Annotated in this window: 52 protein-coding genes, 1 tRNA gene and 2 pseudogenes (2 of these 55 cut by a window edge); 14 read left to right on the top strand and 41 right to left on the bottom strand. The window is 37.9% G+C overall.

Features of this window, described 5'->3' with window-relative positions; all coding sequences use genetic code 11:
• Together ACTWQM_RS05615 and ACTWQM_RS05610 are read right to left on the bottom strand one after the other, a co-directional pair.
• On the bottom strand, nt 1–1327 hold the 5' portion of the coding sequence (locus tag ACTWQM_RS05615) for an ABC transporter ATP-binding protein (RefSeq protein WP_443257204.1). 701 nt of this gene lie to the left of the window's left edge; the window shows 1327 of its 2028 coding nt (coding positions 1–1327); it begins with the start codon at nt 1325–1327; its stop codon lies beyond the left edge, outside the window.
• Complete coding sequence (locus tag ACTWQM_RS05610; protein WP_443257203.1) at nt 1327–3075, bottom strand: ABC transporter ATP-binding protein; 1749 nt, start codon at nt 3073–3075, stop codon at nt 1327–1329. Before ACTWQM_RS05610 ends, ACTWQM_RS05615 begins: the two co-directional genes overlap by 1 nt.
• A 521-nt stretch (nt 3076–3596) precedes the next feature.
• Between ACTWQM_RS05610 and ACTWQM_RS05605 the strand changes: the two genes are divergently transcribed.
• Complete coding sequence (locus tag ACTWQM_RS05605; protein ID WP_443257202.1) at nt 3597–4556, top strand: methyl-accepting chemotaxis protein; 960 nt, start codon at nt 3597–3599, stop codon at nt 4554–4556.
• Between the two features lie 48 nt (nt 4557–4604).
• On the opposite strand, the gene ACTWQM_RS05600 is transcribed toward ACTWQM_RS05605, so the two are convergent.
• Nucleotides 4605–4853: a hypothetical protein gene (locus ACTWQM_RS05600; RefSeq protein ID WP_443257201.1), complete on the bottom strand. Its 249-nt coding sequence runs from the start codon at nt 4851–4853 to the stop codon at nt 4605–4607.
• Between the two features lie 261 nt (nt 4854–5114).
• On the opposite strand from ACTWQM_RS05600, the gene ACTWQM_RS05595 reads away from it, so the two are divergent.
• Genes ACTWQM_RS05595 through ACTWQM_RS05585 form a run of 3 tightly spaced genes read left to right on the top strand, consistent with a single transcriptional unit; the run spans nt 5115 to nt 8886 of the window.
• Complete coding sequence (locus ACTWQM_RS05595; RefSeq protein WP_443257200.1) at nt 5115–6620, top strand: spore germination protein; 1506 nt, start codon at nt 5115–5117, stop codon at nt 6618–6620.
• Nucleotides 6621–6628: 8 nt separating this feature from the next.
• Nucleotides 6629–7744: a GerAB/ArcD/ProY family transporter gene (locus ACTWQM_RS05590; protein WP_443257199.1), complete on the top strand. Its 1116-nt coding sequence runs from the start codon at nt 6629–6631 to the stop codon at nt 7742–7744.
• Nucleotides 7741–8886, top strand: coding sequence for a Ger(x)C family spore germination protein (locus tag ACTWQM_RS05585; RefSeq protein ID WP_443257198.1), 1146 nt, complete (start codon nt 7741–7743; stop codon nt 8884–8886). The genes ACTWQM_RS05590 and ACTWQM_RS05585 overlap by 4 nt, the downstream gene beginning before the upstream one ends.
• Nucleotides 8887–9667: 781 nt before the next feature.
• Here ACTWQM_RS05585 and ACTWQM_RS05580 read toward each other — a convergent pair.
• The 13 genes and pseudogenes from ACTWQM_RS05580 to ACTWQM_RS05520 all read right to left on the bottom strand — a co-directional run bounded on the left by ACTWQM_RS05580 (nt 9668) and on the right by ACTWQM_RS05520 (nt 21102).
• Nucleotides 9668–10876 (bottom strand): quaternary amine ABC transporter ATP-binding protein, encoded by a 1209-nt coding sequence (locus tag ACTWQM_RS05580; protein WP_443257197.1) that lies wholly within the window; start codon nt 10874–10876, stop codon nt 9668–9670.
• Nucleotides 10876–11733: an ABC transporter permease gene (locus ACTWQM_RS05575; RefSeq protein ID WP_443257196.1), complete on the bottom strand. Its 858-nt coding sequence runs from the start codon at nt 11731–11733 to the stop codon at nt 10876–10878. Before ACTWQM_RS05575 ends, ACTWQM_RS05580 begins: the two co-directional genes overlap by 1 nt.
• Nucleotides 11734–11801: 68 nt before the next feature.
• Complete coding sequence (locus tag ACTWQM_RS05570; protein WP_443257195.1) at nt 11802–12812, bottom strand: ABC transporter substrate-binding protein; 1011 nt, start codon at nt 12810–12812, stop codon at nt 11802–11804.
• 415 nt (nt 12813–13227) lie between these two features.
• A complete protein-coding gene (locus ACTWQM_RS05565) occupies nt 13228–14304 on the bottom strand; it encodes an undecaprenyldiphospho-muramoylpentapeptide beta-N-acetylglucosaminyltransferase (protein WP_443257194.1) in 1077 nt (358 codons plus the stop codon).
• Nucleotides 14305–14902: 598 nt separating this feature from the next.
• Nucleotides 14903–16132 (bottom strand): GNAT family N-acetyltransferase, encoded by a 1230-nt coding sequence (locus tag ACTWQM_RS05560; RefSeq protein ID WP_443257193.1) that lies wholly within the window; start codon nt 16130–16132, stop codon nt 14903–14905.
• 178 nt (nt 16133–16310) lie between these two features.
• Nucleotides 16311–16881: pseudogene (locus tag ACTWQM_RS05555) on the bottom strand (SDR family NAD(P)-dependent oxidoreductase); the annotation flags it as partial.
• Nucleotides 16882–17041: 160 nt separating this feature from the next.
• Nucleotides 17042–17374, bottom strand: coding sequence for a MazG nucleotide pyrophosphohydrolase domain-containing protein (locus ACTWQM_RS05550; RefSeq protein WP_092504179.1), 333 nt, complete (start codon nt 17372–17374; stop codon nt 17042–17044).
• 310 nt (nt 17375–17684) lie between these two features.
• The gene (locus ACTWQM_RS05545) at nt 17685–17984 is read right to left on the bottom strand and encodes a hypothetical protein (RefSeq protein WP_443257192.1); all 300 of its coding nucleotides are present in this window, start codon (nt 17982–17984) and stop codon (nt 17685–17687) included.
• Between the two features lie 96 nt (nt 17985–18080).
• Nucleotides 18081–18509 (bottom strand): hypothetical protein, encoded by a 429-nt coding sequence (locus ACTWQM_RS05540; protein WP_443257191.1) that lies wholly within the window; start codon nt 18507–18509, stop codon nt 18081–18083.
• Nucleotides 18510–18719: 210 nt separating this feature from the next.
• Nucleotides 18720–18872 carry a hypothetical protein gene (locus ACTWQM_RS05535; protein WP_443257190.1) on the bottom strand — a complete coding sequence of 51 codons (153 nt, stop codon included), beginning with the start codon at nt 18870–18872 and terminating at the stop codon, nt 18720–18722.
• Nucleotides 18873–18948: 76 nt separating this feature from the next.
• On the bottom strand, nt 18949–19662 hold the full coding sequence (locus tag ACTWQM_RS05530; protein ID WP_443257189.1) for a hypothetical protein: 714 nt from the start codon (nt 19660–19662) through the stop codon (nt 18949–18951).
• Between the two features lie 444 nt (nt 19663–20106).
• Nucleotides 20107–20595, bottom strand: coding sequence for a hypothetical protein (locus ACTWQM_RS05525; RefSeq protein ID WP_443257188.1), 489 nt, complete (start codon nt 20593–20595; stop codon nt 20107–20109).
• 108 nt (nt 20596–20703) lie between these two features.
• Complete coding sequence (locus tag ACTWQM_RS05520) at nt 20704–21102, bottom strand: hypothetical protein (RefSeq protein ID WP_443257187.1); 399 nt, start codon at nt 21100–21102, stop codon at nt 20704–20706.
• Nucleotides 21103–21323: 221 nt separating this feature from the next.
• On the opposite strand from ACTWQM_RS05520, the pseudogene ACTWQM_RS05515 reads away from it, so the two are divergent.
• Nucleotides 21324–21670 (top strand): annotated as a pseudogene (locus ACTWQM_RS05515) (IS110 family transposase); the annotation flags it as partial.
• A gap of 213 nt (nt 21671–21883) precedes the next feature.
• Here ACTWQM_RS05515 and ACTWQM_RS05510 read toward each other — a convergent pair.
• The 13 genes from ACTWQM_RS05510 to ACTWQM_RS05450 form a co-directional block, all read right to left on the bottom strand.
• The gene (locus tag ACTWQM_RS05510; protein ID WP_443257186.1) at nt 21884–23074 is read right to left on the bottom strand and encodes a NupC/NupG family nucleoside CNT transporter; all 1191 of its coding nucleotides are present in this window, start codon (nt 23072–23074) and stop codon (nt 21884–21886) included.
• A 184-nt stretch (nt 23075–23258) separates the two neighbouring features.
• Nucleotides 23259–23495 carry a hypothetical protein gene (locus ACTWQM_RS05505; protein ID WP_443257185.1) on the bottom strand — a complete coding sequence of 79 codons (237 nt, stop codon included), beginning with the start codon at nt 23493–23495 and terminating at the stop codon, nt 23259–23261.
• An 85-nt stretch (nt 23496–23580) separates the two neighbouring features.
• Nucleotides 23581–24873, bottom strand: coding sequence for an NCS2 family permease (locus tag ACTWQM_RS05500; RefSeq protein WP_443257184.1), 1293 nt, complete (start codon nt 24871–24873; stop codon nt 23581–23583).
• Between the two features lie 122 nt (nt 24874–24995).
• Entirely contained in the window at nt 24996–25130 is a 135-nt protein-coding gene (locus tag ACTWQM_RS05495; protein ID WP_443257183.1) for a hypothetical protein, read from the bottom strand.
• A 68-nt stretch (nt 25131–25198) separates the two neighbouring features.
• Nucleotides 25199–26455 carry a 2-oxoglutarate dehydrogenase complex dihydrolipoyllysine-residue succinyltransferase gene (odhB, locus tag ACTWQM_RS05490; protein WP_443257182.1) on the bottom strand — a complete coding sequence of 419 codons (1257 nt, stop codon included), beginning with the start codon at nt 26453–26455 and terminating at the stop codon, nt 25199–25201.
• The gene (locus tag ACTWQM_RS05485; RefSeq protein ID WP_443257181.1) at nt 26442–29306 is read right to left on the bottom strand and encodes a 2-oxoglutarate dehydrogenase E1 component; all 2865 of its coding nucleotides are present in this window, start codon (nt 29304–29306) and stop codon (nt 26442–26444) included. The genes odhB and ACTWQM_RS05485 overlap by 14 nt, the downstream gene beginning before the upstream one ends.
• A 457-nt stretch (nt 29307–29763) precedes the next feature.
• Nucleotides 29764–30237: a tRNA (uridine(34)/cytosine(34)/5-carboxymethylaminomethyluridine(34)-2'-O)-methyltransferase TrmL gene (gene trmL / locus ACTWQM_RS05480; RefSeq protein ID WP_443257180.1), complete on the bottom strand. Its 474-nt coding sequence runs from the start codon at nt 30235–30237 to the stop codon at nt 29764–29766.
• Nucleotides 30238–30279: 42 nt separating this feature from the next.
• Nucleotides 30280–31125: an amidase domain-containing protein gene (locus ACTWQM_RS05475; protein WP_443257179.1), complete on the bottom strand. Its 846-nt coding sequence runs from the start codon at nt 31123–31125 to the stop codon at nt 30280–30282.
• Between the two features lie 65 nt (nt 31126–31190).
• A complete protein-coding gene (locus ACTWQM_RS05470; RefSeq protein ID WP_443257178.1) occupies nt 31191–31697 on the bottom strand; it encodes a methylated-DNA--[protein]-cysteine S-methyltransferase in 507 nt (168 codons plus the stop codon).
• Between the two features lie 163 nt (nt 31698–31860).
• Nucleotides 31861–33006 carry a tRNA epoxyqueuosine(34) reductase QueG gene (gene queG / locus ACTWQM_RS05465; RefSeq protein WP_443257177.1) on the bottom strand — a complete coding sequence of 382 codons (1146 nt, stop codon included), beginning with the start codon at nt 33004–33006 and terminating at the stop codon, nt 31861–31863.
• 14 nt (nt 33007–33020) lie between these two features.
• Nucleotides 33021–34724, bottom strand: coding sequence for an ABC-ATPase domain-containing protein (locus ACTWQM_RS05460; protein WP_443257176.1), 1704 nt, complete (start codon nt 34722–34724; stop codon nt 33021–33023).
• Between the two features lie 130 nt (nt 34725–34854).
• A tRNA-Gly gene (locus tag ACTWQM_RS05455) sits at nt 34855–34928 on the bottom strand.
• A gap of 214 nt (nt 34929–35142) precedes the next feature.
• A complete protein-coding gene (locus ACTWQM_RS05450; RefSeq protein ID WP_443257175.1) occupies nt 35143–35832 on the bottom strand; it encodes a Crp/Fnr family transcriptional regulator in 690 nt (229 codons plus the stop codon).
• A gap of 149 nt (nt 35833–35981) precedes the next feature.
• Here ACTWQM_RS05450 and dat point away from each other — a divergent pair, with 149 nt between their 5' ends.
• Together dat and ACTWQM_RS05440 are read left to right on the top strand one after the other, a co-directional pair.
• Nucleotides 35982–36845, top strand: coding sequence for a D-amino-acid transaminase (dat, locus tag ACTWQM_RS05445; RefSeq protein WP_443257174.1), 864 nt, complete (start codon nt 35982–35984; stop codon nt 36843–36845).
• Nucleotides 36846–36907: 62 nt separating this feature from the next.
• On the top strand, nt 36908–38905 hold the full coding sequence (locus ACTWQM_RS05440; RefSeq protein ID WP_443257173.1) for a S9 family peptidase: 1998 nt from the start codon (nt 36908–36910) through the stop codon (nt 38903–38905).
• A 273-nt stretch (nt 38906–39178) separates the two neighbouring features.
• Here the strand turns inward: ACTWQM_RS05440 and ACTWQM_RS05435 are convergent, their stop codons facing one another.
• The 7 genes from ACTWQM_RS05435 to ACTWQM_RS05405 all read right to left on the bottom strand — a co-directional run bounded on the left by ACTWQM_RS05435 (nt 39179) and on the right by ACTWQM_RS05405 (nt 46073).
• Nucleotides 39179–40138, bottom strand: a complete 960-nt coding sequence (locus ACTWQM_RS05435) for an alpha/beta hydrolase (protein WP_443257172.1) — start codon at nt 40136–40138, stop codon at nt 39179–39181.
• A gap of 125 nt (nt 40139–40263) precedes the next feature.
• Nucleotides 40264–40752 carry a DinB family protein gene (locus tag ACTWQM_RS05430; RefSeq protein ID WP_443257171.1) on the bottom strand — a complete coding sequence of 163 codons (489 nt, stop codon included), beginning with the start codon at nt 40750–40752 and terminating at the stop codon, nt 40264–40266.
• 60 nt (nt 40753–40812) lie between these two features.
• Nucleotides 40813–41928 (bottom strand): ABC transporter permease, encoded by a 1116-nt coding sequence (locus ACTWQM_RS05425; RefSeq protein ID WP_443257170.1) that lies wholly within the window; start codon nt 41926–41928, stop codon nt 40813–40815.
• Entirely contained in the window at nt 41925–43193 is a 1269-nt protein-coding gene (locus ACTWQM_RS05420; RefSeq protein ID WP_443257169.1) for an ABC transporter permease, read from the bottom strand. Before ACTWQM_RS05420 ends, ACTWQM_RS05425 begins: the two co-directional genes overlap by 4 nt.
• Before the next feature lie 15 nt (nt 43194–43208).
• Entirely contained in the window at nt 43209–44141 is a 933-nt protein-coding gene (locus tag ACTWQM_RS05415) for an ABC transporter ATP-binding protein (protein WP_443257168.1), read from the bottom strand.
• A gap of 205 nt (nt 44142–44346) precedes the next feature.
• Nucleotides 44347–44982 (bottom strand): response regulator transcription factor, encoded by a 636-nt coding sequence (locus ACTWQM_RS05410; RefSeq protein WP_443257167.1) that lies wholly within the window; start codon nt 44980–44982, stop codon nt 44347–44349.
• Nucleotides 44982–46073, bottom strand: coding sequence for a sensor histidine kinase (locus ACTWQM_RS05405; protein WP_443257166.1), 1092 nt, complete (start codon nt 46071–46073; stop codon nt 44982–44984). The genes ACTWQM_RS05410 and ACTWQM_RS05405 overlap by 1 nt, the downstream gene beginning before the upstream one ends.
• 118 nt (nt 46074–46191) lie before the next feature.
• On the opposite strand from ACTWQM_RS05405, the gene ACTWQM_RS05400 reads away from it, so the two are divergent.
• Nucleotides 46192–47295 (top strand): SDR family oxidoreductase, encoded by a 1104-nt coding sequence (locus ACTWQM_RS05400; protein WP_443257165.1) that lies wholly within the window; start codon nt 46192–46194, stop codon nt 47293–47295.
• A 114-nt stretch (nt 47296–47409) separates the two neighbouring features.
• Nucleotides 47410–47568, top strand: a complete 159-nt coding sequence (locus ACTWQM_RS05395) for a hypothetical protein (protein WP_443257164.1) — start codon at nt 47410–47412, stop codon at nt 47566–47568.
• Nucleotides 47569–47858: 290 nt separating this feature from the next.
• On the opposite strand, the gene ACTWQM_RS05390 is transcribed toward ACTWQM_RS05395, so the two are convergent.
• Nucleotides 47859–48353, bottom strand: coding sequence for a DNA-deoxyinosine glycosylase (locus tag ACTWQM_RS05390; protein WP_443257163.1), 495 nt, complete (start codon nt 48351–48353; stop codon nt 47859–47861).
• A gap of 124 nt (nt 48354–48477) precedes the next feature.
• On the opposite strand from ACTWQM_RS05390, the gene ACTWQM_RS05385 reads away from it, so the two are divergent.
• The 3 genes from ACTWQM_RS05385 to ACTWQM_RS05375 all read left to right on the top strand — a co-directional run bounded on the left by ACTWQM_RS05385 (nt 48478) and on the right by ACTWQM_RS05375 (nt 51286).
• The gene (locus tag ACTWQM_RS05385; protein WP_443257162.1) at nt 48478–49413 is read left to right on the top strand and encodes an NADP-dependent oxidoreductase; all 936 of its coding nucleotides are present in this window, start codon (nt 48478–48480) and stop codon (nt 49411–49413) included.
• 515 nt (nt 49414–49928) lie between these two features.
• The gene (locus tag ACTWQM_RS05380; protein WP_443257161.1) at nt 49929–50405 is read left to right on the top strand and encodes a CotY/CotZ family spore coat protein; all 477 of its coding nucleotides are present in this window, start codon (nt 49929–49931) and stop codon (nt 50403–50405) included.
• A gap of 398 nt (nt 50406–50803) precedes the next feature.
• Entirely contained in the window at nt 50804–51286 is a 483-nt protein-coding gene (locus ACTWQM_RS05375) for a CotY/CotZ family spore coat protein (RefSeq protein WP_443257160.1), read from the top strand.
• 197 nt (nt 51287–51483) lie between these two features.
• Here ACTWQM_RS05375 and ACTWQM_RS05370 read toward each other — a convergent pair whose 3' ends face one another.
• Nucleotides 51484–52461 carry a phosphotransferase enzyme family protein gene (locus tag ACTWQM_RS05370; RefSeq protein WP_443257159.1) on the bottom strand — a complete coding sequence of 326 codons (978 nt, stop codon included), beginning with the start codon at nt 52459–52461 and terminating at the stop codon, nt 51484–51486.
• A gap of 64 nt (nt 52462–52525) precedes the next feature.
• Nucleotides 52526–53026 (bottom strand): GNAT family N-acetyltransferase, encoded by a 501-nt coding sequence (locus ACTWQM_RS05365; protein ID WP_443257158.1) that lies wholly within the window; start codon nt 53024–53026, stop codon nt 52526–52528.
• Between the two features lie 285 nt (nt 53027–53311).
• On the opposite strand from ACTWQM_RS05365, the gene ACTWQM_RS05360 reads away from it, so the two are divergent.
• Entirely contained in the window at nt 53312–54259 is a 948-nt protein-coding gene (locus tag ACTWQM_RS05360) for a DMT family transporter (RefSeq protein WP_443257157.1), read from the top strand.
• A 7-nt stretch (nt 54260–54266) separates the two neighbouring features.
• Here the strand turns inward: ACTWQM_RS05360 and ACTWQM_RS05355 are convergent, their stop codons facing one another.
• A complete protein-coding gene (locus tag ACTWQM_RS05355; RefSeq protein ID WP_443257156.1) occupies nt 54267–55712 on the bottom strand; it encodes an MDR family MFS transporter in 1446 nt (481 codons plus the stop codon).
• 116 nt (nt 55713–55828) lie between these two features.
• On the opposite strand from ACTWQM_RS05355, the gene ACTWQM_RS05350 reads away from it, so the two are divergent.
• Nucleotides 55829–56395, top strand: coding sequence for a nucleotidyltransferase family protein (locus ACTWQM_RS05350; protein ID WP_443257155.1), 567 nt, complete (start codon nt 55829–55831; stop codon nt 56393–56395).
• Between the two features lie 389 nt (nt 56396–56784).
• Here the strand turns inward: ACTWQM_RS05350 and ACTWQM_RS05345 are convergent, their stop codons facing one another.
• Nucleotides 56785–57671: the 3' portion of an AI-2E family transporter gene (locus ACTWQM_RS05345; protein WP_443257154.1), read on the bottom strand. 262 nt of this gene lie beyond the right edge of the window; 887 of the gene's 1149 nt are visible here — the last part of the coding sequence; the start codon falls outside the window, past its right edge; its stop codon occupies nt 56785–56787.

The following is a 57671-nucleotide window of genomic DNA, read 5'->3' as shown; positions in this document are numbered from 1 at the left end:
CATTATACGCAAACGACACATGGTCAAAATTAATTTCACCGCGGTATCGGTCAACCTTATCATTGATAACCTTTTCTCCATCATGGTCCAATAATTCAAACACCCTGTTTCCAGCAACACGCGCCTGTTCAATTAATGGAAGCTGATTCACAATATCCTCCATTGGTTCAAACAGTCTTGTTAAATAATCGACAAATGCATAAAGCACCCCAATGGAAATAATACTTCCCGGTTCCAGTGAAAAGGAACCAAAGTACCAGATAAAGCCCACAAATGCCAAGTTACGAAAAACAGTTACAAGATTGTATGACGTTAACGCACTTAACTTTACCAGTTTTCGTTGATACGTATAGTGCCGATCATTTAATACTTCAAAATCATCCTTTGTTTTCTTTTCCCTGCTGAATGCTTGAATAATTGGCATGCCTTGTATCGCTTCGTTGATATTACCATTTATTTCACTGATCGTCGCACGAACAACCCTGTTATATTTCGTGCCAAAATGTTTATATAATTTCATCCACCCAATAATTAATGGAACTACAACTAAACACAATGCAGCGAGCTTCACGTCCAGAATAAATAATGCGACGAAAATCCCAGCCATATAGATAACACTTGTTACAACGATTGATAAGACCCTTTCATACAAATCACGAATTGCTTCCGTATCATTTGTGACACGAGCGACAATTTTCCCAGCAGATTGCTCCACATAGTAGTTAATTGGGATTCGTTGTGTATGCGCAAAAATATCATTACGCATTTTTTGCACAATCTGATTGGACGATTTCTGTAATAGGAATGTCTGATAAAATTGAAAGAACCCTGCGATAACAAGCAAAACCATATATAAAACCAATAGAAATATAATTGGTCCTTGTTCAGGCTTGAAAAACGGGTAAATTTCTGACATGGAAAGTTTCTCACCTTCATATGTCAGCGTTTCATCTGCCGTTGTGATGGTGATCTTTTCACCCTCTGCACTACGCTTACCTTGTAGCGGAACAGTTTCATTTACAAAATAATAATCGCGGCTTACTTGAAAAACAGTAGCACTGCCTAATTCATGATCCGAATCTTCTATACGATCAGCTCTTTTATACAATTCACCATTGTAGGAAACCGTATATTTATCATCGTTATTTTCTACCTGCTGCCATTTACCCTCTACACCCAAGATATGTTCATCAATTACTGTCTTCGCAATTAAAGGCCCAGCAAGTTCGAGTGCAACAGCAACAACCAGACAAGCTAATCCAATTAAAATACCTTTTTTAAAATGTAACGCATATTGAAATAACCGCTTCTCAGTTGATCCTTTCATTAGGAGGACACCTCCCCATCTTCTAATTGTTGCTGCTGGTATTGTTCTTTGTACCAGCCATTCAACTTCATTAATTCCTCATGTGTTCCCTCTTCTGTAATTTTTCCATCTTCAAGCACAATAATATGGTCTGCATGTGTTACGGCTGACATACGATGTGCAGCAATAAATGTTGTTTTATTTTTCCGTTCATTACGTAAATGCTCAATAATTTTCGCCTCTGTTTTACCATCAACAGCAGACATCGAGTCATCCAAAATTAAAATTTCCGGATTTTTTATAAAAGCACGTGCTAATGCGACTCGTTGCTTCTGTCCACCAGATAAAGTTACACCACTTTCCCCAACCTGTGTATTTAAACCATTAGGAAGCTGCTTCATATCCTCAAGAAAATGTGCGAGCTCCATGACTCGGTAAATTTCCTTATCCGTTGCATCTGCTTTACCAAATTGAATATTTTCACGAATGGACTTGGAAAACATCATCTGATCTTGTGGTACATAACCAATCCACGCCCGAATTTGCTCCAGACTTATCGATTCTAAGTCAACACCGGACATTTTTATGGCACCAACTAATCCAGGATACTGCCTGAGCATTAATTTAAATAAGGTTGTTTTACCAGCTCCTGTTTTACCAACAACACCAATCGTCTGCCCTTTTTTCACAGTCAGCGAAATATCGGTTAACTGATTAATGTTTGTTGCCGGATAGGAAAAAGATACAGCATCAAAATCAATCGTATTTACTTCCCGAACAGTTTGAGGGTATTCTGGGTCTGCAATATCCGCCTGATAGTCCAGCGTATTGTTAACTCTGTCCAGCGAAGCATTTCCTCGCTGTAATATATTAATCAGCTCTCCAACGGCGAACATTGGCCAAATTAACATCCCAAGATAAACATTAAACGTGACCAAATCACCCAATGTTATCCTGTTTTCAAATACGAGTAATGCTCCATATCCTAACCCAATCGTATAGGATAAGCCGACAAGAATTTTCATAGTCGGTTCAAATAAAGCATCAATTTTTGCAACTTCTATGTTTTTTTCGTAAACATCAGTGGTCCTGGAGTAGAAACGCTTCTCATCCTGTTCCTCCTGTACAAATGCACGAATAACACGGACACCCCGAATAGATTCAAGCACTTCATTATTCATTTCACTAAATGCTTCCTGTGCCTTCGTGAAGCGCGCATGGATGGCAGCACCATATTTGTTCATAACAATCGCCATGATTGGTAACGGAATTAAAGCAGCCACTGTTAAACTCCAGTTGATCGTAAAGCCCATCATCGCTACAATCATCAACATAAATATGCTGGAATCCACAAGTGTCAGGACACCAAACCCTGCAGTAAGGTTAATTGTTTTAAGATCATTTGTACTTCGCGCCATTAAGTCGCCCGTACGATACTTGCCATAAAAGGTTGGCGTCATTTTCAAAAAGTGGTCCATCATCTTGCTACGTGTCCACCTCTCTAAAATGACCGCTCCACCAAACAACGTATAATCCCATAAAAATGAAATTGCGTAGTGGACAATTGTTAAAATTAAATAGCCTGCAACAACCATTAACAGTAATTGCATTGTTAACGTTTCAAATTGTATTTTATCGATTACATACCCTACCAATTTTGGCGGAATCAATCCAATTGCACTCGAAATAATTAAGGCTATGATTGCAAACGTATACCTTTTCCAATAATGCTTAAAAAACCAATCCAATTTCTTAAAAACCTGAAACATAATAATCACCTACTTCTCTCTCTAACAGTAGCCTTCTGAGCAGATAAAAAAAGCACACGCCTATGGCATGTGCTTTGAGAGTATAAATCATACCCCTCATATATTACAAAAAGGCCACAGACATGCGTGACCCTATAACTATAAAATAAAATATTATAGCTAGTTATTTTACCGCCCAGAAGGTCACACCAAATATAAAATTTTGTTTTGCAAGAACCATTTTACTTTCCATCGATATGACCTCCTCTCTTTTTTAAGATACTCAATAATTATAGTATTAAGAAAATTTAAAGTCAATTACTTTTTTAAAAATTTTTATTTTTTCTTCAAACAACACTTCGAAAAGTCGATATAAAAGCATAGGCTGTTTTCTAAAAGGTTCTTGGGATTTCGATAAACTGCAAACTTCTACAAAAAATAACAGAATGCTACGACTCGGTTATCCTTAGTATTTGTCGCAGTTAGGACAAAAGTAATAATCTTTTAGAAAACAGCTAATATAAGCAGCAGGGGGAATTGCATTGTTAGTCAAAACAAAAAAGCGTAATAATCTTGAAGAACAATTGTACACAGCAAATCAAAAAATACAGAAATTGGAGCAGGAAAAAGCACAAATCAAGAAGGATAGTTCACTTTTTTTAAACCAATTTGAAGAAGATTTAATACATACAATCAACCAGCACGACCATGTAAATGGACAGCACTATGACCTGGAAAATTTAGTCATTCGAATTAAACAGCGATTTGAGGAAGTTCAATCGCTTGGAGAACAATCAAGTAAACACTCCAAACATTTAGTTGAAGAGGGAATTGGACTTGTCGAGTCATCTGACACTCTCTCGAAGCAGTCAGAGGAGTACCAAGAAATTATGGAACAGAATCAAAAACTAATGAACCGCTTAGAAGTTCAGATGACAAAAACTGCTGGAAGTATGCAAGAGTTGGGGGAACATTCCAATACGATTAAGGAAGTCGTTAAAGTAATAAGTGAAATAGCAAATCAGACAAACCTATTAGCCTTGAATGCTTCTATTGAAGCTGCACGTGCCGGTGAACACGGGAAGGGTTTTGCAGTTGTAGCTTCAGAGGTTAGAAAGCTTGCTGAAAACACTGCAGAAAGCACCCATCATATTGATGAAGTGACAACGACAATTCAGCATAAAATCCAAGAAGCAGAACAGGACACATATGAGAATCAAAAAACACTGCGGTCATCAACAGAGATTAGTAACAAGACAGTGGACATGCTAGAACAAATGGCTTCAATCGTGAAAACTGTTAAATCAAATACACAAGATGTATTGCAAAATATAAATAATCAAAATGAACTTACAGGAGAAATGGTAAGATATATTGAGGAAACAAACGATTCCTTTGATACGATTAAACAAGTTATCACACAGCATATAGAAGATGCAAAAGTTGTAGATAAACAGCTAGCATCAGGAGTTGAGGGTATTAAAGGAATCTCATCGTTTTAAGGCAATACAAGTAGAGAATGACCCTAAGTCATTCTCTACTTGTTTATATTAAAATAAAGTATAAAGTTTATTTTTTTGCTGTGCCCCTTCCCTTCTAACTCCAAGGTCGACCATTCGTTCTACCTTTTCTACAGGTACATTGGTTGCTAGCGAAATCTCTTCAACTGATACATGTGGCTTCTTGACTATAAGACTCCTTATCCGATCACTTTCCACCAAACATGTCGTACACATCATAAACGGGCCAGATTCCATTTGCTTCTTACATAAACGGCAATTTCGAATAAACTCTCCCATTTACTCACCCCTTACGACTAATTAGGACTATTCTACACCAATCGACAAGAACAAACAATATAATTATAAGAATTTTTAAAAAACAATACTAAAGTCACATTGTATGCTAAAAGTCCTGATAATTTAAAAGGTATAAATCAGATCATTGTTGATAAGACAACAATCAGCCTTTCCCTTTTTCAAATATCTTTATAGCCATAATAATTTTCCCGACATTTTCACATACTAATATTCAGCAATTGTTTTCATCAGGAGGTACAAATGAGAAAAAACCGTCGCCGCAAAACTCAGACTAAATCTATCTTCCCTATAAAAATTGAAAAACTTGAGAAGCTTCTTAAAGATAAGTTTGAAAACAACCCGGATTTAATTTTTTCTACATTTGACATAGGAGAAAAGAAGGTTTGTGTTTTTTATATATCCTATCAGGTTCAAACGGAAAGACTTGATAATTTCCTATTAAAACCATTACTGAATATTAGCGAGTTAAGCACATCGAACATCCTCAACGAGGTCCCTATAGGGGGTGGATCAACTACAGATACACTGAAGGATATGCTTGAAGGTCTATTGATTGGTAAAGTTTATGTGTATGTAGAAGATGAAGATAAAGCTGCTTACTATTTAATCATTAGAAAGGAATCAAGACAACTTGCAAAGTCCGAAAATGAGTCTGTTGTATTAGGTCCCCAAGTAGCTTTCAGTGAATCACTCATTACAAATTTAAATGTTATACGCTGGAGTATAAGGTCTACAGATCTTGTACTGGAAAAAGTAATGATTGGAAAAAGATTTAAAACGGAAGTTCGAATAATTTATATGAAGTCCATTGCAAATGATACACACGTTAATACTATGCGGCAAAGACTACAGGATCTGGACATTGATAAAGTTGAAGACAGCAATGTACTTGCCCAGCTAATTGAGGATTCTTCGTCCACTATTTTTCCTCAGTATTACTTAACCGAGCTAGCAGATCGCCTAAGTTATACTGTATCCCAAGGCCGGATAGGTGTGTTGGTCGAGAATAACCCACAGGCAATTATAGCTCCTTCCACTATATTTAGTTTCCTTGAATCAACTGAGGATATGTATATGCGCTGGAATGCCGGATCCTTTTTACGGATTCTGCGGTTTATAGCTATGTTTATTTCAATAATACTTACACCTCTTTACGTTGCGGCCGTCACCTATCACTATGAGCTTATCCCACCACGGGAACTAATAACGATTGGGCAATCCAGAGCTATCGTGCCATTTCCACCGATAATTGAAGCGCTATTTCTGGAATTTTTAATTGAATTATTACGGGAAGCAGGTGCGAGACTGCCAACTAAGGTTGGTCAGACAATTGGTATTGTTGGTGGTGTAATTATTGGGCAGGCTGTGGTACAGGCTGGATTAACCAGTAGCATTCTCATTATCGTGATTGCTTTAAGTGCTCTCGCTTCTTTTACTGCTCCCAATTATGAAATGGGAACTACAGTGCGGGTTATTCGGTTTCCTATGATTATATTGGCAGGCATGTTTGGTCTCATCGGTATCGTGTATGGCCTGTCCTTTTTAGCAATTCATGTGTTAAAACTCAAATCATTGGGAGAGCCCTATCTGTCCCCAGTGTACCCATTTCGTTGGGATGACTTGAATAAAGCACTATACAGAGCACCCCATGCCTATCTGCATAAACGGTTTCTCTCATTAAGACCTAAAGATCTGCTTCGTTTTAAAAAGGCTGAGGCAGTTAAAAAACAAGATATAGATGAGTAGGTGGTTCTATGGAAATAAACGTTAAAATTAAAGAGAACGTTCGTATCCGTGCATTCTACTTGTTTTTTATCATTACATCCATTCAAATAGGCGTTGGGATAATGGGTGCTCCAATGTATATTTTCAAAGAATCTGAGCAAGATTCCTGGCTATCTATAATTATTGCGTTTGTCTACTTACTGCTTGTGTTATTCGTTATGTTTCGCATATTGGAGCAATATAAAAGTGCTGATATTTTTGGAATCCAAGTGGATATCTTCGGTAAATGGCTGGGAAAATTACTAGGGACAATTTATATTATTTATTTCACTGCTGCATTGCTATCCGTAATACTCACGTATATCGATGTTGTTCGAGTCTTTATCTTCCCGGAAATAAGTTCACTTATCCTTGCTGTTTTACTTGTTTCCCTAATAATTTACTGTATTTATGGCGGAATCCGCGTAATTATAGGTGTAGTGTTTATATTCTTTTTTTCTGCACACTGGCTTCTATTTCTTTTATATGAGCCACTCATTAGAATGGACATGACTCATTTCCAGCCGTTTTTCCAAGCTTCTTTTACCGAGTTATTAAAGGGAGCAAGAGCAACAGCGTTCTCTTTTGCGGGATTTGAAATACTCTTTTTGATCTATCCATTTATTCAAAACAAAGAAAGAGCTAAATTTCCTGCCTATTTTGGTGCTTTTTGGTCTTTTGGTCTTCTCTTCATTGCTACCACTATTTCAATTGGCTACTTTAGCGCAATACAATTGAAGGAGCTGGAGTGGTCTGTATTATCCCTATTCAAGATAGTTTCCCTTCCATTTGTTGAGCGTTTTGATTATATCGTTGTTGCAGAATGGATGATGGTTGCTTTGCCCAATATGATTTTACTAATGTGGGCTATTACGTATGGCATGAAACGTATGTACAAAGTTCAACAAAAAAAGACGTTATTTATAACATCATTTATCCTATTAATACTGATTGTCTTTATGTCTAATCATAGTGTAATCATTAAACTAACCGACCTTGTGGCTAAAATTGGTTTCTGGATTGTCTATGTCTATCCATTCCTGCTTTTACCGGTTGTATTATTTAAGAAAAGACAGGATAGGAAAAAGGGAAGTGAATTTGGATGAGGAACAGTTTAAGATTAATTGTTTTATTTGTGCTATTAGTTGCTTCTCTTACTGGCTGTGTGCAACCTAAATCGATTGAAGACCTTGGTATTATTAATACCCGTGGTGTCGATTTATTGGCAGATAACAAAATAGAAACAACTTTAGTAATTTATAAATTTGACTCCCAAAACCAGGAACTATCAGCAATTGTTTCAGGGGAAGGTAATACAATTAAGGGTGCACGCAAAAATGCGAATTACAAAACAAGCTTCCAGCTGACACCCGGACAAATACGTGTTGAAATGTTTGGGAAAGAAGTTGCTGAGAAAGGATTGTTAAGTTTTGTAGACACACAAATACGTGATGCCAGGGTCTCGGACACCATGTTTCTGGCAGTAAGCGATACTACAGCAAAAGATGTAATTACACAGGGTAAAGAAGGGGCCTCCGTTCACATAGGTAAATATTTATATGAACTGATTGAGCAAAGTATTCAGGATAACATTATTCCGCGAGTTACATTGCAGGATTTCCTGCACATTTATTATGACAAAGGTAAGGACCCGTATTTGCCTATACTGTCCACTAAAACAGAATCACCTACATTGTCAGCTATTGCACTATTTCAAGATGATAAATATGTTGGTCAAGTTCCTTTAAGAAATGCATTATTATTGAATGTTTTTACGAAAACCATTGAAAATGCAACCTTGGAAGCGCAATTGCCAATGGAGCCTTTTAAACAATATATGAAGAAAAGCAAGCAAGATGAAAGTGATGATGAAAAATTTTATATATTGATGAAGGTATTAAAAGGTAACAGTAAAACAAAAATGACGAGTCAGCAGAATTTGAAGTTTAAAACGGAAATCACTTTCAATGTAATGGCACAAGAGATATCAGAAGAAATAGATCTCAAAAATCCAAAGGTTAAAAAACGTTTTGAAAAAGAAATGGAAAAGGACTTCAAACAACAATTTGAACAACTTTTAAAACAATTACAGGAGTTAAACTCGGATCCTCTTGGATATGGTACTATTTATCGGGTTAATAAGCCTGGTGGTAAACTAACGGATGAAGAATGGCATAACAAATTTCCAGATATAAGTGTGGATTTTAAAATAGACTTCACCCTCAATCGTCATGGGACAACCCCATAATTAGATAACTTGGCTTATCGTTAAAAGGGATTCTTGTAAGCTTCGTTTGCTTTTCTTGGAATCCCTTATGTACAAGCTTAAATGGCAAAACCGAAGTCATCTAAAAAAATGTTGTTGGCGATGAAATGTAAAAAAATACTTGAGCGGGTTCTTATTATCTTGATAAGTGACCATTTCATGCGGTTCGAACGGGATTCGGGGTCTCATAAGCCTGATGAGTTACCCGTAAACCTTTACTACGTCGCATTCTTATTAATTCTACGGAGATTTCTCAACAACTGAAAGAGGCTGTGACAAAAGTATTTTAGTCAAAGAAAAATCCGAACTAAGATTCAAATTCTAGAATTCAAATAGTTTGGATTTTTGCAGTTAAAAAGGTATAATTAATTTCTTACTGTTATATGTGCAACTATGGTGGCATTCACCAAAAGGCTTGGTGAATCCCTAGTTTTTTAATGTTGCGGATTAGATGTAAAATGCGAAATAAATGCAGGAATAAAATCTATAAATTCTCGTCCCTCCGTCTGGGTTCTCTACGGGCGGATGTTTTCCGCGGGCACGGCCTTAGCCTCCTCGAGCAAACCACTCTGCGGGGTCTTCATACACGTGCTGTTCCCGCTGGAGTCCCCGTCCTCCGGTCAGCCGGACTAGCATAGTGCTGTCACACATTTATTTTTTCGCAATTCCTACTCAAGTCAACAGCGAAGGAAATACACGTACTCCTGTGGGATCTGAGGCGAGGCAACTGAAAAACCGACCTTACAGAAAGGTCGGTTTCAGATCACCCATGATATTCGTCGCTCTCACTCACGTCATCAGATACCAATCCGGATAACACGTGTACACGCAAAATATATCCGACTAGCTTCTCTTCTTCATTTACAACGGCAAGTGGAAAACTTGATTCCAACGCTTTTGGAATAATATCATTTATATATTCATCTTTAGGAACTACCGTAACATCATCACGCAAAACATCTTCAAGTGATTTCTTTTCTTTTATTCCTGAAATAGCATCATCAATCGTCACTATTCCTTTCAAATGACGTTGGCGATCTACAACAAACACACTGGAGATACCATTCTCTTCCATTTCTTTTCTGGCAACATTTAAACCATCCTTCATAGAAACAAGTGCATTCGGTTTAATCATGACATGTTCAGCCTGAAATACTTTTGAGCGGTCAATATCCTTTATGAAATCAGATATATAGTCATTGGCAGGATTTTCAATAATCGCTTCAGGGGTATCCACCTGATTGACCTTACCATCTTTCATTACCGCAACTCGATCACCCAATTTAAACGCCTCATTAACATCATGCGTAATAAAAATGATCGTTTTTTGTAAACGGTCCTGGATATCAAGCAATTCAAGCTGCATCTCACGGCGAATTAACGGATCCAGCGCACTGAATGGTTCATCCATTAAGAGAATATCCGGGTCATTTGCAAGTGCACGTGCCAAACCAACACGCTGCTGCATACCACCAGACAGTTCATCCGGATATTTGTCCTCGTATCCATTCAACCCGACAATATCAATATTCTTCTGTGCAACTTCCCGCCGTTCTTCTTTAGAAATATTACGTATTTCCAGGCCGTATTCTACATTTGCCATGATAGTCCTATGGTTGAAAAGACCAAAATGCTGGAAGACCATAGCAACCTTTTCTTGTCGAACCTTTTTAAGCTGTGAACCGTTGAATTTAACGATATCTTCCCCATCAATAAATATCGCTCCATCAGTAGGTTTGTTCAATAGATTAAAACAGCGAATTAAAGTTGACTTCCCACTTCCTGAAAGTCCCATGATAACAAAAATTTCACCTTGTTTTATATCCATAGAAGCATCATAAACACCAACAGTATGGCCAGTTTCCGCTAATATTTGATCTTTTTCCATGCCGGCTTTTATTTTAGGTATAATAGATTTTGGTTTTGAACCAAAAATCTTTGAAACATGCTCAAGTTTAATTTTAGTAGACATTAGCTTGCCCTCCTATGCTTCTGGAGCTTGTCGGCTACCCCACCAGTAATACGGTCAATAATAATTGCTAAAAATACAATACTTATTCCTGCCTCAAACCCTAAGGCCATATCAATTTGATTTATTGATACAAGAACCTGTTCACCAAGCCCCTGGGCACCAACCATTGATGCAATTACAACCATTGCCAGTGCCATCATCGTTGTCTGGTTCACCCCAGCCATAATTGTCGGAAGCGCTTGTGGTAACTGAATTTTAAGAAGCATTTGCCATTTTGATGAACCAAACGATTCAGCTGACTCAATAACTTCTTTATTAACTCCACGGATTGCTAGTTCTGTCAGTCTGATTACTGGCGGAACTGCATAAATTAATGTAGCAAAAATTGCCGCGACATTCCCGAGATTAAAGAAGAATATCGCCGGGATTAAATAGACAAAACTAGGCATTGTCTGCATTGCATCCAAAATCGGACGCATAACAGTTGAAAATCCTTTACTGAAGGCCATCCAAACACCTAAAGGAATACCAATTGCCAAGGAAATGATAACCGCTGTCATCACAATCGCTATTGTAGTCATCAAATCTTCCCATAAACCGAATGTACCTATTAAAAATAAAAATACTCCATATAAAATACCTGATGAGATTGATTTAAAATACCAGCCTAGTAAAGCGACTAATAATATAAGTAACCACCATGGCATCCATACTAAAAAGCCTTCAATACCGTTTATGATCTGTGTAGAAAATAAATAAATAAAATTAAATAAGCCTTCGAATGATTCATCTAAAAAATCTACAAAACGTGCAACATAATCACCCAGATTAGTTGATATATCTGGAAAAACTCCCATTAACGACACCTCACTTATTTTAAATTAGAAAAGCAGCTAACCAATAGCGGCCAGCTGCTTGTGAATTACTACATAGAGTCCTTGACTTTTTTGGCCACGTCTTCAGGAACCCAACTTGTCCAAACATCTTCATGTTCGTTCATCCACCACATTGCTGCGTCTTCTGCAGAAACATCTTCATTTGAATCCATATAATTTAGTGCATCCTCAGTTAGTGCACTGCTTGTTTCATAATTACTTAGAAAGTCCACAACCTCTGGTGCTGCATCAGGTATATCCTTATGAACAGCTACAACTACATCATTCGGTGGCGCTGCAGTTCCTTTAGTTTCATCATAAATTTCCTTATCATATTCTGGTTCCTGTAATAATGTTAAATCATACTTAGCTGTCACAGCTGTTGGAGACCAATAATAACCTACCCATGCTTCTCCCGCTTCATATGCATCAGCTAGTGATGCAACGATAGCTGCGTCAGAACCAGGCTTAAAGTTTACGAACGTATCGTTTAATCCATATGCTTCCATTTTTTGTGTTATAGCCTTTTCAATAGCCCAACCACTTGGAGCATTAATTAATCGACCTTTATCAGGCTCTGCCGGATCTGCAAATAATTCAGGATACTTTTTCAAATCCTCAACTGTTTTTAAGTCTGGTGCCATTGGTTCAATTCCGCGTTCTTCATCACCTTCAATAACATACGTTGGAACATACAATCCTTGTTCATTATCATCAAAGTTAACGGAAAGTTTCTTAATGTCACCTTCATCTAGTGCTTCGTTATAAACTTTCTTAATGTTATCTGTCCATATTTCCATATAAACATCGATATTACCCTCTCTTAAACCTTGAACAGTTGCAGCCGTCGAACCAGGCGTAACTTCTGTTTCAATACCGTAACCTTCTTCAATAATCTTTTGTGCAATACTATTATGGACTTTAATACTGTTCCAGCCGGCATCAGCAAAAACAAGTTTATCAACTTTTCCTTCTGAATCTGAACTTGAATCAGTTCCTCCGCAAGCAGAGAGAACTGCTATTAAAATAATAGTAGAAAACAATAATAATAGTTTCTTCAAAATAACTACCCCTTTTTAATTTTGTATGTTGAAAATAAGTATTTTCGTCACCAAGACGAGATTAAAGTATGTGTATATGATGTAACTGCTGAAGGACACATATATAGAAGTGTTCGCTTGAAGATGAATGTTGATAACAACACTCATTATGATAGTTAATTGCAAATTTTTAATCAAACTTTATTTAACGCGTTAATCTCTTATAAACATTGATTAGTGGATGTCAGTGGCTTTTAACTGCTACTATTTGCTTTTTCATCAAGAATACTACAGTATTCGACATAATTATTTTTTCACAACTCAGACTATTTTATGGTGAGTACCTAATTTACCTTATCAAATCGGAGGTATATATACTTTTTCTGATTGCTAAAATGTCCCCAAAACGCGGATGCGCCTGAGGACATTTTTTAGTTTATTGTTTTTTACCCGAGTTTTTAATGATTTCAATTACTCGGTCTCGAGCTTTCTCACTCTGATAATTCTTCATATTATCCATAATAATTGGAGCATGCTCTTTTAGCTGCGAAAGTTCATGGACTAGTGAATCTTCAGTTAGCGCTTCTTCTTCCATTACACGAGCATACCTTTTTTCAACAAACGATTTTGCATTTATAATCTGATCCCCTCTACTCGCTTCTTTTGATAACGGAATTAGCAGCATTGGTTTTCTAAGTGCAAGAAACTCAAAAATTGCATTTGATCCTGCTCGTGAAAGGACAAAATCAGTTGCCGCAAAAAGATCCTTCAATGTTTCATTAACATATTCAAATTGCGTATAGCCATCGCGATTTATCGATGTGTCTGTCTTACCTTGCCCGCAAATATGCGCAATTTGAAACGAAGGTAATAGCTCGTCAAGACTTGCGCGCACCGTATTATTTATTCTTTCCGAACCACCACTTCCACCCATAATGAGTAAAACTGGTTTTGCTTTGGTAAACCCGCACATTTCTAATCCTTTTTTCTTATCCCCCTGAAATAGTTCATCACGGATGACAGCACCTACATATTCGGCTTTATTCTCTGGAAGGTACTTCATCGTTTCCGGGAATGTTGCCAGGACTTTGCTGGAAAACGGAATGGCAAGTTTGTTTGCGAGTCCAGGTGTAAAGTCTGACTCATGAATAACTGCTGGTACACCACGCATTTTTGCGGCCATAATTACTGGCACAGAAACAAATCCGCCTTTTGAAAAAATAATGGAAGGCTTTCGTTTACCGATAATTCGCCAGGCCTGCATCGTACCTTTCATTACTTTGAATGGATCTTTAAAATTTTCCTTTGACATATATCGACGTAACTTCCCTGTTGAAATTGGATAGTATGTAATACCGTCAAGCTGTTCAATTAGTTTGCGTTCTATTCCACTTTTGGAGCCAATATAATCAATTTCCCATCCTTCTTTTTGGAATATCGGGATGAGTGCAAGATTAACGATTACATGACCTGCCGATCCCCCACCCGTAAAAAGAATTCGATTTTTATTCACAGAAATAACTCCTTTCTTTTCATAATACTAACTACTTCTATAATTCCTTTTATAATTTTTAATTTCACTTTCTCTATCCTAATCGAAAAACAGGTAAAAAGGAAGAGACTTATTATTGAGACAGACGAATTATAATATTCGATTAAGCTCGGTGTTGCTATTGTGTCCAGACTCTGGTTAACGGGAATTCTTTATAAACTTGGCCTATCAATAATAGGATTCTTAGTATGCGTAATTTACTTTCTAAAAACCTGTAAACTTTAGAGTTGGGTTTATGCAGTAATTTTCCACAGAGAATTACGTGCTGATTCTGGTTCCACTAAAAGAATGCTAAAAACGCTCAGAATCCATTTACGGGTTCACTTGCGGAGTGCAAAACAATAAATCACAAGATAAATATCACCTATAATCACATAATTTTCACTGTTAAATTCACATTAAAAAACAGCTTGGAGAAATATCCAAGCCATTTTTATTTCTAATATCTATTGTTAAACTAAAGCCCGTTAGCTGAAAAAGAATAAAGGTACTTATTAAACAATCGGACCCGATTGATTAAGACGTTTGACTAACGTCCTTTATTGAAAGAAGGAAAATATTAAAAGGCTTTAGTAATCGTAGGTTTACTATCAGTTTGAAAAAGTGAATTTATTATTTTTATATAACCTACATCTGAAATCTCCATCAATCCCCATTTTAAAAAGGAATAGGCATTCTCGACTCCCATCACCATAGAAGAAAACTCTGCTATATTCATTCTTAATTCAACATCAATTGGTCCATCTTCTATTATGTCTACAATTCTTCCTCCTTTAATGTCCAGTATAAAGGGCAAAGAATTTTTGGGGAAGAAGTCATCTTCAATCGCAAGTTTAACTGAAACTGTAATACCAGGGTTAAAAAGGTGATTGCTTTCTTTAAGTTCCTCAAAGAAGTCAGAGCAATTAATTATCCTATACATTATCCCGGTTCCCACATTTGCGATGTGTTTATAGTCAGGGGTGGAAGTAAAATCAACCATAGTTGTTTCTCCACTTTCTGGAGAGTCTACAAAATGTAAAATTTCGTCAAAATTTGAGTTAATTATTACTCGCTTTATTTGGTCTGATTGACTATTGAGGAAAGTTGAAAATTCTCTTATCACTTCTGGAGACTCAAAGAAAAGTTCGTGAATATGTAAATCTTTTTCCTTAATACTATACACAAAATAACCCTTAATTTCTCCCTCGATTACATAACCAATTACCCTTCCAAACCAAAAAGGTCTATCTAATTCCCTCTCAAAAGGAAACCTCTTCGTCATACCGTGTGTTCTGGAATAAGCCCTATTGTAGCAATCCAAAATTTGTCCTCTTTCATCAACAGTTAACTCCTCCAAGTGGCTCTTTTCTTTATAGTTAGGAAACTCATTTGGATTTAAGTAGAATTGATAGTTCTTTGTTCCGATACCAAATCCCATTTTTTTATAGAAACTAACTTTAAATGGGTTTAACATAACAAGATTGACTTTTGCCTCTGAATTTAACTTTAAAAAATACTGCAATAATTGATAAGCATTTTTTTCTTTTTTATGTAGCATATCAACGGCTAACATCCCAACTCCACCAACACGAACGGGAGTTGAGGAATAATTCATTTCAAAGTCAAAAGTCCTCATACCCGCTAATAATTTCTCTTCTTTAAACATGCCATATAAATTTTCTTTAGTGGTTTCTTCAATGTGGTTTTCGAGCCATTTATCAGAATTTAACCCTTCGAATGCCGAATTTGCTATTTTACAAAATTCCCCATAATAACTTCCGGTTATCTTTCTAATTTGTTTTTCCATCGAATTCTCCTAAAATATTTTTCATTCATCTTTACTCTCTGCTAGCTTAAGACCTTATTCCATAAAATGCCCCTATTATTGAACAAAAAATAAACACCACTCTTCAAAAATCTTGCTACTTTAGCTAAACAACACAACAATATTTTAACATTAAATTCCACCTATTTAATTGGAAAGTGGCAAGTTCTGCCGATAATGTAACGGTCAAAGCATCAACTGCTCCTTTCGTTGTTGCATATGCTAATTCACCAGGCATAGGTCCTTTAAACTGACCTGAAGTAATATTAACAATTCTTCCTCCAGATTCCTTCTTAAAGTTCTGAGCAAATTTACTACTTAATAGTGTAGTTGCACGAACATTCACCATATAGTGCTTATCTAATTCATCAGCAGTAAGATTGGAAAAATCGTTATTTGTTGAGTATGCTGCGTTGTTAATTAATATATCAGGATAACCAAGTTGTTCATTCACTCTATTTATAAGAAGTTAGGTGCATCATTTTTAGTTAAATCCAATTCCATCCGAGAAACCTTAACACCTTTTTTTACTAATTCTGCTTCTAATTTCATTGGTTCATCTAAATTTATTGCCCAAGACATCCCTGCATCCCTTTATCATAATCCGTCCAATAAGTGAAAAAGATATGGTAACCAGTTTCAGCTAACTCCTTGCAAATAGCTGCTCCAATACCATTAATGCGGCTAGCACCCGTAACAATTGCAATTTTTTCCTTAAATTGATTAATCATAATTTCCCTCCAAACACAACACATCAAATAAACTCTCAAATGAGAGTAATAATAGGCTATTGAGTTTTACAACTTGAGCTAACCTGCTGGTTTTGTACAATAAACCAATCTATTATTAAACAATCGCACCATTTAGTTGAATAGTGAAATACTTTCAATTCTAATGTTCTTTATCTTGTAATACTAAAAACTCTTCTAAATTTGGAGATTGGTTATATTTAATTGCAGCTTGACTATCCTTTTTAATGATGGCTTTTGTTAAATCAATGTGATTTATGCTGGCAATTGCCATTGCGTAATGTATGACATCAACTAACTCTTTTTCTAAAGAAGTATCCCCTGAAATTTCCTTTCGACCTTCTAACTGGTTTAGCACCTCTGCTACCTCGCCAATTTCTTCTACAAGTTTCATAAATAAAGCAGATGAAGAGCGTCCTTCTTTATATTTTAATGCTAGGTAGTTCTGGAACTCTTGGAATGTTAATTGTTTCATAAGAATCCTCACTTTTAATATTATTTTTCTCATTAAAAATTCAACACAAAGTAGCATATTACCTTTTCTTTTTATATAGTGAGATTGACATTACCTTAAAATACAGCATTTATAATGCTATAATTTCACTATTCTTCCCCATTAGTTAATCAAAGTGCAAATTTCCTTGTTCAACAATTGCACCCGTTAGTTAAACACCTATTTCGATACAGCCTTCGAAGGAATAAAAATGAGAAATTAGAAAGTAGTAAACGGTTTTTTACATTGGTTATTGCTATCATAGAAGCGAATGTTACAACCAATGCTATAGCTATATAAGGAACTCCGAAATAGAGAATGCAGTAGCGAATTCACCAAATCTTGATGTTTTTCTTCTAATAAAATAATAAATAAAAGAAGGAATAGAGATTAACACATAAAATTGAACTGCCGCATTTAAACCAGCAAGTAAACCTAGAAAATAACCCTCCTCTTTCATATCAAGTATAAAATAAATCATAAAACAAAGAAAAACTAACGATGCAATGTATAAGGGAAGCATAGTTTTATAAAACTTAAAAAACTTATTGTTTTTATCTATCTCTTTAGATTCAACAAAAATGTTTTTCATATTTTCCCTCCTTTGAAAAAGAAAATAACTTAAATAAGACTCTAGGTGAGCAATTTCCTTATTGTATTAAAGCCTGCCCGTTTGTTTAATAATACTTTATTTTGTTTTAGCGTTAAAATGATATTCATCGACAGTTTTAGGAACTTCTGGGTTATCTACATCTCCCCAATTTGTCTCCATGAACGCATCGTTTTTGGCATGTATTTCTGCAACAACTTCACTCGTTTCTCTTATGATAAAATGAATATTTACCTCTTTAATTAAATCCATGTCTTCTCTTGGATAACTCTTCACAGCTTCCAATAATATTATTGTCTCTAAATTCACATCCATTTGACCATCTTTATTCCATGTTCCAGCTTGGTCAATCATTGGAACTTCAATATTAAGTACGCCATCTTCAAAAACAGCTGAAATATCATAAGAGGTGTTATCATCTAAGTATTTTTGTATTTCATCTTCTTCACTTTGGGAACAAGCCGATAGAATTAAACAAAGGAACATTAACAGAAAAAACTTTTTCATTGGTAACTCCCCCTCACCTCTACTAATTAAATACAATAGACCTTGTTGCACTAAATTGCTTCGTTAATTGAAGAACAACATAATATAACACTATCATAAAATTCAGTTATTTTATTTTCCAAAGAAATAGAGGAACGTCACCTTAAATCTGACGTTCCTCTTGTTGTGTTAAAGCACCCTATAGTTGAAGGAGAAACATATTTAAGCGAGTTATCCTTTTCTTTTTAAATAGCGAGTTATTGCCAGAACAATTGCTGAAATAATCAGTAGCGTCGAAATTAGTAGAACGTTTGCAGTACCAATAGGTGTAAAAAAACCTAAAAGTAGCATAATTAACCCAAAAATAATTAACCCTAAAATCATTCCAATTCCCCCTATTTTTCTGTACACCCTTGTAAGTCCTTATTAAACAATCGCACCCTATAGTTGAACAAGACTATTAAGAAAGATTTGTGAGTTTAAAGAAATCAGGCTCTGGTTTCATCAATTTTGTACCTTTTTCTGATTGAAAATAAATTTCTTTTTCGTTTTCATAAAGAACCTTTATATCCATATCCCCGAAATCAATTACACTTGATTTTTTACGTGGCAATGCTTCTTCTTTCCAATCAATAGCTTCATTTATAAAACCAACAATTTGCTGTATTTTAATCTTATCTTTTATCTCAGAACATTTTTCATCATTTAAACTTTGATAAATGCAAATACTTTCTGGGACATTACTAATCCAAGTTGTTGAGTTATATATTGGGGTTTTGTCAAAGCTGACCTCTGTTTGTTCTTTATATTGATTATAGTGAGATGAAATGCTTAATTCACCGTCGAACCCCTCTTTTCTCCACCTTGAATGAAATCCGCTCCAATCATTTTCTGGGTCATTATCATTAAGTGCTGAACCTTCGTATTCTATATTCCAACCAAGTTTAGGAAGTTCTTTTAAGTAAAACTCATATATATCAGCCCAACGATTTCCATTTAGAACATATTCGTGTTCAGTCGGTTCCAATCCCTCGAATAAAGGGATATCTTCGTGTTTTTCAGGGATAATGGACATCCCCTGATAAGTATCATCAGTAATTTTTTGAAATACAAACCAGCCCACAACAATCAAAACTAATATAACACTAAAAATAAACCAATTTACTTTTTTCATTTCATCCTCCCCTCAAGTGTTTCATTTTTATATATGTTTATTTATAGTTTAACATTTTCATTTATTAACCTGCCTCAATAGTGAAAAAGGGTTCCTACCGCAGTTGTAGAAACGCACCCGTTAGCTTAAATAGAAATCTCAAAGCACGTGACTAATAAATCATTTGTCTTTCTTTGAAAACCAAAAAAATATAAAACCGAACAAAACAAAACCTATAATAATAGATAAAGCAGATTTACTAATAAATGAATAAAAGTCCGCAGTTATAATTTGTAATGGTTCATAATCAAATATTTGTGTAAACAAAAATAACAAAATCAATATTATAAAAACACTTCTCATTGGTGTTAAACACCCCTATATACTGTTTAATCCGTTTGCTCACCCTAAGTAACGTTCTTCTTATTCAAGATAAGCACCTTTTAGCTTAAGAAAGATAGTTACTTAACCCTCTTCACTTAATTTTTCTGCATTATCTCGAAAAGCTTTTACTTGAGGGAATAATTCCCCGTCAATTATTTTTTTGAATTTTTCTTGGTCTATCTCCTCCCCGTTATAAGAGGTAATGGTTTGAAAAATACTATCCAAATCATCTCTTATTTTGCTGTAATTTGAAGTATCAGCATCAAGTAAATATTTCAGTCCTTGTTCATAAGCATCTACTGTTATTCGAGTAAATCCAACATTATCAAGGTACTGTGAGTGAAAGGTTTCGAAGGTTGAAATTCTTAATAAAGTATCATCCAAGAGAGCCTTATCCCTAGCATCCACAGCTCTAACAGTACCCGTAATATGATTTTTAAAAATAAGTAGTTCCTTTTTTAATACTTCACTTTTAACTTCCTCGTTCTTTTGATACAGGCTAAACGAAAGTACACTTAATACTATTATAATAAGTGACATTATGATTAAAACACTGCGTTTTGATTTCACCTAATCCCTCCTTCAGCCAATCTTTTCTTATACTAAACTGCTATAGTTGAACAAGATATGACTTCTCCTTATTGAAGTAAAGCCCCGTTACTTAAAGAATAATCTGAGCTACTTATATTCACTTTTTTTCTTCATTTCTTTTATATCTATACGGAATTCGTCTAAGGATGTTTTGGAATAACTTATTTCTTTCAGGACGAATTCTTCTTTGTTTGGTTTGTGTCTAAGTTCATAGTTTAAATCGTATAATGTTTCTTTTTGTAGAAGATTCCACACATTTTTATTGAAAGTAAATGTGAGTTCTTCAGGTAGGTGGTCTGTATTAAACGTTATAAATCTAGCCGTATACTTCACCTCTTCTGGAGATACCTCAACCTTCTCTTTCTCAATCAGTTCTCCAGGTGGACTAGTCATCTCTGTTACAGGGTAACTATCTTCTTTAATAATTAGAAAGTAACCTGCAATTACAATACCAAGGATGGATATTAAAGCAATTATTTTTTTCAAATCGTCCCCCCCCCTTGCAGTATGATATAATTCATCTTCTCATTTATGAACTTCTTCGAGCCTAACCGTTATTACCGCTATAATTGCTTTAGCTTTATTAAACAAACCTGCACCGTTAGCATTCCTGTAGAACGTTAAATTTGAAGTTTGAAAAAAATAGAGCCCCTCGATAAGATGATTATAGGCCAAAAACAAATCAAATCTTAAGGAGGAAACTCTACATGAAGTATAAAATGCAAGACAAACAAAATCAACTTATAGAAAGAATCTCAGACCAACATCTCGTCGTTGGAGTGGATATTGCACAACAATTCCATGTAGCTCGCGCTGTAAATTACAGAGGTATTGTGATTGGTGATCCACTCACTTTTGAAAATGATGAGATTGGCTTTGCTGGATTACAAGAATGGATGAACGAATTAAAGGATTTAAAAGGTTGTCGTACCGAATTTGTTGGAATGGAACCTACACTGGACATTATTGGTTAAATTTATCTCAATGGCTCTATGATCAGAGTATTGATGTCGTGACGGTTAACCCTCTCCACGTTAAAAACACTACAATAAATATTTCACTCTCGCGAATTTACTTGTGAATTATTCTGTGAATAGACATTAAAAACTCTTTCCAACCTTGATATAACAACAAGAAAACACACGATATTCTCCTTGTGAAAATCCGTGTGTTTTATGATGTGTTTTTAATGTTTGCACCTCTGAAGTGAACCCGTTAAGAATCCATCTGAGCGCTTTTATTTGGTACTATTATTTTAGAGGGCTTACTATAAGAATATTCCTGCCACTGTAGCAGATAAAATTGATGCGAGTGTAGCACCAATTAATAGCTTCATTCCAAAGCCAGAAACCTTAACTGCCTTTTCGCTGTCAATAGCCTGCACTGTACCCGCGATAATTCCAATGGATGAAAAGTTGGCAAAGCTTGTTAGAAACACAGATACGATTCCGATTGTTTTCTCGGACATGCTTCCTAGCATTTTTTCAAACTCCAGCATAGCCACAAATTCATTGGTAACAATCTTGGTACCCATTATTCCGCCAGCTTCAATAACCTCACCAGGTGCAATGCCCATTAAAATACCTATCGGAGCTATTATATATCCTAGAATTTGCTGTAAGGTAACTCCAGCAAACACTGATTGTATAATCCAATTTACTAATTCTAATGAAGCGATAAACGCAACAAGCATTGCTGCAACGATTAAGGCAATTTTACCACCATCGAGTGCACCATTACCCATCGCCTCAAAAATACTTTTATCATTTGATACATCTTTCACATCAACATGATCTTCCTCTGGCGCTACATTAACCGGTGAAATAACGGATGAAATCATCAGCGCACTAAACATGTTAAGCGGTAACGCAACAAGTACATATTCAGGTGGCAAGATCTGAATATATGCCCCAACAATTGAAGCCGAAACAGATCCCATCGCTGATGCACTCACAATATACAGCCGGTTTTTATCCAAGTGGTGAAACTGTGATTTAATCGCTAGTAATGCTTCAGATTGACCGAAGAAAATACTATTTACTGCATTAAACGACTCCACCTTTGGTAAACCAGTAATTTTTGACAAGAACCCGCCAAAATATTTAATAATCGGTGGTAAGATTCTCAGATAGGTCAGCACGGACAGAATGGTTGAGAAAAAGATAATTAGCAGTAAGACATCAAAGAAGAAAATGCTTCCACCTTCTGTACGTGCAACCCCACCAAGTATAAAGTTAATACCTTCCATGCCAAATTCAATTAATTTATTAAACCCAGCCGAAATACCGTTTATGATTGTCTGTCCAATTTCAGTAGCAAACATAAACCACGTTATTAAAAATTGCGATGCTAACATAACGATGATGCCTTTATAATTTATATTTTTCTTATCATTGGACATCAAAAATGCTAGTCCGAGGACGATGATGATTGCTAGAAAACCGAGAAGAATATCCACGGATGCAGCCTCCCTTATAGTTGATTAAATGTTGTTGTAACTGCTTACAATAACGCTTTCCATAAATGATTCTAGCAGGTTGTCAGACGTCATGCAAGTTAAATTTTTTCCAATTTGTGCACTGTGTTAGTAATACCCTACATTGAATCTTTTAACAGCTTTAATTTGACTGCTCATGGGACACTCATAATAATGTAAGCAGCGGATTTGTATCCGTGGGTTGCACTACCTTCTGGGGATTCACCACCTTCTTCTGCCGATTCACCACCTTCTTCTGCCGATTCACCACCTTCTTCTGCCGATTCACCACCTTCTTCTGCCGATTCACCACCTTCTTCTGCCGATTCAGCATCTTCTTCTGGGGATTCAGCACTCTCTTCTGTTGATTTAGCTCCTCCTTCTGCTGATTCAGCACACTCATTCCGTATCTCCTTCTGCTAAAAGCGAATACCAGTAAAAAAAGACCCTAGCTACGATTCGCTAGAGTCCCATGTATATTTATTTTATTAATGTGCCGGGAAAAAGATCATTTGCAAGACGAACACTATTCCAAAGAAATATAAAATCCAGTGGACATCTTTTCCTTTACCGGTGGCTAATTTTAATAATGGATATGTTATAAATCCAATCGATATCCCTGTTGCAATACTGGATGTCAGTGGCATTGTTAAAATAATTGCAAACGCTGGAAATGCCTCATCAAATGTTTTCCAGTCAATTCGTGCCAGTCCTTCCATCATAAAACATCCTACAATAATTAATACAGGAGCTGTAATTGCAGGTAAGCCAGCTATCGCACCTACAACCGGTGTGAAGAAAATGGAAATTGTAAATAATCCAGCGATAACTAATGCCGTTAAGCCTGTGCGCCCACCTGCCGCAACCCCAGAAGAAGATTCGACATATGCTGAAGAAGGACTTGTACCAAACATTGAACCTACTGTCGTTGCCGTAGCGTCAGCTAATAATGCTGATTTTGCCCGTGGCATTTTTCCATCTTTAATAAATCCTGCTTGTTCTGCAACACCAATCATAGTTCCAGTTGTATCAAAAATCGTTACCAATAAAAATGCGAAAACAACTGTATAAAGTCCGTTAGCAAAAACTCCACCAATATCGATATCAAAGAACACTGGCATCGGAGGTATCGATGTGAATCCTTCTGTAAATTCCAGCTGACCGGTAAAATAAGCGATGATACCTGTAGCCAGCATACCTAGAAATAAGGCTCCTTTAATATTTCGAGCCATTAAAATTAATGTTATAAATAACCCAGCCAACGTTAATAGAGTCATAGGTTGGTGAAGGTCACCAAATCCAACCATATTTGCCTCATTTGGCACGACAATACCAGACATCTTCAAACCTAGAAATGCTATGAATAAACCAATTCCCGAAGTAATTCCAAATTTTAGTGAAGGTGGTATTGCCCATATCAATGTTTCACGTAACTTTGTAAGACTTAATAAAACAAAGAGAATACCTGCCAGAAACACCGCTCCGAATACTACCTGATAGGATAACCCCTGAGATGCAACAACACTGGCAAAATAAGCATTCAACCCCATGCCTGGCGCAATTGCGATTGGGTAGTTGGCTCCCAATGCCATGAACACCGTTCCAACAACTGCGGCTATGACCGTAGCCATAAATACTTGATCAAATGGTACCCCTGCCGAAGAAAGGATTGCCGGGTTTACCACAACAATATAGACCATCGTTAAGAATGTAGTTATTCCTGCAACAAACTCTGTTTGGATTGTTGTATTGTTTTGCTTTAGTTTAAATAGTTTTTCCAATGGAGTTCACCTTACTTCCGAATAATTATAATCACAAGTAATATAATATTCGTTTTTAGAATAGAATGCAATACCTATAAACGATTTCTATCGCAAATTCTGAGCTTAATCATTATTTTAGGTTATGTAACAATATGTGCAGTTAATCCAGATACTCGTTCTGTTGATTCACCATCCTCTTCTGTCGATTCAGCACTCTCTTCCACTGATTCAGCACCCTCTTCCCCCATTCGCACCCACCGAAAAAATTGCAACATACAAAAAACCCCGCTTTGACATTCATCAAAGCGAGGTTCAGGTTCACATATAGTTTCTATCTAGTTAATTATCCTTCTAACAAGAGATCATATGGATCTTCAAGCAATTCTTTAATTCTAACTAAGAACTGCACCGCATCTTTTCCGTCAACAATACGGTGATCATATGATACTGCAAGGTACATCATTGGGCGTACTTCAATGGTATCATCCGGCATTACCATTGGACGTTTTTGGATATTGTGCATGCCAAGGATTCCTACTTGTGGTGCATTTAAGATAGGTGTTGACATCATTGATCCAAACGTTCCCCCATTTGTAATGGTAAATGTACCACCTTGTAGGTCATTCAATCCTAATTCTTTATTAATAGCTTTCTTGCCTAAGTTGCCAATTTCACGTTCAACCCCAGCAAAGTCAAGACGATCAGCATCTCGAACAACTGGCACTACAAGGCCTTCTTCAGTTGAAACAGCAATTCCGATGTCATAGAATTTTTTCATTACAATCTCGTTACCTTGAATCTCCGCATTCAATAATGGGAATTCTTTCAATGCACCGATTACTGCTTTAGTAAAGAATGACATAAAGCCAAGTTTAACATCATGTTTCTTAATAAAGTTTTCTTTGCGTTCACTGCGAAGCTTCATAACATTTGTCATGTCCACTTCGTTAAAAGTTGTCAGCATCGCTGCTTCTTGCTGAACTTCAACAAGACGGTTAGCAATCGTTTGACGACGACGGCTCATTTTCACGCGTTCAACAGGCTTGTCAAACTCTGTTTTCTCGGATTTCTTAGGTTCTTCTTTTTTAGCTGGCTTGGATTCTTTCTTATCACTGCCACCTTTTGCTGCAGAATCAACATCTTCAGGGCGGATACGACCTAATGGATCACGTGCCTGAACACTGCTTAAGTCAATACCTAACTCGCGTGCACGCTTACGAGCAGCAGGTGAGGCAATAACATCTTGCTTATTATCAGAAGCGTCTTCTTTCACTGGCTCTTTTGCTTCTTCTTTCTTTTCTTCTTTAGGCTCTTCGCTAGCTTTCTCTTTTGGTTCTTCGGCTGAGGTATCCGCGCCAGCTTCACCATTTTCATCTATTTTAGCAATTACGTCGCCTACTTCAACATCTTCGCCTTCTTCACTGACAATTTCAGTAATTACACCGGCAAAGTCGGAGTTAACTTCTACATTCACTTTATCTGTTTCCAGTTCTACAACTGGATCACCTTTTTCAATTTTGTCGCCTTTTTTCACTAACCACTCGGCAATTGTACCTTCTGTAATGGACTCTGCAAGCTCTGGAATTTTAATTTCGTTCACTGGAATTTCCTCCTTTTGACGGATTAATCGCTTCTCGTACTATTCGGTTCTGTTCTGTTTTGTGAATGTTCGGCTCACCAACCGCTGGTGAGGAACGGTCTGGACGGCCTATATAACGTAGCGATTGACCCTCGTTCAACAAGTCTCTTAAGTAATCATCCACGAAATCCCAGCTGCCCATGTTTTTTGGCTCTTCCTGTACCCAGACAACTTCCTCAAGATTTGGAAGTTCTTTTACTGCTTTTTCCAACTCGTTTTCCGGGAATGGATAAATTTGCTCTAATCGAAATGCACGAAGCCAATCATAATTTTCTTCTGAATTGTCAATTGCATCTTCAATATCAACCATTACTTTACCACTACCGATTAATAAACGCTTTGCATTTTTCTTACTTACTTTCAAGTTTGGCTGCTGTCTCAACGGTTCGAATTTTCCTTCTGTAAACTCTTTCGCTTCAGAGGCAACGCGCTGATTCCGTAATAGGCTCTTCGGGGTCATTAACACTAATGGTCGTGCTGCCTCTTTATCACGTAGTGCTGCCTGACGACGAATTAAATGGAAGAATTGTGCAGATGATGTTACATTTGCTACTATCCAGTTTTTCTCGGCAGCCATTTGTAGAAAGCGTTCCAACCGTGCACTAGAATGCTCCGGACCCTGACCTTCATAACCATGCGGTAAAAGCATTACCATATTGGACTTTTCGCCCCATTTCGCTCGGCTTGCTGCTATAAATTGATCAAAAATAACCTGACCGGCATTCGCAAAATCACCAAACTGTGCTTCCCAAATAACCAGCGTATTCTTTGACTGTACACTATACCCGTATTCGAACCCTAATACACCTGCTTCTGAAAGCGGACTATTTCGAATATCGAACGATGCTTTAGCTTGATCTAATCCATGCAATGGTGAATAGGTTTCAGCTGTTTTAACATCATGTAAAACCATATGTCTGTGTGCAAATGTTCCCCGCTCCGTATCCTGACCTGTTAATCGGATAGGAATTCCATCATTTAAAATAGATGCATATGTTAAAGCCTCGCCCGCACCCCAGTCCGCTTTGTTTCCTTCTTCCAAAACATTTTCGCGACGCTTTAGAATCTTTTCAAGTTTTTTAAATCCGGTAAATCCTTCTGGGCGCTTCAATAAACCAGCATTTAAAGCTTTCAAATCCTCAAGTGGAATTGCTGTTTCAAAACCACCAAGGCCATTTGATAATGCTTTTGGCATATTCTTTGCTTCAGCCTCACCTGTCTTGTTTTCTTTCATACTGTCATAAATGCCCCGAAGACCGGATTCAACTTGGTCCTTAATTTTTTCAAATTCATCATTATCAACAACACCTTCAACCTTCAGTCTATCGGCAAAAACATTTGCTGCTGTTAAATGATCATCAATATCCTGATATAGATCTGGTTGTGTTGTTCGTGGTTCATCCATTTCATTATGTCCATAGCGGCGATAGCCTACAAGATCAATAAGAAAGTCTTTATTGAATTTTTGTCGATATTCATAAGCAATTTTAATTGCAGAAACACATGCAATTGGATCATCAGCATTAACATGAATAATCGGTATTTCAAATCCCTTTGCCAAATCACTGGCATATCGGGTTGACCGCCCATCTTCCTGACTTGTTGTGTAACCAACAAGGTTATTTGCAATTATATGAAGTGTTCCACCAGTCTTGTAACCAGGCAAGCCACTTAAATTCAATGTTTCCGCAACGACACCCTCACCGATAAATGCTGCATCACCATGAATTAAAACACCTATTGCTTTTTTAATATCCTGTTCCGGATAACCGCTTCCTGACCGATCATCCTGAGCTGCACGTGCAAACCCTTCAACGACCGGGTTTACAAATTCGAGGTGTGACGGATTATGTGCTAGTGTGATTCGAGTTTCGGTTTCATCACCATCTTTTACTTCTTTTGTTGCACCAAAGTGATACTTCACGTCACCAGTCCATCCATAATTAATCCCTGTAGATCCCTCAGATGGAATTAGTTCTTTGTCTGGTGAATGGTGGAATTCAGAAAATATTCTATCATAAGGTTTTCCTAAAACGTGTGCCAACACGCTTAAACGTCCACGATGGGCCATTCCCATCATTATATGTTCAACTTTTTCCTCAGTCGCATACTTAACAATGCGATCGAGCATTGGAACCATTGCTTCCAAACCTTCAATCGAAAAGCGCTTCTGTCCAACAAAAGTTTTCTGAAGAAACCCTTCAAACCCTTCTACATGAGCAAGACGTTCAAGTAACTGCCTTTGTTCTTCATTGGAAAGTTTTAAATGAAATTCTCCGGATTCAATTCGTTCCAGAAGCCATGTCCGTTCATCATCGTTATTGACATGATCATATTCGAATGTAATCGTTCCAGAATACAGCTTTTTCAACTTTTGTATAACGTCAAATCCGTCTTCTACACCACTTGGTGATCGCTCCCATAACCAAGATGCAGGCATACTTCGTAAATCCTGTTCTGACAATCCATAGGTTTTTGGATTAACTAATTCTGTATCACGCTCTTTACTCCCTACCGGATAGATGTCCGCTTCCAAATGCCCGAAACGACGAATAGCCTCAACAAGTTTCATTGCTGAGGTTAGCTTTTTAACATTATCTATAGACGGCGCTGATTCAGATGTTGCCTGCATGGTTCCTTTTGATTGGTTCAGCCATTCAGGAGCTCCATGCTCATCAAAGATTTCTCTCAGTGATGGATCAACAGCTTCATGATTTTCTTTGTACAAATCATATTGTTCTTCAATATACCCCATATTCGGACCATGAAAAGTACCCCAGAATCTTTCGTTAGATTCTTCATTCTGTGCCACGTCTTATACCCCCATTAGAAGTTAACTTTACCCCGTTGCAAAACGGTCTTTTACACTCATGTTTTATTATAGAACTCTACTATGATTACATCAACTAATATACCCTATTTTGTTAAGAGAAACAACAAACAATCAGCCATTAATAATTATTTCATAAACATGACATATCTTCTGGTTCACATTAGGTTAATTATTCGGTATAATAAGGACATAATTATATTAATGCGTACTTTACATATAGAATAAAAGGAGGAAAACGTCATGAAATTAGCATTATTAATGGGCGTTATTGTAACATTTATCGTATCTTGCTTCACTTCAGGTTACGATGCAAAACCTGGAGTTCCTAAAAAGGACCAGTAATAACGAATAACAAGAGCCGCCATGTACACATACATGACGGCCTTTTTAGCATCTAAGGTTTTCACCATTAAGCTAAGACCTCCTAAGATACAGGCTATTCCAGCCCTGAAAAACCACGCTGTCTTAATGCTTCATAAATAATTATCGCTGATGTGTTGGACAAATTTAACGACCGTACTTTATCACTCATGTGAATTCGCAAGCACCTGTCTTCTTTTCCCTCTAGAAGGCTTTTCGGAATTCCGTCCGTCTCGCGGCCAAATACAAAGAACAGATCTTCATCACTATTACTGTAATCATATTCCGTATAATACTTTGTACCAAAGTTTTCAATATAATAAAACGTTCCTTCTGGATATGTAGCATATAAGTCCTGAATTGAATCGTATTCTAGAATATCGACGTTTTTCCAATAATCTAGTCCAGCTCGTTTCACCATTCTATCATCAGTAGAAAACCCAAGAGGATGGATCAAATGCAGCGTTGCATCTGTTGCTAGACAAGTTCTTGCGATATTGCCCGTATTTGCAGGGATCTCTGGTTGATATAATACAATATTTATACTCACTGTTCATTCTCCTTATTCGATTAATACCTACATCATTATACACTACTCACCAATTCGAAAAAACTTATACTGAATATCAGAGGTCCATGCTGTTGAATCCTCATACGACCAATAACGGTTTCGACTATTATCAGTATGTGCATTAACCAGTGGCATTCCGTTTGCGTCTTTGGCCACGACAATTGTATTATGATCCCATTTACCATTTCCTTGAAAATCATAGCAAATGACATCTCCAGGTATTAGGTCCTGAGCTGACTCCTTTTCTTTGCCTTTTAACCCTGCTGTTGATCCACTTAAATACCAGCGTAAGGAATGTGCAACCGCCCAACTGTAACTCCAATTATCCGCCTGATACCACCAGCCATTCCCTCGATTAGGCATACCACGCATGGGAGCACCTCCAGCACGTAAGCACTGTGAGATATAATTTGTACAGTCTACATCGAACTTACGATAAGCAGGATTATAACTGTTCCACCAGTGTTCAGCATATTGAACTGCTGCACGTCGATCATAGGTGAAACGTTCGTCAGCCAAATTACGGATCTCAGTTACTTCCATTGATGGTGTATCAACCTTCACATCCTTTTGTTCCACCATCTTATGATCTGTTATGTCCCCTTTTTCTATCCGAAACTGATAGGGGATAACTTGTTCCTCCCTGATGAATTGCCCTTCCTGCTTCATTAAAAACGATAAATGGAGTAAATATTGATAGGTTATTTTATTAGAATAACGAAGTCCTTCGAAAAATTGTCCCCTGCCACTGATTCGAACAATCTCCACATTCCTGTCACGACTAACTGCTTTTTTCCGTTTCCACCAATCCTCATTAACCTCTTGACCTTGAAAAAAATTCAACCACATATTTTTAATCTTTTCCATAAAAAAATCCCCTCCACTTTAAGTATATGGAGGGAACCTCTAATTAATTGCAATTGTACGGGCCATTATTTCGCTTCATGAGCTAATAAGTATTCTTTCTTATCAAGTCCACCATTGTAGCCAACCATTTTACCGTTTGCTCCAATCACACGATGGCATGGTACAACAATCGAAAAAGGGTTTTTGTTTACTGCACCACCTACTGCACGTATTGCTTTTGGATTACCGATTGTGTCTGCAATATCTTTGTACGTTTTTGTTTCTCCATATGATATGGTGTCGTATAAAGCTTGCCATACCTTATGCTGAAAGGGGGTACCATGGAATGTAAAGTCAAATGAGAAGTCACTGCGTTTGCCCTTGAAATAGTCTTGGAGTTCCGTTTTGACATGATCAACGGTCCCAGGATTATGGGTGAATACCGGATTATTAAAATAACGTGCACTCCACTTTTGCATTTTCACTTCCATTTGATTAAATGATCCATATTCTATTCGAACAATGTGCTCACCATCACTAATAATTGTCAACGGACCAACTGGTGATTCCGTCTCATCATAGTATAGTTCCATAACCAAATCCTCTTTCCGTATATTTTTTAGGATGTTTTCTAAAAGTTGGTTGCTATTGATCTAAATTGGTTATCCTTAGTCAGTATCGCGATTTATATCAATTACTTGTTAAGATAAATTGCTTGAAAAAAAGCAACAAACTCTTAGAGTACAGCTAAGCATATTAAGTGGTGGAAAACTCCTGTTGAAAATTCAATCCTTTTTCCATTTCAAATAAAACCTGTTCATCTGTTTCTTTTTCCATTGCTTCCATAATTGCTTCAAACGCCTCATCGGTACCAATTTTGCCAAGTGACCATGCAGCAGTACCTCGAATTACCGGACGAACATCGTTTTTCATTACCTCAATCATTTCATCAACAGCCGTAATGTCCTTGAAGTGACCGAGTGTAATCAAAGCATTTCGCTGTAACGGTTTCTTCCCTCGCCAGGAACCCGCTATATGACCAAACGTTTCCTTAAATTCACGGTTGGAAATCCGAAGCATTGGTTTTAATTTTGGTTTTGCAACATCTGGTTCTGGTTCAAGCTCTGGATGATTATGAAAGTCTACCTTCTGGTTATACGGACAAACAACCTGACACGTGTCAAACCCATAAATAAAATTTCCGGTTTGTGAACGGAATTCATCTGGCATAAAGTCTTTTGTCTGCGTTAGGAAAGCAAGACAGCGCTGTGCATTTAACTGTCCACCTTGAACAAGAGCTCCAGTTGGGCAAGCATCCAGACATTTTGTACAGGAACCGCATCCATCTGCAAGCGGCGAATCAGGGACAAATGGTATATTTGTAATCAGTTCACCAAGATAAACGTATGATCCGAATTCAGGTGTAATAATAGAAGTGTTTTTACCACTGAAGCCAATACCAGCACGTTCTGCCACCGCACGATCTGATAATTCACCCGTGTCGACCATCACCTTATTTACTGCATCAGGGAATTTTTCCTCAATGAAGGCAGAAAGCTTCTCAAGCTTCTCCCGTAAAACAACATGGTAGTCCACACCCCATGAAGCCCGGCAAAATATCCCGCGGCGTTCATCTTTCGTACTTTTTGGTGCATCCTTAATTCGTGAAGGGTAGGCGATTGCTATCGAAAGGATTGACTTTGCCTCTGGTAGTAACCGCTCTGGCTCCGTTCTCTCATCCACAGACCCTTTTTCGAAGCCTGATTGATAGCCAAGCGACTGCTGGTGCCGTAATCGTTCCTTCAATTCACCAAACACATCAGCAGATGCAAATCCTATCTTATCGATGCCTATTTCTTTGCTGTAGTCAATAATCTCCTGCTTCAATTGGTCTGTATTCAACGGTAACCCTCCTTCTATTGTTGCGTAACCTTAGCTGTACGAATTCGATTTAACACTGCAGCAATTTCATACCGGCGTGGTCGTGCGATATCACCTGGATGCTGATTTTTAAACGTCGTAAATGACGCTAATCCACTTTTATCCATCTGTTCTTCAAGATCATCCAGTAGTTTATTTAACGATTTAGCACCAAGCCCATTAGTTCGATCCAAATATTGAATAATCTCTGCAATCATGCGTGTTTGCGAGGAATCCACAAGTTGCTCGGTATCATCAAATGATATATCCGTCCGCCCCATGATAATTTTGGTTAAGCCTTTCGCCTGTGTTTTCGAACGACTTCCTTTATTAGTCTGCAGCGAATTCTGCTGAAAGTTACGCTCAGCAATTTCACCAAAAGCTTCGTCCAATAATGTATCACGGTATAATGGGTATTTTTCCATTATTTCCTTTGCATCATTCGTTACATTATAAGGGACATATGCTTCCATCATAATAATCGAATCGGCCACAGCAAAATAATCACCGGATCCTCCCATTACAAGAATTGTTGATACATCAAGCTGATCACGCATTTGTCTTATTTTATCAATAAACGGGGTAATTGGCTCTTTATCTTTTTTTACAAGCTGTTGCATTCGATGATCACGAATCATAAAGTTCGTCGCACTGGTATCTTCATCGATTAGTAATGTGGCAGCTCCTGCTTCTAATGCTTCCATTACATTTGCGGCCTGTGACGTACTTCCGCTGGCATTCTCAGTCGAGAAGAAATGTGTATCCTGTTTGTGAGGCAAATTATTAATAAATGGTGAAATATTAACACCAGTAACTTGTCGTCCATCCTCTGCACGAATCTTCACAGCATCTGAATCAGTAAGTACGTACTCACGTCCATCACCTTTAGTATGTGAATATACTCCTCGTTCTATTGCCTGTAAAATCGTACTCTTACCATGATAGCCACCGCCAACAATTAGTGAAATACCTTTTTTAATTGCCATTCCTTTAATCGGTTCAGATTGATGCGGCAGCTGAATTTCCACTTCATCTGCAGCAGGACTTTTAAATGGAATCGCGTCTTTCAATGGCCGGTTGCTAATACCACTTTCCCTTGGCAAAACAGAACCGTTAGCAATAAAAGAAATCCAATTATTCTGGCGCATTTCGCTACGAATAGCTTCCTGCTGATCAGCAAGCTCAATGACTTGATTAATTTCATCATCCGCAATGGCGAAAATGGAATTTTTAATTATCGTTGGAATGGCATGTGAAAATAACTTTTCCGCCTCTCTTCCATTAATTTTTCGCCCATTCGCAGGCAATCCCACAGAAATACATACCGTTATAGATGCTGAATCAATTTGAACAGCGCTGCGCTCCAGAACTTCCTGTCCAGGCTTATCAAAAAGAATCTCTCCACTCTTTCCAGATCCCTTGATAAATTGCCCACCCTTTGCAACAGCTACACCAACTTTGCGGGCAAGCACATTCTCGGCAGCAACCTTGCGCGCCTGAGATTCGAGCCACTCACTTTTGACCTGGCGTTTTTGAACTGGAATGACAACACGTATCTTGGATGGTGTGGCGAATGGATCACCCTGCACATAATCTATATATAAATCAAAATCATCAAATGTGTAGTGACCTTGAACACTTTTATATGCTTTATAGCCCTTACCATCAATCTGTTTTAAGTTTTGCATTAATTTTTTCATATATAAATCCCTCAAATTATCGTAGTTATCTTAAGAATACAACTTTCATTGATTTAAGTTCAAGTTTTATAATGAAAAAACGCAATGCTTCGTAGGATATGTTACGAAACACTGCGTTATGACTTATGTATGGAGCGGGTGATGGGAATCGAACCCACGATATCAGCTTGGAAGGCTGAAGTTTTACCACTAAACTACACCCGCACTTCACCCGTATCTTATGTACGATGAATGCTCCTTTTTTCAAGAACACTATTTATTATACCAACTCTATCAAATCGAATCAATAGTTTTTTATTATTATTTTATAAAATACTGGCATATCAACAATCGAACATGAATAAAAAAATATTTTTATAATTAATGCCACTTTTCTTCATCCACATTCGATTGTCATTATAAGAGATAGCAGGTTTAACTAAATAGCACAATTCTGAACACCACATTGTTCACAAACAAGTATTCTTCTGAAATAATTCATATCTTTAAGTATAAAGTGTTTATTCAGATTGTCTATAATTCCTTGTTCTTTCCATTTATTCACAATACGACTAACTGTTTCTCTTGATATACCAATATGTTTGCTAATATCCTGAATCATAATTGGATCTGTTAGCTGTATACCTTCAGGAGTTACGATACCACATGTGTTGGAATACCGGACAAACACAGATGCGACTGCACCTTCTGAGCCAAATGCGATATAATCACGCATTTTTGCCTTACTAGCTTCCAAGTTCTCAGCAACCCAGCGCGTAAAATGAAGACCTAACTTTCCATTTTGTGCCATGCTCTCTTCAATTTCATGACGTGTAACCGAATACAGTGCACTATCCTGAACAGCTTGTGCAGAATTGGAGTAATTAGCTCCACTAAAAATACCGATTTCACCGAATCCATCATTTTTGCTACGTGTAAAAATAGTAATATCTTTATTTGCACCGAGGTTTTTAAAGACTCTTATCTCACCTTGTTGTATAAAATACAAGTGATCAGCAGGACTTCCCTCTTCAAAAATGGACTCACCTTTTTTTACACTTATTTGTTTTGCATTCGCCATGAGAATACTGTATTCATGCTTAGTAAGTCGTTCCAATATTGGTTCCAATTATCGTCACGCCCCCTTTTACTAACTTCTATCCCCATTATAAAGGGGGGATAAAACAAATTCCGTGATATTTATCACTATTCAACAAAACATTTACATAAAGTGAAAGAAGATATAAAATAGTCATAAGTTTCAAGGAGGGGAATAGTATGTCTGTCTATCCAGTAATCATATCACAAACAAATTTTGTAAATCGTGAGGATCTTAAATATCCATATGAAGAGCGTGGATTACAGTTTGGTGATGGTGTATATGAAGTAATCCGCATCTATAATGGTACGTATTATCTGCTTGAGGAGCATGTAAATAGGCTGTTTCGATCTGCGGAAGCAATTAAAATTGAGTTACCATTCACCAAAGAGGAAATAACAAATTTGCTGCAGGAATTATTAGACAAAAATTCTATGACAACAGATGGAAAGCTATATTTACAGGCATCACGCGGTTCTGCACCACGTGAACACACTTTTCCAGCCGATGTTCCAGCAAATGTTTATGCATATATGGAGGACTTTCCTCGCAATCTGAAAAATTTATCCGATGGCGTTTCTACCATTACACAGCGTGACGTCCGCTGGGAAAATTGCTATATAAAGAGCTTAAATCTATTGCCTAATGTTATCGCAAAACAGGAGGCAAAAGAGAATGGCAGCTATGAAGCTATCCTTCATAAAGACGGAGTCGTAACTGAGTGCAGTTCCTCCAATGTTTATCTAGTAAAAGATGGTAAAATTTATACGCATCCTGCCACAAATAATATTCTGCATGGTTGTGTACGTATGCGTATTGAAAAATTCACGCGCGATTATAATATACCACTAATAGAAGAGGCTTTTTCTATCAGTGATATATCAGCAGCTGATGAATTGTTTTTATCCAGCAGCACTTCAGAAGTCTTGCCAATTGTTAAGGTGGACAGTGACCTTATAGGCAATGGCCGTCCAGGAAAAATTACAGCGAGACTACAGGAAGCATACGAACTGGATGCCAACTTAGCTAAACATAAAGTCTAGTCTTTTGTTAATCAAAAGGCTTTTCTTTTTTAATAGTATATATTTTCGAAGGAGGACATTTCTTGAATACAACGAAACGTGCATTAGCAGCAGAAGATTTGTTTAATATTGATGTGTACAGTGACCCCCAGTTCACACTAAAGGGAGACGCCTATACATTTGTTTCCACAACAGCCAACGACGACAATGAATATACATCACAGTTATTTCTTCAAAAATTAAATGAGGCTAAACCAAGCCAGTGGACCTTTGGTGAAGCAAAAAATAACAATCCCTCCTTCTCACCTGATGGAAAGAAAGTTATATTCCAGTCGACTAGAAGTGGACTTCCTCAGCTATGGATGATACATACAGATGGCGGCGAAGCAAAACAGATCACAACATTTAAGAATGGTGCCACAAATCCTTCCTGGTCAAGGGATGGCAAGTATATTGTTTTCAGTGCATCATTGGAAAAAGATGATGATGTAACAGCCCAACAAGAACAATCAAAAGAGGAACGCCAAAAATTAAAGGAAGAAAAAAATGAACAGCCAATTGTAATCAACCGCTTGGATTACAAATCGGACGCACAAGGATTTTATGATAATAAGCGAACACAGCTTATTTTATTCGACGTTGAGAAAGAAATTTTCCAACAGTTAACAACAGCAGATGCGAACCATAACCTTGAGGATATAACACCCGATGGAAAGCAGATTCTGTTCAGTGCCAACTTGAATGACGATGCTGATTATGAGCTCACGAACGACCTTTATCTTCTGAACCTTTCAACAAAAGAAACGAGAAAATTAACGACCGGACATGGTGCATACGGGAGTGCACAGTTTTCACCAAGTGGAACAAAAATTGCCAGTTTTGGCCATGAATATGCATACCAAGGTGCAACACTAAATGACCTGTATGTGTTTGAAACAGAATCGGCTCAAAGGACATGCTTAAGCAAAGAATGGGATATCCAATTAGGTGATGCGCTGATTGGTGATACCAGACTCGGTCAATCAACAACAGGACCAATATGGGACGAAGCAGAAGAACATTTATTTTTCCTGGGAACTGATTTCGGTGCAACCGGGCTATATCGAGTGAACCTGAATGGTGACCTCGAAGTACTGTATAAAGACGACAACCATGTTTTTGGGTTTTCCTACAGTGCTGGCACCTTCATCCTTGGTATTAGCACTCCAACAAACCCATGCAATTTCTATCAATTAAATAGCGATGGGAAGCTAACACGCTTAACCAACGCGAATCAGGAGTTTCTAAGCAATGTATCATTAAGTGAACCAGAAACACTGACCTATACTGCAGAAGATGGCTGGGAAATTCAGGGCTGGCTATTACATCCATATGGCTTTGTAGAGGGCAAAAAATACCCATTCGTACTGGAAATTCATGGCGGTCCACATGCGATGTACGGCCAGACATACTTCCATGAGCTACAATTACTTGCTGCAAGAGGCTATATTGTTTTGTATACGAATCCCCGTGGCAGTCATGGATACGGGCAGTCATTCGTTGATGCCTGTCGTGAAGACTACGGCGGAAAGGATTACACCGATTTGATGAGTGCTGTTGACTATGCCTTAAAAGAATTTGACTTCATCGATAAAAACCGGCTTGGCGTAACTGGCGGCAGTTATGGCGGGTTTATGACAAACTGGATCGTTGGTCACACAAATCGATTTAAAGCAGCCGTTACCCAGCGCTGCATTAGCAATTGGCTAAGTTTTTATGGAGTAAGCGATATTGGCTATTTCTTTACAAAATGGGAACTCGGCAAAAATCTAATGGATAACCCCACTAAACTATGGGATTTCTCTCCATTGAAGTATGCTAAAAACGTGGAAACACCACTGCTTATTGTTCATGGCGAGCAGGATTTGCGCTGCCCAATTGAACAAAGTGAACAAATGTACACCACATTGAAGCATTTACGTAAAGAAGTTGAATTTGTCCGTTTCCCAGGAGCTAACCACGAATTAAGCCGGAGCGGAAAACCAAAAATGCGAATCGCCCGCCTAAACCACATAACAGGCTGGTTTGAAAAATATTTGTGATGCGCTGATGTTGCAGGTTGATCGTATCGGTGGGCGATATACCTTGGTTCGAGTTGATATACCGCTGTCCCGGTCGATATATCATGGTTCGGGTTGATATACCGCATTCCAGGTTGATATCCTCGATTTCGAGTTGATATCCCGCTTTCCAGGTCGATATCCTCGATTCCCGACCGATATCCCGCTTTCCAGGTCGATATCGCCATATCTCAAGTTTATATAACTGCAAAATAGAAAGGTTTTCCGCCGACCAGGTGGAAAACCTTTTTATTATTATTCTTCCATATACTGTTCCAAGAACGAATTCAACTTAGTAATATATTTCTCTTTCTTCGTTGCGAATGCTTCCCCATGACCTGCTCCGTCTACTGTCATAATCTCCGCTTCACTTTTCGTATTTTCATATAATTTAAATGCCATTTTGGTTGGCACAAAGCTATCAGCATTACCATGAATATACAATATCGGCACGTCAGCTTTCTTAACTTGCTCCAATGAAGATGCTTCTGTAAAGGAATAGCCTGCTTTCGCTTTGGATACTAGACTTGTGCTCGGTAGAACAGGGAATGCCGGTATGTTATACATTCGATTCATCTGATAGGAAAACATATCCTCTACACTTGTATAGGGACTATCAGCCACAATTGCCTTGACGTTATCAGGAAGCTCCTCGCCACTTGCCATTAGCATTGTTGCTGCCCCCATTGAAACACCATGAAGGACAATTTCTGTATCCTGACCATATTTATTTAAAATCCGATTGATCCAATCAACATAATCCTTACGATCATGCCAGCCAAATCCAATGTACTCACCTTCACTTGCACCATGACCCCTGGCGTCTGCCATAAAAATATTATAGCCAAGCTTTTCATAATAATATTGGCCGTATAATCCCATATCCATCGCGTCACCCAGGTAGCCGTGTGCCATAACAACAACTTTATTAGTTGGTTGTTTTGCCTCTAAAAAGTAACCCTGCAGCTTCAACCCGTCATACGAAGACATCGTCCATTCATCAAAATTTTGCTCGCCGACCCAATCACGCCAGTCACCTTCAAGGAAGACATCCATTGCTTCAGCGGAAACTTCCAAGTCTTTATTTCCTTGTAAGAAATCTTTTTCATTACGATCGATTGCTAAATTATAAAAATAGAAGCTCGCAATAATATCTATAATAAGTAGAACACTTAAAATTCCTACAATAATTTTCAGCCATTTCTTCTTTTTCACAAGAGCTCTCCTTTCTACAATACTCTAACTCTATTATACTAAAAATTAAAAACAATTTCGCCCTATATAGTCTGGTACTTCTTTACAATAGAAAAACGAGCAACAATATGTCGCTCGCCTCATCCTCACAGCCCTAAATCTATTTTCACTTCTTTCACCTGTTCCGTGTGCCGCTTTTCATGATACCCCACGAATGGTATCCACTGTTTCAAACTCATTTGACCGAAAACCGGATGCTCAAATCCTTTCTCCGCCAAGAATTTTTCATCCGATGTCCCAGCCAATTCCGACAATTCGCTATGTGTCGTTTCTAGCTTCTGTTTCAATTCCTCAAGCGAAGCAAACGATTCACTGGGTTGGGCAAATTCTGGAGCATCTACTTTCCTGTTCCGATCAACAGACAATTTGATTGGCTTATCAGCTGCATTAACTACTTCACCATGAGCCAGCTGACTTCGAATTTTTTTTGTGATTGCTCCCTCCATTAGATACAAGTGCTCGAGTATCTGCTTTATTGACCAGCTGTTTGCTGAAGGTTTTCTATTTAAATTTTCATCTGAGATTCCGTTTACTTCTGTTAAAAGTTCTTCACGTGCCTGATTATTAATTTCCAATCCATCACCCCTCACATACTTTTATTCTATCAGTGATATATTTCTTTTGAAAATAACAGGTCACACGTACCTCTTTTCCATTAAATGAATGCCAATTCCAGTCATCATGACACCCATCAGCAATAATATACTGATTGGAAATAATAAATCTTCCACCGGATAACCATAAATGGCTACACCATTTAACACTTCCATGCCATACGTAATAGGAACGATTTTCGACAAAAATAACATAAACTGGGATTGAACAATTTCAATCGGCCAGTAAGCCCCGCCAATCATTGCCATACTCACAGCCACAATTGGAATCACTGCGTTAAATTGCTGAACTGTTTTAACCAAGCCTGTTATCAAAATGGATAGAGCAACAATTGCAAAAACATATGGAATAATCACAAGCAGCGACTCAATAAACCTTCCTTGAAAATTTACACCAATCCAATAACGAAATACCAGAAATACAATTACCACCTGCAGATATCCTGTGATAAACGTATAAACGAAATTTGCTGTATACATTTCCCACTTCCGAACTGGTGACAATATAACCCTATCCCAAATGCCATCCTTCTTTTCTGTCAATATATAAAATACATTATAGGCAATCGTATAGATTACAAAAAACAATGTAAATCCGAATAACGTATGGAATGTGTTATCAATAATAACCGCATTTGATCCCCGGAAATTGCTTGACTGTATACCAAATACCGGTTCATCTAAAGCTGCTTCCAAGTCATCCAGAACCTGTTCTTTTTTACTCAGTGTTGTTGCATCTGTCTCGGTAAGAATTTGGCTATATTGTTCTTTTTTCGTGTAAGCTTCCTTTATTGTTTGCTGAACCATCTTGGTATTTTGCGATGACATTCCAACAATCACATTAAAATCATCCTCCTGGAGCTCAACACCAACCTCAGCTTTTCCACTTGAGATTTGCCCCATCATCTCTTCTTCAGAAAGCCATTTAAAAGAATATGCATCAGATTCATCTAACATTTCACCTACCATCGACTCACGGACAGATTCATCAGCTGCATAAAGGGGAACACTGATTGATGTAAAGTTTCCGGACCCTCCTAAAATAAGAGCAAACCCAACCGACATGACAATCATAATCAAAAACGTCCATGGATTTCGCATAAACATTTTTATTTTTGCTAAGAAAATACCTTTCATGCCGTTTGCCCCCTCTTCGGAAAACTAAGTGCCGCAATTACAACAATCGTAACTGAAAACAGGCAAAGGAAAATAACATGCTCCCAGATTGAAGAAATAGGCTCGCCTCTAAGCACACTAAGATAAGCTGTCATCCCAGCACCATTAGGCGTTAAGTTACCAATAAATTGAATCGTCTTAGAAGTATCACCAATTGGAAAAAAGCTGCCCCCTAAAAAGGCAATAATCGTAATGACAATCGATTGAAAAAAGTTCGTTACTAATTCCGAATTAATCCGATAACTAATAGCAGTAAGCAAAACGGACAACCCTCCAACCGCTATTGCCAGACCAAATGTAACAATCAAGAACGCTAGAATATTTGGCCACGCTACCCCAAAGAGAATCCATGATACACCAAACACAATTAATAGATGAAGAAAGCCAAATACAGTACCAGCAATTAATACACCCGAAAAATAAACCCACCTTGACACGTTGGCCAAAATAATACGGTTAAAAACGTGGAGTCTTTTTTCAAGAAAGGCATAGGAACCTATTGTAGATGCAAGAAAAAGAACGTTCATGACAGCCATTCCAATTGCATAATAATTCTTAGCTGTCACAGGCTGCGTCTGGTCAATCGTCGTTATCTCACCAGAAATTGCTTCTGTATCAACCTGGATCGCTTCCATCGAAATACCCTTCTCACCGACAAAGCTTGTTAGCGATAATTGTTCCTGAAACTGCTGTAAAACCTCCAAAATAATCGTAGACCCCAGCTGTTTCCCTTCGTTACGGGATACGTTTAATGAAGTCTCGCCATCCCCCATTCCAAAGAAATTTTGAAGCGTGTGATATGTGAAATTTTCTGGAACTTCAATAACCGCTGTATAGGAATCATCATTCAGTATTATTTCCCGTTCAGAAGGCTTAGCGCTTTCCAATTGTACTAATTCCTTTAATCCCTCACTCCCAAAAACGGATTCTTTCAATAGTTTAATAGGGGCTAACTCTCCAGTTGCTGCTTGAATCGCTTCTACTCTTTCAAGAGGCACTCCACTGTTTTTGATATCATTTGCAAATCGGTTAACCTGTTCCACTTCATCTCCATGCTCAATAATGGCAACCTTGGCATCTATCGTAACTTCTTCACCATTCATTACATTCCCAAGCGCTGCACCTAAAATTGCAATTAGAATAATCGGAAGGCCGAGTAGCAGAAGCAGCTGCTGAGGATTACGCACCAATGTTAACCCTATTTTTTTCACAATCTGCCAGATCATAAAACCCTCTCCTCCCTAGTCCCGTAGCGCTCTTCCGGTAAGATGCAGGAACACACCCTCTAATGTTGCCTCCTGAACATCAACTGAATTCAATTCAATTTCAGCTTCCTCCGCATACTTCAAAATTGTACCGAACGCTTTTGTTTCTTTTGGCACAATTATTGTTACAGCTTTCTCACCTTCTGTAACACTATTTATCGTTGTGTCATTTCGAAGTAGTTGGACAAAAGTTTCATTTATCCGGTCAGACTTGATTTCAATCGTTTTTTCAGCTGAAAGAATTCGTTTAATTTCCTCATTCGTTCCAGACGCAATAAGGTTACCCTGGTCCATAATATAAATACGGTCACAAAGGAATTCCACTTCTTCCATATAGTGACTTGTGTACAATACAGTCATCTCTTTCTCACGGTTAAGCCGTTTCACCGTCTCCAGGATATAGTTTCTCGACTGTGGATCAATCCCAACTGTTGGTTCATCCATAATGATTAACTCTGGATTGTGCAGTAGCGCAACACCGATATTCAGACGCCGCTTCATGCCTCCTGAAAACTTTTTAACTACATTCTTACGCCGATCTGATAAGCCAATCAGATCCAGCACCTCATCAATTTTCTGTTTCAGTTCCACACCTGACATCCGGTAAATTCTGCCAAAGAACTGCAAATTCTCTTCTGCAGTCAAATCATCATATAATGCAATCTCCTGTGGCACCATACCAATCACATTCCGAATTGGACCGGGACTTTTAATAATACTGGAATTCTTAAATCGAACATCACCTGTTGTCGGTTCAATTAATGACGACAGTATGGAAATTGCTGTTGATTTCCCAGCACCATTTGGCCCCAGCAAACCTACAATTTCACCTTTCTCGATAAACATATTCAAATTTTTCACAGCGTAAAATTGTTTAAATTTCTTGGATAAATCAACTAACTCAAGCATCGTTACTTCCTCCTCTTAATTTATTATACGATGTCTTGTTAACGTCGCATACTGCCTCAAGTCACTAATAGTCATAAAAAGAGGATGACCTGCGTCACTTTTATCCTGGGATTGAAGTTGTCACATATCCGGTCGAAGTTCCCGATATCTGGTTGGAACCTCCTCTACACCCGCATTAAAAAAACTCCCCACTCACGCAGGAAGTCTAGCCTATATCATGTTTTACCGCAAAGATAGCCAGTTGTGTGCGGTCACGAAGCCCTGTTTTTTGCAGAATTTGAGTGATGTTATTTTTAACGGTACCGATTGATAAATACAGCTCTTCTGAGATTTCCTTGTTCGTTTTTCCTTCGCCAATCAAACGTGTTATTGTTAATTCCCTTGAAGTCAGATCAACATTAACTGCAGCATTGTTCGATGAACGTCCCAATAAACGTGGCATCACTTTTGCCGCTACTTCTTCATGAATTGTTAAACCTCCGCTCATAGAACTGTAAACAGCAGCAATTAATTTAGTCGATTCCGATGTTTTTAATAAAAATCCATTTGCCCCTTCTTTTAACGCTTGAAGTGCATATTCATCGTCATTAAACGTTGTCAAAATCAAGATTTTAACTTCTGGCCATCGCTTCTTTATCTTTCTTGTCGCTTCAATTCCATTGACCACAGGCATCCGCACATCCATCATGATAAAATCTACCATATGTTTTTCCAGAATATCCAAAGCATGCTGACCATTTTCCGCTTCATGGGTTACTGTAATATTTTCGTCCTGTTCCAATATTACCTTCAGCCCCTGCCTAACAATTGCCTGATCTTCAACTAGCAGCACACGAATCATTACTCTTCCCCCTCATTCACAGGAATCGTCCCTAATACAACAAATTTTTCTTCTGTTTGATAAACGTATAGTGTTCCATTAACTTCTTGCACTCGGTCTTTCATATTCGATAGTCCGAATCCAAATTCGAACGGAACTGCATCATAGATTTGATTCAAAACTTCGAATGAAATAGCTCCTGTGGCTGACCGGCCTAAATTAATATGTACTTCCTTTGATTGTGCATGGCGCATCGCATTGGTTAATGCTTCCTGAATGACCCGATATAAAACAACACTTCTATCATTGGAAAGTGGAACTGACAGCACCCCTTGCTTAATGGTGAACTGAACTTGAATGTTACTCTCTGCTTCAAGTTTACGAATCAAGTGAACAACCGTAGCCAGACCTTCATGTTCCTCACTTTGCAAAGTTTTTACAGCTTGCCTTGTCTGATCAAGACTACCCTGTGCCATTTCCTTTAATTCACTATATTCCGCTGCATTTTTTTGAATAGACAGCATTTCCAGTTTCATAATCAAAGCTGTTAATCGATGTCCTACCGAATCATGGATATCCCGGGCAATTTTCGTACGCTCTTCAAGACGGGCATCCCTTTCTGCCACCAGGTTCATCCTTTTTAATTTACGATACTCACCTGACATCTGTTCATACATCTCATGTTGCTCATTTTTTTCCAAATACAATCGGTTAACCGCAGTTACCATAAAGTAGAAGAAACTGGATAGAATAATTAATTCAACAACACTATCATTAAAATAAACAACCATCATTATGGATAATGCCAAATTAAAGATTAAATAGATGGTCAAATGCTTTTGCTTATGGCGATACACGGCAATAATTGCTAGAAAAAATAATAATAAAATTGAGTATGTAACTTCATCTATCAACATAATTCCATGAATAAAGATGATTACAGACAGACTAATGTAAAGAAAAAGCAATTCTTTCCGAATAGATAGAAAGAAAAATATTCCTAACGCAAGTGCTGCAATCAACAAACTTACAGATTGATTTTCACTGTGCCTGAAGATCAGCAAGGTCCAAAGTCCACAAAATATTCCAAACCGTACCCAAAAAATGCTCACTCAATTATCACCCGCCCCGTAGAAAAAGACTAGCAGAATTCTATTAATTTGGAAATATCTTCTTTAATGGTCTATCTTATACTATAATAATAGTAATTAAAATAAAAGGAGCGATTATATGAAACAGCATACATATTTTCTTACAGGCTACCCTGGTTTCCTTGCATCAAACTTAATTAAGCAACTTCTCCATGATCATCAGCAAGACATCAAACAAATCTACTTACTAGTATTACCCTCCCTCCAGGACAAAGCCACCAAAGAGATTATCAATCTGGCAAAAACCACCGGACATGATCCGAGTATATTTTCCGTTGTAACCGGCGATATCACAGAGCCAACCCTGGCACTTGAACACGATATAAATCGTGAAATACAGGAATCCGTTACCCATGTCTTTCACCTTGCAGCCGTTTATGATCTGGCAGTACCCAAAAACATTGCGTATAAAGTAAATGTCGATGGAACAGAAAACATATGTAATTGGGTAAAAACATTAGGAAATCTCGAGCGTTATACTTATTTTAGTACGGCATATGTAGCGGGAATGCGCGAAGGGAAGATTTATGAAAATGAATTAGCTGCGGGGCAGTCATTTAAGAATCATTATGAAGAAACAAAATATCATGCAGAAGTTTTAGTTGAGGAGCTTAAACAATCTGTTCCGACTACTATTATCAGGCCTGGTATTGTGAAAGGTCACTCAAGTTCTGGGGAAACCATCAAGTTTGACGGTTTATATTTTATGCTGAATTTGCTTGATCATATAAGTTTCCTTCCATTCCTCCCATATATGGGCGATGGTAAGCCAGAAGGAAACTTTGTACCATCTGATTATGTATTACGTGCAACAAGTTACCTTGCAATCGCACCTGTTGGCAAAGGGAAAACATATCATTTGACTGATCCAAATCCATACACAATGCATGAGTTGCAGAAAATACTCGCTGAGGCTTATTTAGGAAAGACACCAAAAGGTACGGTTCCTGTATCTTGGGTAAAAAGTTCCCTTTCAGCGGGGCCAGTGCGGAAGTGGCTTCAAGTCGAACTGGAAGCAATGGATTATTTCACAATTGATGCATCATTTGACTGTTCATCAGCAGTAGCGGATTTAAAAGGATCTGGGATTGTTTGTCCTGATTTGAAGGACACTATTGGACCAATGGTTGAGTTTTATCGAAAATACAAGCATGATCGCAGCAAGCACATACAAATTAACTAAACTGTTAAATTTACAGACTTATGAGAATATTGTACCATTTCCTAAAAATTACCACATTTTTGATTCCTTTTATAGTATAATATTTGGGACAGGTTATGCAGGGTGGCTTCAATTATGAAGTGGTGGAAGAGTTTTCTCTTATTACTTGGCGGCTTCAAATCCCCGATGAAAGGGGTTGAGCGAGTGATACCAGTTGACAGTGCTCTTGAGCTGATGTTAATGTTTGCCACACTCGTATTACTGATCGTCAACAGTAGCCACGGAAAAAAGTAATCACCCTGTCGTCTACGTAAACGTGGGATAATTACTTTTTTCGTCCCTAAACGGAGTCGCCGTACCTTGCGGATAACTGTCAGAGCCGCAAGTTGCAGCTTGCGGCTCACTAAATCCCCCGAAAAAAACAACCAATTTAATAATATTGCATTCCAATTAATTTTATTCACTTTTTTTTAAATTACCCAAAAAATTTTTTAATAGGTCATTAGTTGCTATTTCGAATACAGGGAATATAGTTTAATACTTTAGGCTTAATTAAATAGTATCACACCAGACTTTCTAAGTCATCACAAATAATCCAAAATTTCCCCCCACTCTTCTACCTTCCCATTAAAGTTCTTCGTATAACGTCCAGGAATTGGGCTGGTCGAAGGCAATTTTATAACATCAACTTTACTTGTATTAAAATTTTTCCTGAATGTTTCATATGATCTTCCACCATTACAAGCTATCAGGCGAATGCCTGGATAGTCGTTCAGCAATCCAATAATATCATTCGGTTCCTCATCTACAATATTAGCGTCAAGACTCCCTTCCCGATAACAAAGACCTATTATATCCCATAAAGCAAGCTGTTTACGTTTTACAAATGCGATCTTTTCATCATATTCAGTTATTGGCTCATGATCAAAAAGTTTAAAAAGAATATCCCAAAAATGATTGCGGGGATTTCCATAATACTCTTCTTTTTCCAATGAAATACCGCCTGGCATAGAACCCAGAATAAGAACTTTAGGGTTTGCAGGAAGCACTGGTTCAAATGATATTAATTTTTCAGCCACAATACGGATTCTCCTTTTTAGTTTATATTATCTTTATTAAATAACTCTAATCATCTTATGATTTATATTAAATCAAACGGGGAACAAATAACATATACAGCTACTCTTAGAAAGAAGGTATAAAATGAAAGCAATTGTCATAAATGAATACGGATCAGCTAACCAGTTGGTTGAGGAAGAAGTTCCAAAGCCAGTTATAGCCGATGATCAGGTATTAGTAGAACTTCATGCGACATCAATAAATCCAATCGATTGGAAACTGCGTGAAGGTTACTTAAAAGAAAAATTCCCGTTTGATTTCCCCATTATCTTAGGCTGGGATGCTGCCGGAGTTGTTAGTGAAGTTGGCCATAGTGTATCAAACTTCTCCGTTGGCGATCGTGTTTTTGCACGTCCTGCAACAACAAAAGATGGAACGTACGCTGAATACACCGCTGTTGATAAAAATCTGCTAGCAAAGATACCAGAGGAAATATCATTTGAAGAGGCTGCTGCAGTTCCACTTACCGGACTTACTGCATGGCAATGTCTGGTGGATATTTGCGACGTTAAATCTGACGACAAGGTATTAATTCACGCTGGATCAGGAGGTGTTGGAAGCTTTGCCATCCAGATTGCCAAAAGCTTCGACGCACATGTTGCCTCAACTGCCAGTGGGAAAAATGAAGGATTTCTCAAAGAATTAGGAGTTGATCAATTCATTAATTATCAAACGGAAAACTTTGAGGAAGAAATAACAGACTTCGACATTGTCCTCGATACAATGGGTGGCGGTATTCAACAGAAAAGCTATGATGTCTTAAAAGAAGGTGGAAAATTAGTATCCATTGCAGAACCTCCAGACGAAAACCTCGCTGAATCGAAAGGAATTAAAGCAAGCTTTCATTGGCTAGAACCTGATGGCAAGCAGCTGGCCAAGCTTGGTGAGTTGATGGAAAAATGGGAAATGAAAGCACATATTGGCCAAACATTCCCGCTTTCCGAAGAAGAGATGCGCGAAGCCCATAAACTAAGTGAAACACACCATGCAAAGGGAAAAATCGTTATAAAAATAAAATAGGGATATCTGAAGAGAACTTGTGAAGATTTCACAGGTTCTTTTAATAGGAAAGCAGACAAAGATCCAGGTGCGTTACCCAGTTCTTTTGCAAAATCTGTATCTTTCTTTTCAAATAGGATTAATTTGCCTAGAGAATCTTTGCTGCATCATGCATAGAATAGTATATTCCATATAGTTTTTCCTACGTAAAGAAGCTTTTGGGAGCATAAAAACTGGCTTTCCCTACATTAAGGGAGAGCCAGCTTTTTATTATGTTCAATAACCTAAAATCGTTAATCTAAAATATTTCATGACAATAGTTCTAACTTTTGGAAATTTAGGATACCCAATATTAATCGATTTATTCACCGATTAAACCACATTTAAAAAATTAGGCTATGATGGCAACAATCACACTACTAGACTATCCCCTAGAAGAAACTGAAAAAGGGGCTAATCTATCAGACGATTTGTCCTTTACGTTTTTTGGAGTCCTCCATATGCTGTAGTGATAGATGCAAAGGAGGTGAAATTATATGGGATGTGGTAGTAACAGTAACAATGATGTTGGTTTTGAGACAGATAACTGTGTATGTGAAGCATTACGTGAAATTTTAGCTGCTCAAGAGGAAAACAATAACAATGGATGTCCTACAAGTTGTGCAGGATTCGCATTAAATCCTGTCAGCAATGGTCCATCTACTATTCCTTTTGTTCTAACAACTAAAGCGAACACTTTATTTTATTCATTTGGTAATATTGCTGAGACTGACTGCTTCGTTAGCGTGTATTTCAAAGTAAGAGCGGTGGATGACAATTGCTGTGCAGTACTGGAAATATTGGAACCTAATGAGGGTAGAGAAATTTCTGGAAATGATTGTTGTGTACCTTTGAACCAAGTTTGTGCCGGTGGCGCTTTAGAATTAATGACAACAGGCCAATGTGTTACAGTTGATCTTAACTGTATTTGTGCAGTTCAATGTTTCGATCCAACAGTTGTAGCTAATGGTTAATTAATCAAGGTGAAAATGTGGTCCAATAAACGATACTTTCAAGCTCAGGTTCTCCCCCTGAGCTTTTTTTCACAGATAAGATAATATAAAAACTTTCATACTTTATTAGTCCAACTAAGGATTTCACCATTACAGTTTGCACATCAAATTGTAAGAAAATCTAGGGTATGCACAAAATCCAGGTATTCCTACTATATGAATGAATAATCTAAGTTTATCATTTTATCTACTTTGATATCCAAGGCATTTAGGCTGACATTTTTAATATGCAGGTTGCTTCCCTGTCACCCCTTTCATGAAAGGTCCTGAAAAAGGCTAATCTATCAGACGATTTGTCCTTAACGTTTTTTGAAGACCTCCATATGCTGTAGAGATAGATGCAAAGGAGGTGAAATTATATGGGATGTGGTAGTAACAGTAACAATGATGTTGGCTTTGAGACAGATAACTGTGTATGTGAAGCATTGCGTGAAGTTTTAGCTGCCCAAGAAGAAAACAATAACAATAACAATGGCTGTACTACAAGTTGTGCAGGATTCGCATTAAATCCTGCCAGCAATGGACCAACTACAATTCCTTTTGTTCTAACAACTAAAGCAAACACTTTATTTTATTCATTTGGTAATATTGCTGATACAGACTGCTTCGTTAGCGTGTATTTTAAAGTAAGAGCTATCGATGAAAATTGTTGTGCGGTACTGGAAATATTGGAACCTAATGAGGGTAGAGAAATTTCTGGAAATGATTGTTGTGTACCTTTGAACCAAGTTTGTGCCGGTGGCGCTTTAGAATTAATGACAACAGGCCAATGTGTTACAGTTGATCTTAACTGTATTTGTGCAGTTCAATGTTTCGATCCATCAGTTGTAGCTAATGGCTAACTAATCAACATGATGATTAATCCAATAAAAGCTCAGGCTCCCCCCTGGGCTTTTTTAGCGGTTAAGCCAAAATACGATTTCATTATTTAAGCTAAAAAATAATAATAGTTATGATCATTAATATTATATTGTAAGAATAGTCGGTTTGTTCCAAATCATTAAAAGTTATTCTACTCCTTATTTCCTTACCGCACATTTTATTCGTTATCTTCGTAAAATTCCTCATCCCCGAGTCTGTCTGTCTTTAATTGCCAGATAAAAAGCTCAAGTGATCTGGCGTTAATCCAGTTTGTCCCCCAAACATCGTCATTCTGCAGCATTGTGCCTAACAGCCAAATTCTTCTCGTAGTTATGAACAGTGGCAAACTTTTTAAGTCATCTCCTCCTAAGTTCCGCTTCGCTAAGTAACCCTGTAAAAATGCCTCCCAGCATTCAGCTTCAAGGTTTTTGTAATTATTTTCCAAATTCCACCATGAAACGGCAACATCATATGCCCGGTATCCAATGGCACAACAATCGAAGTCGAATACTTCAATTGCTCCATCATGAATATGCATGTTGTGATTATGAAAGTCACCATGGCAAAATCCTATTTCCAGATTAAGCCCAGCTAAATCTGCTTTGAGATTTTCAACAACTATTTGCAGTGTTTCCTCTTCCTCACTTCCGAGGTATTTTTTCAAAATTGGTGAAATGACAGCTGCCGGCTCATCCAGCAAATGTTCCGTATCCAACGCAAAACCTCGCTCATAATTCGAGGTAAGCTTGTCCGATTTCTCATGAAGCTTACCAAGTGTTTCACCAATTACTTTTGAACTTTCAACGTTAATCTGTGGACGTTCTCCTTTTGAATAGGAAAATAACACCCCATAACGTAACCCCTCAGGTGCTTTTAACTCTGTCAAATAGTTGCCATCTCTCTTTTTAATCGGAAAAGAAACCCTACAACCCTCCAAACAGTTAATCGCATCCAGCTCAAACAAAATAGCTTCTTTATTCCGCCAGCCACCGCGATAAACCCTGTATATATAGGTCTCTTCTTCAGTCATAATGAGATATGTGTCATTTAGTCCACGTGCTAAAAAATCACACTGAACTGCTTCAATATCATAATCATTAAAAATTTGTTTGATTGTATCTGTGTTAATTAGTGAATGTCTTACCTGGATATCCAAAATCCTATTCCTCCAAAAAATAAGTGCTACTCTATAATTCTGAAAAAATCACGAAGATTCCTTCTTATTGAAAAAATAATACCATATGCTCTTCATCATAGAAAGTGTCTCCCAGTTTCACAGCGCGTTTATGGGTGCCAAACGGGACAAATCCCAAAGCATAATAAAGGCTTTTGGCTGAGTCACTCTTGGTCACAACAGATATGCAAACCTGTTCAACCCCATCAAGTGAATTCGCATGATCAATTGCTGTCTGCAATAACTGCTTGCTCACACCCCTGCCACGTTTATACGGCGTAACATACACGGCATAAATACTTGTTCGATGACCTATTTTTACCTTTGTTTCCCTTACCAAAGTTGCGACTCCAATCAATTCATTGCCCTCAAACGCGCCAAAATTATATGCGTTATCGGATTGAAACCTAACCTTGTACACATCCACCGAATTATTTTTTACTTCTTCGTAACTTGAAATAAAAGCTTCCGGACTATTAAGCAACGCTTCTAATCTCAGCTTTCGATACGCTTCAGCATCCTCTGGCTCCAATATACGTATATCCATTTATCCAACTCCCCCTATAGTTTTATAGATTATGCTCTAGTTTATTAAACAAAAACGTCTCCCCCCATAAGGACACGTTCTTCCATACCATTTTTATTCATAACAAACAGCAAATAACTTTATCAACTCATCCCCCATGACATAACCCCTCTCCAAATATAACAGTCGCTATTAATATATGTATCGTATCCTAGTATTCATGATATAAAATCGAAAAAAGAGTCTTATCTTTCGTCAGTTTCTGATATGATTATATTTAAAGACATTTGATTACGGGGTGCCATGATGAAAGCAATTTTAATTGGAATTTTTTCTGCTATATTCTTTTCCGTGACATTTATTTTAAACCGTTCGATGGAGTTAGAGGGAGGTAGCTGGGTTTGGAGCGCATCCCTCCGATTTATGTTTATGCTCCCCATGCTGCTAGTCATTGTCGGCTATAAACGGAACGTAAAACCAGTTATTCAGCATTTAAAAAAGCAACCGGTCCCATGGCTAGTTTGGAGTACAATTGGATTCGGCTTGTTTTATGCACCTATTACTTTTGCAACAATATTTGGACCCGGATGGCTCGTTGCGGCAACTTTTCAGATAACAATTATTGCGGGTTCACTATTAGTTCCCTTTTTAAACAAAAAGGCAAAACAAAGAATACCTGTTCAGAGCATATTTATTTCGCTGATTATCCTTTCCGGCGTGTTTGTGATGCAACTTGAACATGCGTCATCTGTCTCGTTAACCAGTGTTTTACTATGTGTCGTCCCATTGATCATATCTGCATTTGCCTACCCACTTGGAAATCGAAAAATGATGCAGCTTGTGAATGGCAATTTAAATACATTCCAGCGAATCCTCGGAATGACAATTGCATCGATGCCATTCTGGATTATTTTATCTATTTATGGAATTATAGCGCACAGCACACCAAACACAAGCCAATTACTGCAGACATTTATTGTCGCTGTTTCATCCGGTATCATTGCTACTGTATTATTTTTCTATGCAACCGAACTGGTCAATCACGACAACCGTAAACTCGCTGCCGTGGAGGCAACACAATCAGGCGAAGTTGTCTTCGCTTTATTTGGTGAACTGTTCCTGTTAAGCGCACCATTACCAAGCTTTATTTCATTTATCGGTATGGCACTTGTTATTGTTGGATTGATTTTACACAGTGTCATCTCTGCACTGGGAAATAGAAAAAATAAAAAAACGCTATACCACATGGCATAGCAGTTTTTTATTTTTCATTTTCTTCAGCAAGTTCCATTGCAGCACGGTCTTCAGCTGGTGTCGATCGTTTGATAAAGAATGCCAGTACCAGCCCTCCCAATGACAACCCTGTCGCAACGTAGAAGGCCACATTAACACCATGGATCATTTCACTTGGGTCAGCATCCGCACTCATATCCACTGCAGCAGCTGTCATCACTGTAACGAGAATGGCGGTACCAATCGATGCTGCAACCTGTCGCATTGTATTATTCATCGCCGTACCATGCGGTATTAATCGGGTTGGTAATTGGTTAAGACCAGCAGTAGTAACGGGCATCATCACCATGGAAATACCAAACATGCGAATCGCAAACACGACAGTGAGATAAGTCAATGACGTCTCCGTCGATAGATTCGTAAACATGAATGTGGTGATTGTAAGAATAGATAATCCAATAATCACCAGCCATCTGGCACCCACTCTGTCAAAAATCCGACCCGTTATCGGGGACATAAAACCCATCACTAATGCACCAGGCATTATCATCATTCCGGATTCAAGCGGCGTAAACCCAGCCATATTTTGCATATAAATCGGCAGGATTGTTTCAGCACCAATCAGTGCCATAAATACGATCATACCTATGGCGGTTGCAATTGTGAACCTCGGATATTTCAATACACGAAATTCCAGAATAGGTTGAACAAGTTTAAACTGCCGCAGAATAAATCCTGTCAGCGTAACCGCTCCAATAGCAAGGGATGTAAGTACGACCTGATCAGACCAACCATAATTACCAGCACTGCTGAATCCATACAACAACCCGCCAAATCCGAGCGTTGATAAAATGATGGAAAGAATATCAACCTTTGGATATGTCTGTGTGGTCACATTTTTCATAACAAAATAAGCAACAATAATATCAATAAGCGCTAATGGTAAAATAATGAAAAACATCACACGCCAAGGGTAATTCTCTACAACCCATCCGGAAAGCGTTGGACCGATAGCTGGGGCAAACGATATTACCAAACCGACCGTCCCCATAGCAGTACCTCGTTTTTCGATTGGAAAAATTAATAGAAATATAGTCATCATTAATGGCAGCATTATCCCTGCGCCAGACGCCTGAACAACCCTTCCGACCATTAAAACAAAGAAATTTGGTGCAATACCACAAATCAGCGTTCCCACCGCAAAAGTAGACATTGCCGTAAGTAATAATTTTCTGGCCGTAAATGTCTCTATTAAAAAAGCTGTGATAGGAATCATAATCCCATTCACCAGCATAAAAATAGTCGTTAACCACTGTGCAGTGCTTTCAGTTAAATTAAAATCGGCCATAATCGGCGGAATAGCCGTAGCCAGTAACGTTTGATTTAAAATCGCCAAAAAAGCACCTGATAGCAGTACAGCAACAATCGGAAACTTATTTAACTGTTGTACATTTTCTTGCTCATTATTTCCCATACAACACCTCTCCTTCTCAGCTGCTGTTTTTGTACACGTATTGAATTATATGGAAAATAACAAGCAAGGTCAATAATGTTGTATAATGTAAATAAAAAATTCTAAGTGGAAGTATGATGATAATGAAAAGTACAGAGGATATTATCCAGGCTATCCAAGCTGACAAATGGATGATGGATATCGTAAAGGCAACGCAAGAATTACAGCTGCCGGATTGGTGGATCTGTGCAGGATTTGTACGATCAAAAATTTGGGATGCCCTGCATGGATTCGATGAACGCACTGTTGTCCCTGATATTGATGTCGTGTACTTTGATGAGGGCACTATTGATGAGACAGAGGAAAAACGATTAGAAGAAGTATTGCACGAGCTATTACCTGACGTCCCTTGGTCCGTTAAGAACGAAGCACGTATGCATGTGCGTAATAACATGGATCCTTATAGCAGTACAGAAGATGCCATAGCAAAGTTCCCAGAAACAGCAACCGCTTTGGGAGTGAAACTAAATCAGGATGGTGATCTGATTTTGACAGCACCCCATGGCGTAGATGATGTGCTCAACATGGTAGTTCGCCCGACACCATATTTTGCGGAATCTGCTGAACTTCTTAAAATTTATAAGCATCGAGTTATGAAGAAAAATTGGTCGATGAGATGGGATATGGTTAAGGTGGAAATTTAGGTGCTGTTGTCGCGCGAGTTTCCGATTTGTCGCGCGAGTTGCGGCTGCTGTCGATCGAGTTTCCGGGTTGTCTCTCGAGTTGAGGCTTCTGTCGCGCGAGTTCCCGGGTTGTCGCTCGAGTTGAGACTGCTGTCGCGCGAGTTACAGCTGTTGTCGATCGAGTTGCGGTCCCTGTCGCTCGAGTTTCCGGGTTGTCGCGCGAGTTGAGGCCCCTGTCTCTCGAGTTTCCGGGTTGTCGCGCGAGTTGAGGCCTCTGTCGCTCGAGTTTCCGGGTTGTCGCTCGAGTTGAGACCTCTGTCGCTCGAGTTCCCGGGTTGTCGCGTTACATATATAGAATAATACAAAATAAAAAAGAAGCACCCAATTAATTCAGGTACTTCCCGTAAAATTTATTCATGCTCATAGGTGCCATATTCTTCACCATAATACCGGTTATACCGTTGCTTAAATTTAGTATACAAATACTGAACGATTACTTTCAATATTGCATAGCCCGGAATACCAAGAATCACACCAACGACTCCAAACAGGTTCCCTGCAACTAATAACACGATAATAATTGTGAGTGGATGAACACTCATTGTTTTTCCCATAACATTAGGTGATATGAAATTCCCTTCCAGAAATTGAACTGCGGCCCAAACAATAGCTAATTTAAAAAACATAAATGGCGAAGCAACCAGCGCAATGATGATTGCCGGCGATATAGCTATCATCGGCCCAAGATATGGGACTACACTCGTTATTCCTGCAATAACCGCAAGCGTTATCGCATAATCCAGCCCAATGATCAAGTAACCAATATATAAAAGAATACCGATACATGAAGCTACAATGATCTGACCTTGAATGTAAGATCCCACCTGAACGTCCATATTTTTAAGGATTTGATTTGCGTCGTCTCTATATCTTGGCGGCAAAATTTTTACACAGAACTCCTTAAATCGGTCCCCATCCTTTAACAGGAAAAATAGGATGAAAGGAAATGTAATAATAGAAACAACTACACTAGTAAGCGTACTAGCAACATTCTGGACACTTTCTAGAGCGCCGCCAATATACTCTCCAATTCTGCTAGTCAGATTACTGAGGTTGGATGTAAGCCAGTTGTATCCCTGATCATAATAAGGTGCCAAAAATGAATTTTGAACCCATGACTTAATTCCTTCTCCCATTTGCTGTAAGTATTTTGGAAAATTAGTAGCCAAATCTTTAACCTGAGTTTCAATAGCCGGTGCCGTAAGTAAAATCACACCAGTAAGGAACCCACTAATAC

It is taken from the genome of Virgibacillus sp. L01 (assembly GCF_052246775.1).
GTDB lineage: Bacteria > Bacillota > Bacilli > Bacillales > Amphibacillaceae > Lentibacillus.
This window is presented reverse-complemented; position numbering and strand designations above follow the sequence as displayed.

Coding starts and splice junctions, on each gene's coding strand:
- ACTWQM_RS05400 (WP_443257165.1), top strand. CDS start 46,192: ATGAAACAGCATACATATTTTCTTACAGGCTACCCTGGTTTCCTTGCA.
- ACTWQM_RS05560 (WP_443257193.1), bottom strand. CDS start 16,132: ATGGAAAAACAAATTAGAAAGATAACCGGAAGTTATTATGGGGAATTT.
- ACTWQM_RS05575 (WP_443257196.1), bottom strand. CDS start 11,733: ATGGGAGTTTTTCCAGATATATCAACTAATCTGGGTGATTATGTTGCA.
- ACTWQM_RS05590 (WP_443257199.1), top strand. CDS start 6,629: ATGGAAATAAACGTTAAAATTAAAGAGAACGTTCGTATCCGTGCATTC.
- ACTWQM_RS05610 (WP_443257203.1), bottom strand. CDS start 3,075: ATGTTTCAGGTTTTTAAGAAATTGGATTGGTTTTTTAAGCATTATTGG.
- ACTWQM_RS05545 (WP_443257192.1), bottom strand. CDS start 17,984: ATGAAAAACATTTTTGTTGAATCTAAAGAGATAGATAAAAACAATAAG.
- ACTWQM_RS05415 (WP_443257168.1), bottom strand. CDS start 44,141: ATGCTTGAGTTAGTTGATTTATCCAAGAAATTTAAACAATTTTACGCT.
- ACTWQM_RS05425 (WP_443257170.1), bottom strand. CDS start 41,928: ATGAAAGGTATTTTCTTAGCAAAAATAAAAATGTTTATGCGAAATCCA.
- ACTWQM_RS05460 (WP_443257176.1), bottom strand. CDS start 34,724: ATGAAAAAATTAATGCAAAACTTAAAACAGATTGATGGTAAGGGCTAT.
- ACTWQM_RS05505 (WP_443257185.1), bottom strand. CDS start 23,495: ATGAGTGTGCTGAATCAGCAGAAGGAGGAGCTAAATCAACAGAAGAGA.
- ACTWQM_RS05380 (WP_443257161.1), top strand. CDS start 49,929: ATGGGATGTGGTAGTAACAGTAACAATGATGTTGGTTTTGAGACAGAT.
- ACTWQM_RS05470 (WP_443257178.1), bottom strand. CDS start 31,697: ATGGAACTATACTATGATGAGACGGAATCACCAGTTGGTCCGTTGACA.
- ACTWQM_RS05475 (WP_443257179.1), bottom strand. CDS start 31,125: ATGGAAAAGATTAAAAATATGTGGTTGAATTTTTTTCAAGGTCAAGAG.
- ACTWQM_RS05355 (WP_443257156.1), bottom strand. CDS start 55,712: ATGGGAAATAATGAGCAAGAAAATGTACAACAGTTAAATAAGTTTCCG.
- ACTWQM_RS05595 (WP_443257200.1), top strand. CDS start 5,115: ATGAGAAAAAACCGTCGCCGCAAAACTCAGACTAAATCTATCTTCCCT.
- ACTWQM_RS05580 (WP_443257197.1), bottom strand. CDS start 10,876: ATGTCTACTAAAATTAAACTTGAGCATGTTTCAAAGATTTTTGGTTCA.
- ACTWQM_RS05495 (WP_443257183.1), bottom strand. CDS start 25,130: ATGTTGCAATTTTTTCGGTGGGTGCGAATGGGGGAAGAGGGTGCTGAA.
- ACTWQM_RS05375 (WP_443257160.1), top strand. CDS start 50,804: ATGGGATGTGGTAGTAACAGTAACAATGATGTTGGCTTTGAGACAGAT.
- ACTWQM_RS05360 (WP_443257157.1), top strand. CDS start 53,312: ATGAAAGCAATTTTAATTGGAATTTTTTCTGCTATATTCTTTTCCGTG.
- ACTWQM_RS05540 (WP_443257191.1), bottom strand. CDS start 18,509: ATGAAAAAGTTTTTTCTGTTAATGTTCCTTTGTTTAATTCTATCGGCT.
- ACTWQM_RS05535 (WP_443257190.1), bottom strand. CDS start 18,872: ATGATTTTAGGGTTAATTATTTTTGGGTTAATTATGCTACTTTTAGGT.
- ACTWQM_RS05395 (WP_443257164.1), top strand. CDS start 47,410: ATGAAGTGGTGGAAGAGTTTTCTCTTATTACTTGGCGGCTTCAAATCC.
- ACTWQM_RS05585 (WP_443257198.1), top strand. CDS start 7,741: ATGAGGAACAGTTTAAGATTAATTGTTTTATTTGTGCTATTAGTTGCT.
- ACTWQM_RS05385 (WP_443257162.1), top strand. CDS start 48,478: ATGAAAGCAATTGTCATAAATGAATACGGATCAGCTAACCAGTTGGTT.
- ACTWQM_RS05420 (WP_443257169.1), bottom strand. CDS start 43,193: ATGATCTGGCAGATTGTGAAAAAAATAGGGTTAACATTGGTGCGTAAT.
- ACTWQM_RS05600 (WP_443257201.1), bottom strand. CDS start 4,853: ATGGGAGAGTTTATTCGAAATTGCCGTTTATGTAAGAAGCAAATGGAA.
- ACTWQM_RS05550 (WP_092504179.1), bottom strand. CDS start 17,374: ATGAAACAATTAACATTCCAAGAGTTCCAGAACTACCTAGCATTAAAA.
- ACTWQM_RS05350 (WP_443257155.1), top strand. CDS start 55,829: ATGATAATGAAAAGTACAGAGGATATTATCCAGGCTATCCAAGCTGAC.
- ACTWQM_RS05530 (WP_443257189.1), bottom strand. CDS start 19,662: ATGAAAAAAGTAAATTGGTTTATTTTTAGTGTTATATTAGTTTTGATT.
- ACTWQM_RS05410 (WP_443257167.1), bottom strand. CDS start 44,982: ATGATTCGTGTGCTGCTAGTTGAAGATCAGGCAATTGTTAGGCAGGGG.
- ACTWQM_RS05365 (WP_443257158.1), bottom strand. CDS start 53,026: ATGGATATACGTATATTGGAGCCAGAGGATGCTGAAGCGTATCGAAAG.
- dat (WP_443257174.1), top strand. CDS start 35,982: ATGTCTGTCTATCCAGTAATCATATCACAAACAAATTTTGTAAATCGT.